The organism is Desulfobulbaceae bacterium, from assembly GCA_013792005.1.
Lineage (GTDB): Bacteria > Desulfobacterota > Desulfobulbia > Desulfobulbales > VMSU01 > VMSU01.
On sequence record VMSU01000225.1, the window covers coordinates 1 to 57671 of the forward strand.

58 protein-coding genes (1 of these 58 running past the window's edge) are annotated in these 57671 nt (G+C 48.1%); 27 read left to right on the forward strand and 31 right to left on the reverse strand.

The genetic code is table 11. The features are described 5' to 3' along the window. Positions 1 to 50 precede the first annotated feature (50 nt). From FP815_14320 to FP815_14335, 4 genes are all read left to right on the forward strand, one after another. Complete coding sequence (locus tag FP815_14320) at positions 51 to 392, forward strand: traK (GenBank protein ID MBA3016102.1); 342 nt, start codon at positions 51 to 53, stop codon at positions 390 to 392. Then, positions 392 to 1117 (forward strand): conjugal transfer protein TraL, encoded by a 726-nt coding sequence (locus tag FP815_14325; GenBank protein ID MBA3016103.1) that lies wholly within the window; start codon positions 392 to 394, stop codon positions 1115 to 1117. Before FP815_14320 ends, FP815_14325 begins: the two co-directional genes overlap by 1 nt. Further along, positions 1114 to 1554, forward strand: a complete 441-nt coding sequence (locus tag FP815_14330) for a conjugal transfer protein TraM (GenBank protein ID MBA3016104.1) — start codon at positions 1114 to 1116, stop codon at positions 1552 to 1554. Before FP815_14325 ends, FP815_14330 begins: the two co-directional genes overlap by 4 nt. A gap of 851 nt (positions 1555 to 2405) precedes the next feature. Further along, complete coding sequence (locus FP815_14335) at positions 2406 to 3656, forward strand: replication initiation protein (protein MBA3016105.1); 1251 nt, start codon at positions 2406 to 2408, stop codon at positions 3654 to 3656. Positions 3657 to 3711: 55 nt separating this feature from the next. Here the strand turns inward: FP815_14335 and FP815_14340 are convergent, their stop codons facing one another. The 4 genes from FP815_14340 to FP815_14355 all read right to left on the reverse strand — a co-directional run bounded on the left by FP815_14340 (position 3712) and on the right by FP815_14355 (position 5954). After that, positions 3712 to 4566: a ParB/RepB/Spo0J family partition protein gene (locus FP815_14340; protein MBA3016106.1), complete on the reverse strand. Its 855-nt coding sequence runs from the start codon at positions 4564 to 4566 to the stop codon at positions 3712 to 3714. Continuing rightward, positions 4554 to 5318, reverse strand: coding sequence for a ParA family protein (locus FP815_14345; GenBank protein ID MBA3016107.1), 765 nt, complete (start codon positions 5316 to 5318; stop codon positions 4554 to 4556). Before FP815_14345 ends, FP815_14340 begins: the two co-directional genes overlap by 13 nt. Positions 5319 to 5479: 161 nt before the next feature. Continuing rightward, positions 5480 to 5668, reverse strand: a complete 189-nt coding sequence (locus FP815_14350; protein MBA3016108.1) for a hypothetical protein — start codon at positions 5666 to 5668, stop codon at positions 5480 to 5482. Then, positions 5658 to 5954 (reverse strand): hypothetical protein, encoded by a 297-nt coding sequence (locus tag FP815_14355; protein MBA3016109.1) that lies wholly within the window; start codon positions 5952 to 5954, stop codon positions 5658 to 5660. Before FP815_14355 ends, FP815_14350 begins: the two co-directional genes overlap by 11 nt. 294 nt (positions 5955 to 6248) lie before the next feature. Here FP815_14355 and FP815_14360 point away from each other — a divergent pair, with 294 nt between their 5' ends. The 14 genes from FP815_14360 (at position 6249) to FP815_14425 (ending at position 18785) form a co-directional block, all read left to right on the forward strand. Beyond that, positions 6249 to 6503, forward strand: coding sequence for a hypothetical protein (locus FP815_14360; protein MBA3016110.1), 255 nt, complete (start codon positions 6249 to 6251; stop codon positions 6501 to 6503). A gap of 211 nt (positions 6504 to 6714) precedes the next feature. After that, complete coding sequence (trbB, locus tag FP815_14365; GenBank protein MBA3016111.1) at positions 6715 to 7692, forward strand: P-type conjugative transfer ATPase TrbB; 978 nt, start codon at positions 6715 to 6717, stop codon at positions 7690 to 7692. 57 nt (positions 7693 to 7749) lie between these two features. Next, the gene (locus FP815_14370) at positions 7750 to 8163 is read left to right on the forward strand and encodes a conjugal transfer protein TrbC (GenBank protein ID MBA3016112.1); all 414 of its coding nucleotides are present in this window, start codon (positions 7750 to 7752) and stop codon (positions 8161 to 8163) included. A gap of 2 nt (positions 8164 to 8165) precedes the next feature. Then, positions 8166 to 8477: a conjugal transfer protein TrbD gene (locus FP815_14375; GenBank protein MBA3016113.1), complete on the forward strand. Its 312-nt coding sequence runs from the start codon at positions 8166 to 8168 to the stop codon at positions 8475 to 8477. Then, positions 8474 to 11014, forward strand: coding sequence for a VirB4 family type IV secretion/conjugal transfer ATPase (locus FP815_14380; GenBank protein MBA3016114.1), 2541 nt, complete (start codon positions 8474 to 8476; stop codon positions 11012 to 11014). Before FP815_14375 ends, FP815_14380 begins: the two co-directional genes overlap by 4 nt. Continuing rightward, the gene (locus FP815_14385; GenBank protein ID MBA3016115.1) at positions 11011 to 11763 is read left to right on the forward strand and encodes a conjugal transfer protein TrbF; all 753 of its coding nucleotides are present in this window, start codon (positions 11011 to 11013) and stop codon (positions 11761 to 11763) included. Before FP815_14380 ends, FP815_14385 begins: the two co-directional genes overlap by 4 nt. Before the next feature lie 12 nt (positions 11764 to 11775). Beyond that, positions 11776 to 12672, forward strand: a complete 897-nt coding sequence (gene trbG, locus FP815_14390) for a P-type conjugative transfer protein TrbG (protein ID MBA3016116.1) — start codon at positions 11776 to 11778, stop codon at positions 12670 to 12672. A 1-nt stretch (position 12673) separates the two neighbouring features. After that, entirely contained in the window at positions 12674 to 13216 is a 543-nt protein-coding gene (locus FP815_14395) for a conjugal transfer protein TrbH (GenBank protein MBA3016117.1), read from the forward strand. A 29-nt stretch (positions 13217 to 13245) separates the two neighbouring features. Next, complete coding sequence (locus FP815_14400; protein MBA3016118.1) at positions 13246 to 14616, forward strand: TrbI/VirB10 family protein; 1371 nt, start codon at positions 13246 to 13248, stop codon at positions 14614 to 14616. A 15-nt stretch (positions 14617 to 14631) separates the two neighbouring features. After that, positions 14632 to 15405: a P-type conjugative transfer protein TrbJ gene (gene trbJ / locus FP815_14405; GenBank protein ID MBA3016119.1), complete on the forward strand. Its 774-nt coding sequence runs from the start codon at positions 14632 to 14634 to the stop codon at positions 15403 to 15405. A gap of 185 nt (positions 15406 to 15590) precedes the next feature. Beyond that, positions 15591 to 16994, forward strand: a complete 1404-nt coding sequence (gene trbL, locus FP815_14410; GenBank protein ID MBA3016120.1) for a P-type conjugative transfer protein TrbL — start codon at positions 15591 to 15593, stop codon at positions 16992 to 16994. A gap of 18 nt (positions 16995 to 17012) precedes the next feature. After that, the gene (locus FP815_14415) at positions 17013 to 17588 is read left to right on the forward strand and encodes a conjugal transfer protein TrbM (GenBank protein MBA3016121.1); all 576 of its coding nucleotides are present in this window, start codon (positions 17013 to 17015) and stop codon (positions 17586 to 17588) included. Positions 17589 to 17593: 5 nt separating this feature from the next. Next, positions 17594 to 18106, forward strand: a complete 513-nt coding sequence (locus tag FP815_14420) for a conjugal transfer protein TrbN (GenBank protein ID MBA3016122.1) — start codon at positions 17594 to 17596, stop codon at positions 18104 to 18106. Continuing rightward, the gene (locus FP815_14425; protein ID MBA3016123.1) at positions 18063 to 18785 is read left to right on the forward strand and encodes a conjugal transfer protein TraX; all 723 of its coding nucleotides are present in this window, start codon (positions 18063 to 18065) and stop codon (positions 18783 to 18785) included. The genes FP815_14420 and FP815_14425 overlap by 44 nt, the downstream gene beginning before the upstream one ends. A 354-nt stretch (positions 18786 to 19139) precedes the next feature. On the opposite strand, the gene FP815_14430 is transcribed toward FP815_14425, so the two are convergent. From FP815_14430 to FP815_14560, 27 genes are all read right to left on the reverse strand, one after another. Further along, positions 19140 to 19544 (reverse strand): redoxin domain-containing protein, encoded by a 405-nt coding sequence (locus FP815_14430; GenBank protein MBA3016124.1) that lies wholly within the window; start codon positions 19542 to 19544, stop codon positions 19140 to 19142. Between the two features lie 374 nt (positions 19545 to 19918). Continuing rightward, positions 19919 to 20296, reverse strand: a complete 378-nt coding sequence (locus FP815_14435) for a hypothetical protein (protein MBA3016125.1) — start codon at positions 20294 to 20296, stop codon at positions 19919 to 19921. A gap of 89 nt (positions 20297 to 20385) precedes the next feature. Further along, complete coding sequence (locus FP815_14440) at positions 20386 to 20895, reverse strand: hypothetical protein (protein MBA3016126.1); 510 nt, start codon at positions 20893 to 20895, stop codon at positions 20386 to 20388. Positions 20896 to 20902: 7 nt separating this feature from the next. Further along, positions 20903 to 21925 (reverse strand): GHKL domain-containing protein, encoded by a 1023-nt coding sequence (locus tag FP815_14445; GenBank protein ID MBA3016127.1) that lies wholly within the window; start codon positions 21923 to 21925, stop codon positions 20903 to 20905. A gap of 60 nt (positions 21926 to 21985) precedes the next feature. After that, positions 21986 to 22621 carry an isoprenylcysteine carboxylmethyltransferase family protein gene (locus tag FP815_14450; protein ID MBA3016128.1) on the reverse strand — a complete coding sequence of 212 codons (636 nt, stop codon included), beginning with the start codon at positions 22619 to 22621 and terminating at the stop codon, positions 21986 to 21988. Positions 22622 to 22638: 17 nt separating this feature from the next. Further along, complete coding sequence (locus tag FP815_14455; protein ID MBA3016129.1) at positions 22639 to 22875, reverse strand: DUF2933 domain-containing protein; 237 nt, start codon at positions 22873 to 22875, stop codon at positions 22639 to 22641. A 244-nt stretch (positions 22876 to 23119) separates the two neighbouring features. Further along, entirely contained in the window at positions 23120 to 23422 is a 303-nt protein-coding gene (locus tag FP815_14460; protein ID MBA3016130.1) for an MFS transporter, read from the reverse strand. Further along, entirely contained in the window at positions 23410 to 23868 is a 459-nt protein-coding gene (locus FP815_14465; protein ID MBA3016131.1) for an MFS transporter, read from the reverse strand. Before FP815_14465 ends, FP815_14460 begins: the two co-directional genes overlap by 13 nt. Continuing rightward, positions 23819 to 24409, reverse strand: coding sequence for a TCR/Tet family MFS transporter (locus FP815_14470; GenBank protein MBA3016132.1), 591 nt, complete (start codon positions 24407 to 24409; stop codon positions 23819 to 23821). The genes FP815_14465 and FP815_14470 overlap by 50 nt, the downstream gene beginning before the upstream one ends. A gap of 74 nt (positions 24410 to 24483) precedes the next feature. Continuing rightward, positions 24484 to 25296 carry a hypothetical protein gene (locus FP815_14475; GenBank protein ID MBA3016133.1) on the reverse strand — a complete coding sequence of 271 codons (813 nt, stop codon included), beginning with the start codon at positions 25294 to 25296 and terminating at the stop codon, positions 24484 to 24486. 11 nt (positions 25297 to 25307) lie between these two features. Beyond that, the gene (locus FP815_14480; protein ID MBA3016134.1) at positions 25308 to 27401 is read right to left on the reverse strand and encodes a 4Fe-4S binding protein; all 2094 of its coding nucleotides are present in this window, start codon (positions 27399 to 27401) and stop codon (positions 25308 to 25310) included. A 12-nt stretch (positions 27402 to 27413) separates the two neighbouring features. Further along, positions 27414 to 27986 carry a hypothetical protein gene (locus tag FP815_14485; GenBank protein ID MBA3016135.1) on the reverse strand — a complete coding sequence of 191 codons (573 nt, stop codon included), beginning with the start codon at positions 27984 to 27986 and terminating at the stop codon, positions 27414 to 27416. A 93-nt stretch (positions 27987 to 28079) separates the two neighbouring features. Next, positions 28080 to 31334, reverse strand: a complete 3255-nt coding sequence (locus tag FP815_14490; GenBank protein MBA3016136.1) for an efflux RND transporter permease subunit — start codon at positions 31332 to 31334, stop codon at positions 28080 to 28082. A gap of 141 nt (positions 31335 to 31475) precedes the next feature. Next, positions 31476 to 32828, reverse strand: a complete 1353-nt coding sequence (locus tag FP815_14495; GenBank protein ID MBA3016137.1) for an efflux RND transporter periplasmic adaptor subunit — start codon at positions 32826 to 32828, stop codon at positions 31476 to 31478. A 167-nt stretch (positions 32829 to 32995) separates the two neighbouring features. After that, complete coding sequence (locus tag FP815_14500) at positions 32996 to 33448, reverse strand: hypothetical protein (protein MBA3016138.1); 453 nt, start codon at positions 33446 to 33448, stop codon at positions 32996 to 32998. Continuing rightward, positions 33445 to 34806, reverse strand: coding sequence for a TolC family protein (locus FP815_14505; GenBank protein MBA3016139.1), 1362 nt, complete (start codon positions 34804 to 34806; stop codon positions 33445 to 33447). The genes FP815_14500 and FP815_14505 overlap by 4 nt, the downstream gene beginning before the upstream one ends. A gap of 138 nt (positions 34807 to 34944) precedes the next feature. Beyond that, on the reverse strand, positions 34945 to 35427 hold the full coding sequence (locus FP815_14510) for a DUF4175 domain-containing protein (GenBank protein MBA3016140.1): 483 nt from the start codon (positions 35425 to 35427) through the stop codon (positions 34945 to 34947). A 135-nt stretch (positions 35428 to 35562) separates the two neighbouring features. After that, complete coding sequence (locus tag FP815_14515) at positions 35563 to 36861, reverse strand: diguanylate cyclase (protein MBA3016141.1); 1299 nt, start codon at positions 36859 to 36861, stop codon at positions 35563 to 35565. Between the two features lie 297 nt (positions 36862 to 37158). Continuing rightward, entirely contained in the window at positions 37159 to 37863 is a 705-nt protein-coding gene (locus FP815_14520) for a copper resistance protein B (protein MBA3016142.1), read from the reverse strand. 12 nt (positions 37864 to 37875) lie between these two features. Continuing rightward, a complete protein-coding gene (locus FP815_14525) occupies positions 37876 to 39675 on the reverse strand; it encodes a copper resistance system multicopper oxidase (protein ID MBA3016143.1) in 1800 nt (599 codons plus the stop codon). A 179-nt stretch (positions 39676 to 39854) separates the two neighbouring features. Then, positions 39855 to 40268, reverse strand: a complete 414-nt coding sequence (locus FP815_14530) for a hypothetical protein (GenBank protein ID MBA3016144.1) — start codon at positions 40266 to 40268, stop codon at positions 39855 to 39857. A gap of 70 nt (positions 40269 to 40338) precedes the next feature. After that, the gene (locus FP815_14535; GenBank protein MBA3016145.1) at positions 40339 to 43005 is read right to left on the reverse strand and encodes a heavy metal translocating P-type ATPase; all 2667 of its coding nucleotides are present in this window, start codon (positions 43003 to 43005) and stop codon (positions 40339 to 40341) included. A 76-nt stretch (positions 43006 to 43081) separates the two neighbouring features. Continuing rightward, positions 43082 to 43264 carry a hypothetical protein gene (locus tag FP815_14540; GenBank protein MBA3016146.1) on the reverse strand — a complete coding sequence of 61 codons (183 nt, stop codon included), beginning with the start codon at positions 43262 to 43264 and terminating at the stop codon, positions 43082 to 43084. Between the two features lie 126 nt (positions 43265 to 43390). Continuing rightward, on the reverse strand, positions 43391 to 43732 hold the full coding sequence (locus tag FP815_14545; GenBank protein MBA3016147.1) for a YHS domain-containing protein: 342 nt from the start codon (positions 43730 to 43732) through the stop codon (positions 43391 to 43393). A gap of 197 nt (positions 43733 to 43929) precedes the next feature. Next, positions 43930 to 45009 (reverse strand): HD domain-containing protein, encoded by a 1080-nt coding sequence (locus FP815_14550; protein MBA3016148.1) that lies wholly within the window; start codon positions 45007 to 45009, stop codon positions 43930 to 43932. Further along, the gene (locus tag FP815_14555) at positions 44993 to 46354 is read right to left on the reverse strand and encodes an NAD(P)/FAD-dependent oxidoreductase (GenBank protein ID MBA3016149.1); all 1362 of its coding nucleotides are present in this window, start codon (positions 46352 to 46354) and stop codon (positions 44993 to 44995) included. The genes FP815_14550 and FP815_14555 overlap by 17 nt, the downstream gene beginning before the upstream one ends. A gap of 55 nt (positions 46355 to 46409) precedes the next feature. Next, positions 46410 to 46817, reverse strand: a complete 408-nt coding sequence (locus FP815_14560) for a MerR family transcriptional regulator (GenBank protein ID MBA3016150.1) — start codon at positions 46815 to 46817, stop codon at positions 46410 to 46412. Positions 46818 to 46957: 140 nt separating this feature from the next. Between FP815_14560 and FP815_14565 the strand changes: the two genes are divergently transcribed. The 9 genes from FP815_14565 to cadA all read left to right on the forward strand — a co-directional run. After that, positions 46958 to 47980 (forward strand): DUF1566 domain-containing protein, encoded by a 1023-nt coding sequence (locus FP815_14565; protein MBA3016151.1) that lies wholly within the window; start codon positions 46958 to 46960, stop codon positions 47978 to 47980. 52 nt (positions 47981 to 48032) lie between these two features. After that, positions 48033 to 48188 carry a transposase gene (locus tag FP815_14570; protein MBA3016152.1) on the forward strand — a complete coding sequence of 52 codons (156 nt, stop codon included), beginning with the start codon at positions 48033 to 48035 and terminating at the stop codon, positions 48186 to 48188. A gap of 335 nt (positions 48189 to 48523) precedes the next feature. Then, positions 48524 to 48865 carry a helix-turn-helix transcriptional regulator gene (locus tag FP815_14575; protein MBA3016153.1) on the forward strand — a complete coding sequence of 114 codons (342 nt, stop codon included), beginning with the start codon at positions 48524 to 48526 and terminating at the stop codon, positions 48863 to 48865. Positions 48866 to 49448: 583 nt separating this feature from the next. Continuing rightward, positions 49449 to 50849 carry a TolC family protein gene (locus FP815_14580; GenBank protein ID MBA3016154.1) on the forward strand — a complete coding sequence of 467 codons (1401 nt, stop codon included), beginning with the start codon at positions 49449 to 49451 and terminating at the stop codon, positions 50847 to 50849. Positions 50850 to 50863: 14 nt separating this feature from the next. Next, a complete protein-coding gene (locus tag FP815_14585) occupies positions 50864 to 52156 on the forward strand; it encodes an efflux RND transporter periplasmic adaptor subunit (protein MBA3016155.1) in 1293 nt (430 codons plus the stop codon). A gap of 15 nt (positions 52157 to 52171) precedes the next feature. Continuing rightward, positions 52172 to 55276, forward strand: a complete 3105-nt coding sequence (locus tag FP815_14590) for an efflux RND transporter permease subunit (protein MBA3016156.1) — start codon at positions 52172 to 52174, stop codon at positions 55274 to 55276. A 2-nt stretch (positions 55277 to 55278) separates the two neighbouring features. Then, on the forward strand, positions 55279 to 55608 hold the full coding sequence (locus tag FP815_14595; protein ID MBA3016157.1) for a P-II family nitrogen regulator: 330 nt from the start codon (positions 55279 to 55281) through the stop codon (positions 55606 to 55608). Positions 55609 to 55702: 94 nt separating this feature from the next. Next, complete coding sequence (locus FP815_14600; GenBank protein MBA3016158.1) at positions 55703 to 56101, forward strand: hypothetical protein; 399 nt, start codon at positions 55703 to 55705, stop codon at positions 56099 to 56101. Positions 56102 to 56143: 42 nt separating this feature from the next. Then, positions 56144 to 57671 carry the 5' portion of a cadmium-translocating P-type ATPase gene (gene cadA / locus FP815_14605; protein ID MBA3016159.1) on the forward strand. The gene runs 605 nt beyond the window's last position, so the window shows 1528 of its 2133 coding nt (coding positions 1-1528); the start codon lies at positions 56144 to 56146; the stop codon falls past the right edge of the window.

The following is a 57671-nucleotide window of genomic DNA, read 5'->3' on the forward strand; positions in this document are numbered from 1 at the left end:
AATAATAATGGAGCGAAGCTATGGATAAAAAAAAACAAGCTCAGAGCTATTTGGATCACCTTGCCGAACGAACTAAAAACAAACCACCGACAAAACAAGGCGTAAATAAGGTTATATTTTTAGCCATCAAAAATGATGTGAAAGAAGCCCTTGACGCGGGCTATTCCGCCAAAACAATATGGACCGATATGGTTGAGTCTAAGCGGGTCACATTTTGTTACGCCACGTTTATGAACTATGTAAATAAATTAATTCTTCAGCCTCAAATAGAAAAAATAATCTCTGAAGAAAACCCTTCCGATAGCAAACCAGAAACAAATAAAAACACAAAGTCAACCACTCCAGCAGGCTTCACTTTCAACCCTATCCCAAATAAAGAGGAATTAATCTAATGGCAAAAATCCACTTAATTTTACAAGGTAAAGGCGGCGTTGGAAAATCAATGATCGCCGCTACAATCGCGCAATATAAAATATTCAAAGGACAGACACCACTTTGCATAGACACAGATCCAGTTAATTGTACCTTTGAAGGGTATAAGGCTTTAGGTGTAACGCATCTGGATATAATGGAAGCAAATGAAATTAATCCGCGCAATTTTGATAAACTTATTGAACTTGTGGCATCATCAAAAAATGATGTAATTATCGATAATGGGGCCAGCTCATTTGTCCAGTTGACGCATTATCTTATTACCAATCGAGTAACAGAATTACTTTCAGAAATGGGACACGAAACGGTGATACACACGGTTATTACTGGAGGACAAGCTTTCCTTGACACAGTGAATGGCTTTGCTCACCTTGTCAGTCAATTCCCAACCAAAGTCCTGTTTGTCGTTTGGCTTAATCCTTATTGGGGGCCAGTCGAATATGAAGGCAAAACTTTTGAACAAATTAAAGTTTACACTACCCACAAAGCCAGAATTTCAGCCATTGTTCATATTCCTGACCTTAAAGAAGAAACCTTTGGCTATGATTTAAACGCTATGCTTCAAAAGCGTCTTACGTTTGATGAAGCGATAGGGATGGAATCCCTAACAATTATGACCAGACAACGACTTAAAATTATAAAAAATCAGTTATTTGAACAACTTGATATTGCAAAGGTATTATGATGGCTGACGATATTGAAAAACTTTTTATAGAAATAGCCCAAAAACATGGCGTTGCTCTTTCAAAAGATGATCCTATTATGATCTTGCATACCATTAACAAACGGCTGCTCGAAGACAGCGCCAAAGCACAACAAAATTTGCTCAATCAATACAAGAGCGAAATGGAAGACTCAGCACTTCGGTGGGGGGATACTGCAAAAGGTATGGCCGAGCGCGTCCTTAACGCTTCATTATCGGCAAGCAAAAACGCGATGGGCAAAATTATGGAAGAAAGTGCGAAAACAGCAACAAGGCTTGTAAAGGATGAAATTGAAGACTCTTTGATTCCCATAGTTCTACAAATCAAAAATGCTCGGCGGATTGGCATTTTCAATATGGTAGCAGCAAGTTTATCATTAATGGCTGCGTTGGTAGCCCTTTGGTCTACGTTCAGATAGCATACAGCTTCGTTGAAATCTGTGTGCTATTTTTTTGTTTTAAAGTCTGTTCTCTAATCCGTGCAACTCTATCATGTCTAACCCCAATTTGCACCGCCAAGCAGCTTAGTATAACTCCAAGGGGTAAAATTTTCTAATTTTCTCAAATAGTTATTTTGTTGAGTAATTTAGTAGTCATTATTATTCTGAAAGGTGGTTTGGATTGTTTTTTCCAGTCGCCCGTCAATTGTTGTGATTCTTATATTTTTAAGCATAAGACCGATTGACACAAGTGGGTAGATTGAATCTCGTTGAGCATTGGATTTAATTGACATGCTAAAGGCAGATAGTGACTGTCTTGAGTATGTTTTGTGAGAGAATCGATGATTGTTTTTATTAAAAAATAAAAAACAACAACAGATAAAAAAGAGATTTTTCCACGAACTATGACTAATTGGGAAAAGGGGAAAAGTAGTTGTTGTTTTACATAGTATATTTACATATATATTTGGCGTCTTTTTTTTTCAATGAAATCAATGGGTTTAGTGTGCAAAATATGACCATTTGGGGATGGAATATGACCATTTGGGAACGAAGTATGACAGATTGGGGAGGTAACTATGACCATTTGGGAACGAAGTATGACTATTTGGGAAATTTAACTATGACCATTTGGGAAAAACATCATAAAATCTTACACCTAGTCATTAATTAAATAAATACCCCCATAATAAGGAATACTTTGTTTGGTAATCTTTTTATTTCTGCCTGAAAGATTAAAAATAGCCTGAATTATGACCAATTTGGTGTTAAATATGACTTACTTGTTTTTAAGTCATGCTCTATGTATAATATGGCCATATCTATAAAATCTGATTGAAACCAATAAATTATGGAATACTACCTTGGAAAAAGAAATTGCTAGTCGCTTGATTTATAAGCACAACAAATTGATTGAATCCGCGCATCGGTTGAGTCTCCAAGAACAGCGGGTTCTATTGCTGATGATTTCCTTGATCAACGGCGATGATGAGGATTTTAAAAGTTATGTTTTTGATGTGAAAGAATTTGCAAAGATGATGGGTTATAAAGGGCAATCAATTTATAGCGAAGTAAAAAAAGTTACCAAAAAATTAATTACCCGAGTCCTTGAAATAGAGGATTTAGAAAATCGTCGTTTGTTGCAGATAAGCTGGGTGTCCTCAGCTGAATATATTGAAGAAAACGGCTCTGTCGAGATCAGTTTTGACCCAAAGCTAAAGCCGTATCTTCTAAAACTGAAAGAAAGATATACTAAATACTCGCTTCTGCATGTTATTCGTTTGCGTAGTGCGTATTCTGTTAGGATTTATGAGCTCTTGAAACAGGTAGAACTGTTTAAAGAGAGAAGTTTCCTTTTGGTTGATTTGCGGAAACTTCTGGGAATAAAAGAAGATGAGTATAAGTTATATGCCGATTTTCGGCGGAAGGTGCTGGAACATTCCATAAAAGAGATTAATGAAAAAACTGACCTGCGCTTGTCTTATGAGACGGAAAAGAAAGGCCGTGGGGTAAACAAAATTAAGTTTTTTATCAACAGCAAAGAAGAAAAACAAAAAGCATTGCCAGAGCCAGAGGCGATTAGCAATAAGCAGCTATACGAGGAGTTGATTAAAAAGTTTAACCAACACCCGAGTCAGGCCAGAGAGTATCTTAAGAAGTATCCTGAATGTCAAATTGAGGAAAATTTAAAACATGTTGAGCGACGGGTACGCGCGGGTGAAATAAACGACATTGGGGCTTATACGAGAAAGGCCATCACGGATGATATCAAAGATCAACTAAGCATTTTTGATATAGAAAGGGTTCAAACGCGGCAACACGAACTAGAAAAAAAAGAAGAAGAACGCTTGGCGGCTGAGTATCAAAACTATAAAGATCAAGAGATAGATCGTTTAAAGAGAAGTTATAGTGACGAGCTACTCGCCCAGATGGAAAAGGAAGCAGAAGCAAGGGCGATAGAAAAACATGGCCGAGGCATAGGATTAAAAATGATGGCCAAGCTTGAATTGCGCAGCAAAATTGCTGAAGAAAACAACCTGCTCAGTCTGGAGGAATGGATCGAGGAGCAACAAAAACATTAAAAGTTCGGAGCTCCGAACTTTTAGGTTATCGCAATGGCGATGGTAAAGGATGTCTCTATTTTGTCAGTTTGGTGAGAAGGTGATGAAGATCATCGAACTCTTGCCAAAAGGTAGTCTTCTCTTCTTCTGAAATGTCCTGGCGGTCCATTTTCCGCAAAGTCTTTTTTAATTCCTGCAGTTTACCCAAAAATAGTTCGCCCTTGGAGTGATGCGCCCGCTCCTTGGTCTGACGAGTTATCTTGCGGACCGCATAGCCTTTTAACCCCCCCTGTTTTATTTGGTCAAACAAGGATAGCATCATCTCTTCGCTGTCTTGTTTGGCAATTTCAATCAGTACCATTTTAGAAAGTTCGGAGCTCCGAACTTCATCTCGAATCGCTTGTGGCAATTTCGTCAGAGAGAGAATCTCAGAGACAGTTGATTTGGCTTTGCCAACAACTTCACCCAACTTTTCTTGCGTATAGCCATGGCTGGCCATGAGCTTAGCCAAGCCCTCGGCTTCTTCGACCGGTTTTAAGTTTTCTCGCTGGAGGTTTTCAATAATGGCAATTTCATCCGGATCGCCCATGGTAATCAAGGCGGGGATTTCGATTAAGCCTGCCAGGCCTGCGGCCCGGAAACGCCGTTCACCAGCGACAATAATATAGCGAGAATCGTCATCGGCCAATCTTTCTTCCCGAACTAAAATGGGCTGCAGTACACCTTGGTCACGGATAGACGAAGCTAATTCTGCCAGCTTCTCTTGATCAAAAAATTTGCGAGGTTGATCAGGATTAGGGAAAATTTGGTCCAAGGCCAAACGAAAAAGTCGCCCTTCCTTGACCGTTAAGAATGCCGAGGGATGATCTTCGGTTTGACGACGGCGAATCACCGCTCCACCCTGTTTAATCTGATTAGCTAATTTTGACATAAAGATAAAATCTCATGAGTTAGTTGCTTATAGTCTAACGCCCCAGAACTTTTAGGGTCGATATTCAAGACGGAGGCGTTAGTCATGTGCGCTTGATTTAAAGGCTCACAGACACGGATAAAGGTATTTAACAGCAAACCTCGATGATTATCAAGTTGTTGTAAAAACCAATCATTGGACACCTTTTTGCGACTATCAAAACGATTCAATAATACCTTTATTATAAAATCACTGTTTAATCCCTCCTCGATGTTGCGAATAGTGTCCATGAGATCAAGCATCCCTTCCAAGGAATAACGGGACACATCACAGGGCACTATGGCCATGTGGCAGGCAAAGAGGGCATTATAAGTCAATGTGCCAAGCGTTGGGCGGCAATCAATCACGATAAAGTCAAAGTCAGCATCCAGTTTTTTGAGGGTGTTCTTGAGCTTAGTGGCGCCCAAGGGGTCATGGATCAGCTCCAGTTCGGCTTTATCCAAGCGTATATGAGAGGAGACCAGCGAGAGATTGGTGATTTCCGTGGGTAGAATAGCTTCTTTTAAGTGTAGTCGGCGCAGAAGCACATCATGAATACCGTACTTCATCTCATGAGGATCATAGCCCAAACTGATGGTTGAATGGGCCTGAGGGTCCAGGTCAATCAGAAGGACTTTTTTTCCGCTTTGAGCCAGTCCGCGGGACAAATAGAGCGAGGTGGTGGTCTTACCGACACCACCTTTTTGATTGATGATAGCAATAATTTTTTTCATAGAATTTTTTTGTTAGTTTAGTCTTTCAGGCGCCTCATTTTCTGTTTTTCCATTAAGACCCAAAAATCTTGTGGTGTCATAATGGTCATGTTTTGCCAGGTTTTGGTATTGAAAGAAAAATTTGGCCTTTTGCTTCTTTATCAAAGTCTAGACCTTTTTCATCATCCTCTTTTTTCTAATTGCGGTTGACTTTTAGCAATTTCAACGATTGTTTCTAGCCGGATTAATCTGGAATTCAAATTTCGCAAATCATCATCCATACGGTCAACTTTTTCAATAAATATAGATAAGCGTTCATTCATTAAGATCCCCGATTTTAAAGCCTCCATAATTTTTCCACTAATTCCCACTTTGGCCCTCCTTTAAAATTGCATGTGTTATTCCCATTTTTTTCTCAACCTCACTCATGCGATCCGTAACATTCTTTGCTGTATCAATAAGTAAATCCGCTAAAGTCTCCAGGAGCATTACATCATTCTTTGAAGCCTCGTCGTCAAAAGCATCAACAGCTTTTCTGACGATCTCGGCAAAAGAGGCCTTTCTCTTTTTTGCGATTTTGTCAACTTTGGCAATCATGCTTGGTAGCATAAGTATTGGCTTTCTTAGCATTGTTTCTTGATGTGCTGGTGTTCCCATTGTAAACCTCCGTACTATATGTGATCAAAGGAAAATACCCCTATATGTCAGATAATAGTACATGTGCAGCACATGTGCAAGATGGTAATGCTTTTTATTATTTTTTAGATTTATCAAAAAAATAATGCCGAAAAATTATATTCTTGCACATAGCCGTTTTTAGTGGTTTAGTGGTATAGTGGTGTTGAAGTAAAGAGGTGTGTAGGTTTACGCTTGTTGGAGAGTTAGGCATAGTTTATGTTGCTGCAAAAAATGCAGGGATACATAACAAATTAACCACCAACAGGATTTTTTATGACGACATCATCAGCGCAAAAAAAAGTAACTTTTGTACTTCCCGCGCAACATAGTTGGCTCAAAGGCCTGCGGGGTAATTCCTTGGTTCTCGAATATCTCCTTAACAAAGAATTTGGCACCAAAACAGGAAGTGGTAAAGATGCAGATATATTGGCTGCGGAAAAGATTGTAAAAGCACAGAAAATTATAGAAAAAATGCGCTTAAAAAAATTTGAACAACTTACTGATCCCGACACAAAAAAAGACAGCTAAATAGTAGGTAACTTATTGTTAAAAGCAGTCGAATTCGTTATACAAGCAATCCCCGAAATATTTTTATAAATTATTATTCCCTTCAGTAAAAACAAATGGCGCTGGAAAAATTCGGCTTGTCATGTTTTATACAAAACTTTTAATCAGATTTACAATAATTATAGGTAATTTTTAGAACTATACCAGTACCAGGTATTAACAAAAGGAAAACATGGCAGAAATAGATGATACCTATACCAGTATTAAAGAACGAGCCAAGAAAAAACTTGAGCGAGATATGGGCGTGACACTGTTAAGGGCGCTTCATGATCCCACAACCGTTGAAATTATGCTCAACGCTGATGGTCAACTATGGCAGGAACGTTTGGGAAAAGGAATGAGGTGTATAGGTAAGCTACGCTTTGCACAGGCGGAGGCGATCATAAAAACTGTGGCGGGTTATCACGGCAAAGAAATTACCAGAACCTCGCCCCTTATTGAGGGGGAGTTACCCCTTGATGGTTCGCGTTTTGCGGGTCAGATCCCACCTATTGTTTCCGCACCAACATTTGCCATTCGTAAGAAGGCCATCGCAATTTTCACACTCGAAGAATATGTCAAGGCTGAGATCATGACCAGTACTCAGTGTGATTCGTTGATTGATGCCGTTAATAATCACCGTAATATTCTGGTGATAGGTGGAACCGGCTCAGGTAAGACCACACTGGTCAATGCCATTATCAATCAAATGGTATTGAGTAACCCTAAAGAACGGATTTGCATTATAGAAGACACCGGGGAACTTCAGTGTGTCGCCACAAATTTTGTTCAGTATCACACGTCATTTGACGTCTCGATGACAGCTCTTCTTAAAACCATCCTAAGGATGCGGCCAGACCGGATATTGGTCGGTGAAGTACGCGGGCCGGAAGCGTTAGACTTATTGGATGCCTGGAACACAGGACATGAAGGCGGCGCGGCAACTCTTCACGCTAACAATCCTACCTCCGGCCTGACTCGTTTAAAATCGTTAATAAGCCGGAACCCTTCAGCTCCATCCAATATAGAATCATTGATAGCAGAGGCCGTGCAAATAATTGTTCACATTGCCCGAACCATAGATGGTAGTCGCTGTATTCAAGATATTATCGAAGTTTCCGGGTACGAAAACGGTCGTTATCTATTCCGGTCGCAAGAGCACAATTCATAACCAACGCGATATTTCATCACGTTAAAATATCAATCACAATTTACAAGGAGTAAACCCATGCAGCAGTCACCTCGTTCCCGTCGACAATCCTTCATCTTTTTCGGCTTATTAGGGCTTTTAGCCTTTATGGTTTTGGTCCCTCAACATGTTTCTGCGGCTGTTGGTGCCGGTGGCGTGTTGCCGTATGAAGATTGGTTGACGGCCTTACGAACCTCCGTCACTGGTCCGGTGGCATTCTCCCTTTCTCTTATCGGTATCGTAATTGCCGGTGGCGTTTTAATCTTTGGTGGTGATCTTAACGGGTTTTTCAGAACTTTGATTTTCCTTGTCTTGGTTATGGCGCTGCTGGTTGGTGCTCAAAATGTTATGGGCAACTTCTTCGGTCGTGGTGCTGAAATCGCTGTGCTTAGTGATTCATTGATTCATCAAGCCAATGCCGTTGCCATGTTTGCAACTGGAAGAGTGGCATAACTATGAGCCTTCGCACGATCCCCATCCGGCGGGTTGCTCATAGACATAACTTGTTCATGGGGGGGGATCGTGAATTAGTTATGTTTGCAGGTCTGCTGGCATCGGCTCTTATTTTTAGTGCTCAAGAACTGAGAGCCACGGTGTTTGGACTCATATTGTGGTTCGGTTCGTTGTTTTTGTGCCGATTAATGGCGAAATCTGACCCTAAAATGAGATTTGTGTACCTGCGGCACCGCAAATATAAGGCGTATTATGCCGCTCACAGTACACCTTTTAGGCTTAATCCGGATAGCCAAGGGAAACAATACCGATGAATGTTGCATATATTACAATTGCCATTTCAACTCTGGGTTTAATGCTGTTGACTGTTTTGTTTACGCGGATCCGTGCCGTCAACGTCGAAGCGAAATTGCAAAAGCATCGCTCGGTAGCGGCAGGTTTCGCCGATCTGCTTAATTATGCAGCAGTAGTTGATGACGGCATAATTGTTGGTAAAAACGGTTCGTTTATGGCCGCATGGATTTATGAAGGCGAAGACAACGCCAGTAGTATCGATCAACAACGGGAAATAGCATCATTACGGATCAATCAAGCACTGTCCAATCTCGGCAACGGATGGATGATCCATGTCGATGCAGTTAGACGACCTGCTCCGAATTATATGGAGAAAACACTTTCACATTTTCCTGACCCGGTATCGGCAGCTATTGACGAAGAACGGCGCAGATTGTTTGAAAGATTTGGCACCATGTACGAGGGGTATTTTGTACTGGTTGTTACCTATTTCCCGCCTTTATTGGCGCAAAAGAAATTCATCGAACTAATGTTCGATGATGATGCCGTCACCCCCAATCACAAAGAACGAACAAAGGGTTTGATTGATCAGTTTAAAAGAGATTGTGTGAATATTGAATCGCGCCTATCGGCGGCGCTAAAGTTATCTCGTTTACGTGGCCAAAAGATCGTCAATGAAGATGGAACGACCGTCACCCATGACGAATTTTTGAGATGGCTGCAATTCTGTACAACCGGCTTAAACCATCCGGTGATTCTGCCCAATAATCCGATGTATTTAGATATGCTCATAGGCGGACAAGAAATGTGGGGCGGGGTGGTGCCCAAAATTGGCCGAATGTTTCTTCAAGTTGTTGCCATTGACAGTTTTCCCTTGGAGTCAACTCCAGGCATTTTGACAGCTTTGGGCGAACAACCTTGTGAATACCGTTGGTCATCACGCTTTATTTTCATTGATTCTCATGAAGCCATCGCACATCTGTCAAAATACCGCAAAAAATGGAAACAAAAAATTCGTGGCTTTTTTGATCAAGTTTTTAACACAAATTCTGGCACGATTGATCAGGATGCCATGTTAATGGTCGCTGATGCTGAAGCCGCCATCGCTGAAACAAATAGTGGAATGATCGCCCAAGGCTACTACACCAGTGTCGTGATCTTGATGGACGAAGATCGCACTAAGCTAGAAGCAGCGGCGCAGGGAATCGAAAAGGCCATTAATCGGCTAGGGTTCACCGCCCGAACTGAAACTATCAATACACTGGATGCTTTCTTAGGTTCACTGCCTGGTCACGGGGTGGAGAATGTGCGGCGACCGCTCATTAACACCTTGAACCTGGCCGACTTACTGCCAACAAGCACCATTTGGACAGGATCAAATTACGCGCCTTGCCCAATGTATCCACCTATGGCCCCGCCACTGATGCACTGTGTGACCCATGGAGCCACACCGTTTCGCTTCAACCTGCATGTTCGGGATTTAGGGCATTCGTTGATGTTTGGCCCCACCCGAACCGGCAAATCAACCCACCTTGGGATTATTGCCATGCAGTTTTTGAGGTATGAAGGCATGTCGATTTATGCCTTTGACAAAGGCATGTCGATGTATCCCACTACCAAAGCGGTCGGCGGTACTCATTTTTCCGTGGCAGCGGATAACAGTAAACTCTCGTTTTGTCCTTTGCAGTTTTTAGATACCAAAGGGGATCGCGCTTGGGTGATGGAATGGATCGACACCATCCTTGCGCTTAACGGTGTGATAACCACACCGAGCCAACGCAATGAAATTGGTAACGCTATTATGAGTATGCATAATAGCGGCGCCAAAACCCTTTCCGAGTTTTCTTTGACCATACAAGATGAAGCCATCCGTGACGGCATCAGACAGTATACCGTTGATGGCATGATGGGCCACCTACTCGATGCGGAAAAAGATGGTCTATCACTTTCTACGTTTACCACCTTTGAAATCGAAGAACTCATGAATTTGGGCGAGAAATTCGCCTTGCCGGTGTTGTTGTACTTGTTCCGGCGAATTGAAAGAAGTTTGCACGGCCAGCCTGCCGTTATCATTCTCGATGAAGCATGGATCATGCTTGGGCACCCGGTATTTCGCGACAAAATCAGGGAATGGCTCAAATCGTTTGCAAAAAAGAATTGTTCTTTGTTGTTAGCGACCCAAAGTCTCACTGACGCGGCTAATAGTGGCATTCTCGATGTAATCGTCGAATCCACGGCCACCAAGATATTCTTACCCAACATCTTTGCCCGCGATGAAGACACTTCCGCCCTTTATCGGCGCATGGGCCTAAACACCCGACAAATTGAAATCTTAGCGACCGCTATTCCTAAGCGTCAATATTACTGTGTTTCGGAATCCGGACGCCGCCTATATGATCTTGCCCTCGGTCCGCTTGCCCTTTCCTTTGTAGGTGCAACTGACAAGGAATCTATTGCTGCAATCCAATCTCTGGAGGCTAATTTTGGTACTAATTGGGTCCATAAATGGTTGGAGAACAGAGGTTTGAATCTTAACGACTTTGGAGTGATATCATGAATTGGTTATTAAAAAAGAAATCCGCTGACGAAGATCAGCGACGAACTCACGAGCCGTTAGTAGGAGGGCGACGCCAAGGGGAAAATGAAAACCCCTATCTGGCCGCTCGTCGAACCTGGAATGATCAAACAGCCGCCAATAAGGCAGCTCGCCAAATGTGGCAATTACTCGGTATCTTGTCGTTGCTCATCGCCCTGGCCGGAGTTGGTGGGATGATCCACATTGGCAGTCAATCGAAAATTGAACCTTATGTGGTTGAGGTGGATAAATTGGGCCAATTTGTTGTTGTCGCTCCGGCCCAACGTGCCAACGCTACGGATCCTCGTATCATACATGCCAGCTTAGCATCATTTATTTCGGATCTCCGTCTAGTGTCGCCTGACGCCAGCCTTCAGCGTAAGGCTGTACTCTTCGTTTATTCGATGTTGTCACCGAAAGAAGCTGCATTTGGTAAGGCTAACGAATTTTTGAATGGCACAGATGAAAGTAGCCCATTCAAGCGGGCAGAAAAAGAAATGGTGAGTATTGAAATTGATTCGATCATTCCGCAGACACCGGACACTTGGCAAGTAGATTGGATTGAAACCGCTCGTGACCGCCAAGGAATTTTAAAAGACAAACCTTTCCGGATGCGGGCACTTGTTACAATCCAAACGGTAGGGACAACCCCACAAACCACCGAAGAACAATTACGAAATAACCCGTTTGGAATATACGTTCGTGATTTTTCTTGGTCGAAACAACTTTAAGAGGCTTGAGCTATGAAAAAGTATCTTTTCGTACATTATTTTGTCGTGTTGATTTTGGGATTTGCCCCTGTGATTGCATCTGCCGCTGACAATCCGGCAAAGGTTTATTTTGACACCAAGGAAAAGGCACTAAATCCGCAAGAAAAATTTGCGGTTGAAATTGCCAATAAATGGAAAGAAGCCAGTGCTACGGGGATGAAGCCCGTTCCTGGTCCCGAAGGTGCTGTTGTGTATGTTTATGGAGCGCAACAAATAAATGTAGTATGTGCCGTGCTGCAAGTATGTGATGTAGCGTTGCAACCAGGCGAACAGGTCAACAACTTGAACGTGGGAGATCCGCGTTTCACGGTCGAACCGGCAATAAGCGGGGTTGGCGCGAACGAGGTTCAACATCTTATCCTGAAACCATTAGATGTAGGGCTTGAAACTTCTCTTGTTGTCACCACCAACCGGCGCACATATCACATAAACTTACGTTCACATCGTACCGAATTTATGCCCCGTGTGAGTTTTATTTACACCGAAGATGCTCTTGCCAAGTTCGATATGATTAGACTCCAGGAAAAGAAAGTTAAAGAAGAAAACACCATTCCCCAGACTGGTGAATACTTGGGCGACTTGGATTTTGATTATGATGTTACAGGAGTTGCGTCGTGGAAGCCTGTGAGAGTCTATAACGATGGGACTAAGACCATTATTCAAATGTCGTCTGCAATGGCCCAAACCGAAGCGCCAACCCTCTTGGTCGTGCGTAAGGATGGTGGCGTATTTTCAGACGATGATACCGTAATGGTTAATTATCGGGTGCAAAAAGACCGTTATATAGTCGATACGATTTTCGACAAGGCCATCTTGATTGCCGGCGTCGGTAGCAACCAAGACCGCGTAACCATAACCAAGGGGAAATGATATGAATAAATTTTTCTGGGTTACGTTGCTTTTGGTCGGTTTAGCTGGGTGTGCATCTGCACCTCCCACACCGTATGGTAATTTTGTGCCGTATAATATGACGCATGACACCGACATGAAGATTATTGATGATGTGGTGCAAAAGCTCGTGGAACTATACCCTCCGGCCAGTACCCGTTTTGACCTACAGCACACCAACACAGATTTTTTTGGTACTCACCTTGTGGAAACCATGCGGACTAAAGGGTATGCCGTCCAAGAGGTCAAAGCAGAATCCAAACCAACCATGACCGCTGTCAACTCTTCATCTGATATCTTTTCAGGAGTGCAAGCAGATCCCAAGCCAACCGTTGCCGTTGTTAACTCTCCACCAGTGGTTCTTTCGACGCCTGGCGGGTTATCTCTATCGTATATCATGGATCAAACCAAAGACTCAGACCTATACCGGATCACGTTGCTGATTAACCAACAATCATTGTCTCGCGTCTATCAACTTAAAGACGACACGATCTTCCCGGCAAGCTATTGGATTCGAAAGGAGTAGGTATCATGACCACAATTAACGATGATCAAATGGCCCCTAATGCTTCACCTGGCAGAGTGGGTGTGCGCCGTGTCAATAATCTGCCTGTCTACATCGGCGTTGGAATGCTGGGCTTTTTTTTGCTTATAATAGTGTTGGTTGCTGCTGACCGCTCTGCACAGCAAAATAGACCAGTTCAAACTAAAGAAGAAATCCCGGTTGATAGCGCCCTTAAATACGCTAAAGGAATTGTTGGCGCTCAACAAAACGGGATTATCGAATCAAAGGCCGTTGCCGCTCCGCTTGTTATGCCAGAAGAACTAAATGCGACCGCCCCTGGGTTATCGGCCCCGGTCGCAATCATTCGGCCTGATAATATGGACATACCACCAAAGCCTCCGACTTCTCAAACCTCTCAAAGCTTACAGCAACGTGGGCCAGACGATATTGAAAGAGATCGGCTTCGAACTCAAAAAATGCAGGCCCTTGAAGAAGCCGTGAAGGCTAAGACAAGCTTAACCTTCACGGCGACTCACATCACAAATAACGGCCAACCCAATACTCGTAAGGAAACAGAAAATCAACTGGCGGCAGCTCGGCAACAAATTGAGAATAGCACTAATAATAATCCTACAGCGGCCTATAAAGCCCGCCTTGCTATGATTCAAAGTTCAGGCCTTTTGCCCGGTGGTAATTCTGGTGACGGCTCTGCTGCGCCGCAACTGCTGCAGACAGCGGCAGAGGGAAGCCCTAAAAATGCTGCTCAGTTTGACAAAAATGGGAATGGTGACCGCTGGCAGCTTGATTCTCAACCGGACGCACCTCGTTCACTTTATGAGTTGCGGACTGGTTTTGTTGTTCCAGCGACCTTGATTTCAGGGATCAATTCGGAATTACCTGGGCAGATCATCGGACAAGTCGCCCAAAGCGTATATGACACCCCAACGGGTAAATATTTACTGATCCCGCAAGGTTCGCGCCTCGTGGGTCAGTATGACAGTAACGTAGTGTATGGCCAAGCCCGGATATTGATTGCATGGCAACGTATTGTTTTCCCTGACGGCAAGGCGATGGATATTGGTTCCATGCCTGGTTCGGATAGTGCCGGGTATGCAGGCGTCAAGGATCAAGTCAATAATCATTATGTACGTCTATTTTCTTCGGCCTTTCTTATGTCGGGGATAACTGCTGGTATTTCGTTGAGCCAACCAGATCAAACTGGCACCACGGCTCAAACTGCAAGCAGTGCCATGAGTGAAGCCTTAGGACAACAGTTTGGGCAAGTCAGTGCTCAATTGATAGCAAAAAACATGAACATTGCGCCAACGCTGGAGATTAGGCCAGGGTATCGGTTCAATGTTATGGTGACAAAGGACATGACGTTTTCCAAGCCGTATCAATCATTTGATTATAAGCTCTAAGGGGAATTAATAGTTATGAAGATCACTAAAAAATTATCTCTTGAGATTGCTTTGTTAGGTGTGTTGCTTTTGGGCCATCTTGGTGTCAAAACACAAGCCATTGCTGGTATTCCGGTTTTTGATGCCGCAAATTTAGCAAAGAATATGGTTAGTTCTGTTGAACTTGTTTCGCAAACCCTTAAACAAGTTCAACAGTATCAAACGCAGTTGCAGCAATATGAAAATATGCTGCAAAACACGCAAGTACCATCTATGAATACGTGGGATGCCGCTAGCGCAACAATGACCCAGCTACGCAACAATATTGACACTCTCAGTGTGTACAAAAATCGACTCGGCAGCACGGACGCATATCTTGGCACTTTTCACGACACCGCATCCTATCGAAATTCTCCTTGTTACTCGCCTAATGGCTGTACGCCTGCCCAATGGGCAGAATTACAGAATTCGGCAGATCTGGGGTCTGAATCACAAAAAAGAGCCAATGACGCACTCTTTCGCGGGTTGGATCAGCAACAAACCTTAATGGTGAATGACGCTAATACATTAGAGACCTTGCAAGGATCAGCACAAGGTGCGACCGGCCAATTACAAGCCATTGGCTATGCAAATCAATTGGCAAGCGCACAAGCAAACCAACTTTTGCAAATTCGTGGACTTTTAATTTCACAACAAAATGTTATTGCAACACGCAACCAAGCCCTGGCAGATCGCGAAGCCAAAGAAGCAGCGGCATCTGTACAGGCTCGCAGGGGTACGTTTCAACCAAGTTCTTTAACCACATACTAAAGAGGTAATATTCATGATCTCAATAAAGCGATTTTCAGCCTTAATTATAATTTCAGCACTTTTAGCGACCTTGGTTGCTGGTTGTGAAAAAACAGCGGACAAAGACCGTGAAGCCAAAGAAGATGCGGCAGCTACTCAGGCCCGTAAAGGTACATTCCAACCCAGTTCTTTAAAAAGTTACTAATATGAAAACGGCTCCTATTTTTAAAAGTATAGGCATTTTATTTTTTCTCTTGTTGGTGCTTTACGCTGACAATGCTTATGCCGCCATTAGCAATCAAGATATCATGGAAACCGTCTTGGATCGCTATAGACTTGCCGCCAATACTTGGTCAGCAGTAATTGCGGCACGGGCGACATGGTTGTTTTGGGTATTAGCTATGATCAGCATGGTATGGACATTCGGCATGATAGCCTTGCGGAAGGCGGATATTGGTGAATTTTTCGCGGAATTTCTTCGCTTTACGATCTTTACGGGCTTTTTCTGGTGGTTGTTAATTAATGGACCAAATTTCGCCATAGACATTATTAATTCTATGCGTACGATCGCAGGTAATGCCTCTGGTGTTGGGCCAGGGCTGACGCCTTCAGGAATTGTTGACATTGGCTTTCACATTTTTTTTACGATGCTAGATCAATCTACGGTCTGGTCCCCTGTTGATAGCACTGTTGGTATTATTATAAGTTTGGCAATCCTCATTGTAATGGCTTTAATCAGTGTAAATATGCTGGTACTTTTGATTAGCGGATGGATTTTGGCTTATGCCGGTATTTTCTTTCTTGGCTTTGGTGGATCAAAGTGGACCTCGGAAATGGCCATAGGCTATTTTAAAACCGTACTAGGTATTGCTGTGCAACTTTACACGATGGTTTTGCTAGTCGGAATTGGTCAGTCATTTGTTGATCAGTACTATCAAGCTATGTCTGCAGGCTTAAGCCTGAAAGAATTGGGGGTGATGCTAATTGTTGCGTTAGTTTTACTTATGCTTGTCAACAAAGTACCGCCGTTGCTCGGTGGACTTGCAGGTGCCCACACAGCGCACTCGTTGGGAAGTGGTATGGGCGCAGGTGCCGTTATGGCAGCAGGGGCAGCAATTGCAACAGCAGGCGCGGCAGCGGCAGCAGGTGCGGCAAATATAGCGGGTGGAAGTCAGGCTATCATGGCCGCCTTTTCCTCTGCCAATGCTTCCGAAAGCGGTGGCGGTAGTGGCGGTGGTGACTTGCTGGCCGCTATGGGTGGTGGCGGATCAGGAGATACCGGCGGTGGTAGCTCCCTGGCATCGGCAATGGGCGATTCAGGTGGAAGCTCAAGTGGTGGGAGTACTTCGAGTGCAAGCTCATCAATCGGCATGGGTGATTCAGACGGAAGTTTAAGCGGCGGGGTTATGGCTGCTACTCAAAAGGCAGGAAGAGTTATGGCCGGAGCAACCAAGAACCTTGCAAAAGGCACTTGGAATGTTGCTGCCCAAAAGGTTCGTACAAATACGATAGGCGGTCAGATTGCAAGCATGATTGAAGCGAGCAACAATAATGACACCACGGTAGACCCTGAATCAGAAGTAGCGGCCTTCCGGGATAAATCCTCTTAACCGTAAAAAGGATAACTTATGAAAAAGCTAAAAATCATTCTCACAACTGGCTTTTTAGCGGTATCAACGGTCACCGTGTCCATTCCGGTTAATGCCGAAGACGTGCTAACGGGTGACACTCGTCTCGCGTGCGAAGCTTTGCTTTGTCTTGCGTCTGGCACACACCCGACCGAATGCGTTCCATCACTGAATAGGTATTTTGGCATTTCTTATAAATACTGGAGTGATACGATACAAGGTCGCATAAATTTCTTAAATCTTTGTCCAACAAGTAACCAAATCCCAGGATTTGTCAATGCACTTGCAAATGGTGCCGGTCGATGTGATGTCGCATCGCTCAATCGCTCAAGAATGAATATTTTGGGATTAGGCCCAATTAGTAACCAATTGACTCCTTACTGTGCCGCCTATATCGGCCATGAATATGTAAATCTTGGAGACCTGACACCATCATATATTGGTACACCAGAACGGGGTGGGCATTGGGTTACAGCTAAAGAATATGAAGTAGCCCTAGCTACATATAACGCCCGCATTGCGGAGGAAGATGCAGAAGCAGCACCGACGAATCCCTTCCAATTCTTGAATCATTAAAATTTATGTTCTTTGTTGATCTTCCGCCCCAGCTCCAAGAGCGTGTTGAGTGCTCTATTTCCGCATCTGCAAAGTATGAGGTTCCGGCGAATATCATACTGGCAATAGCGGAAAAGGAAGCAGGCACACCGGGCCAATGGGTGCGAAATGCCAACGGTACTTATGATGTTGGCTCGATGCAGTTTAACACAGCATATCTAAAAGATTTGGAACAATACGGAATCACACCGAACGATGTAGCGGCCGCAGGTTGCTACTCGTTTGACCTGGCAGCCTGGCGGCTTCGCAAACACATCAAAAACGACCAGGGCGACATCTGGACACGAGTAGCAAATTATCACTCCCGAACATACCGCTACAACACGGTGTACCGCGCTGATCTGATCCTTAAGGCCATCAAATGGGCTGATTGGTTGACTGCCCGGATGCCAACCTACGACGCGACAAAATCCAAAGCTCCAGTAAAAAAACCAAATGTCGAACAGCAAACCAACCTGGCCGCGCTTGATCATCCCTGATGGCACCCTAGAAGCCTTGAAATGGCTTGCCTTGCTGCTCATGACAGGGGATCATGTAGATAAATACCTGTTCAATGGCACCAAGGCTTTGCTCTTTGATACTGGCCGGATCGTCATGCCGCTCTTTATTTTTGTTTTGGCATATAATTTAGCTCGACCTGGTGCTTTGGATCGTGGAGCCTATCCACGCACAATAAAACGCCTTATATTGTTTGGTGTCCTAGCGACGCCGATATTTATTGTTTTGGGCGGGGTCAAAGATGGCTGGTGGCCCCTAAACATCATTTTCACACTACTCTCTTTGACAGTTGTTTTATTTTTGGTAGAGCAACACACAACAGGCGGCTACGTGACTGCAGCCGTCATATTTTTGATCAGTGGTTCATCTGTTGAATTTTGGTGGCCAGCCCTGGCTTTAGGTGTGACAACTTGGTGGTATTGTAAGCGCCCTGGCTGGATACCTCTGGCTCTTGCTCTAACAGCTTTATCATCATTGTGGTTCATCAACCAAAACATGTGGGCATTAGCAGCCGTGCCGATTGCACTTACGTCCATCACTGTTGATTTTCGTGTGCCTCGGCTTAAATGGGTCTTTTATGCCTATTACCCTTTGCACCTAATCGTGCTTTGGTTAATCCGGATTCCGATGGGTAAAGCTGGACACCTATTTTTTTATTGATCCGATTGGCATGTATGGGGTTTAGGGAGCAATGGAACGTAAAACCCGGTTAAGGAACCTGCCCGCTGAAGATGTCATTTTGCTAATCTTCTGGAATTGACGCTGCTGGGATTCGGCGTATCATAAAAGACATCGTCAGTTCAGGAAAATCTTGAATTCCTGTTGATGGCCTGTCTAAAAAAATAAGACATCTTCTTCGCCATTGCTGATGAAACTCAAGACAAGGCTTCAACAATCACACATGTATGATTTAAACAGACAATTTTTATCCATTTGTCAATATCTTCGCCCTATCAAAAGGGTTTCCTTGAAATCAAGGCACAAAAGTGCCTTGTAAAGTTTGACTAAAAGAAATCAACAAATGGCCTGGAGAATAGCATCAACCTTAGGCCTGTCAGCTGGCCCGGTGCCGATATGGTGAAGCCGCACAAAGCCTTTCGGATCAATCAACACATCACCGCCCCGTTGCCGGATATCGTTCGACGGTCTTTTAGGCAGTTGCCCGCGTAAAATTTCTTTTAAATAGGCCAACCAGGTACTTGGCCCCCAAATATCCCAAAAGCTTGCGTCAAGCATGCCGTAGGCCCGGTAAATATCCCGATTCGTGTCAACAATCAGCGGCCAATCGAGGCGAGTTTCCTCCATATATCGCCGAGCCAGAGAACTGGCCTCAAAAGTTACTACGACCACCTTGATATTTTTTGTCGAAAGCTCATTTTTTCGATCCCGCAACTGCGAGAGATGCCCCCGGCAGGGCAGTCAACCAAGATGGCGGTGAAAGACCATAAGTAGCCAGAAACCTGTGTAATCTGAAAGCTGGTGCAGTTGGCCTGTAGCATCTTGAAGTTCAAACGGAACAGCGGGTTGGTTAATTAGATTTATTTTCATAAATGACCTCTGTGAGCGATATCTGTAAGTGCCTCTCTGTTGAATGGAAGCTGAGATAAGGAGTCCAATCCATGCTGGGCGGCACTAGGATGCCGTATCAGTGAGAGGAGGATGCGACATTTATCTTGTTGTTTACATAAAAGCGGAAGATCCCCCCTCCCGGGATCGCAGGAAGAAAGGTGGTGCTGAGGTTAGCGCCATTGATGATCATCGCTGTGGCCAACTTGCCTCCTGTATTTATTGTATCATTTCGGTATGATCTTTCTTGAGCGGGACTGTGTTTTAATAAAAATAGTGGTGCCGGAGAAAAGCATCGCCATGAGACCAGACCCGATTATAATACGGTAAAGACTCCATGCCGCAGCTTTACTATGATGAAAGCGGCCAAGAAAGCCATGACGGCCATGTTCCTGCTTACTGAGTTTGTTTTCTGTCGACACATCAGGACGGTCTGGTGGATTTCCATGGGAATGATCCTGCATTTCCTGTGAATCTATTGTAGATGGCGGGTTGAATAGCTCATTGACAGATATCAGCAGGCCGCTTCCACCCTGGATGAACAGAAAAAAAACCAGAGTGATACCTAAATATCGATGATTTCTTCGCAATACTCTTTCTTCCATACATTAACCTCTATTTTGTCATTATTGTTTTCGCCAACTTCTGCGCTATCTGGAGCGAATGAAATATTTCAGGACGCCAGATTCAGCCTTTATGCTCCGGTTCTGCCCCAGGGCTTAAAAACTGAGATGACTACGAGCACAAAAACTAGCAGTGCTTGAGTCGCTGCCATTGCCATATGGATTTGCATGGCTGCGGCATAACCGGGATCGATTGCTACATACCGGTCCATCGTCAAGGAATACTTTACCATGCGGTCAAACCAGGGGATAAACCAGAAAAAACCGACAAGGAGAAAGACGATATTGGCGAACAATTTTCCGAGAATCCAATAGTGTTTCATATAGCCCCAGTTGCTCAGATGACAGTAAAAAAGTCCGCTCAAGAGACAGCCTATGGCAGAAGGCATGAGAATGTAATTGTCAACGTACAAAAGAGCTACGTTGCGGGCATACAGTTCAAGCCCGGACTCCGGTGTATACAGGCAATGGATAGCAAATAAGCTGGATGCCCCACCACCCCAGATACAGGCGAGATAGAGATGGAATACTCTCAGCCATTTTTGGGCATTTGTTGATAGTTTTGCTTTTTTCCTTTTCACTTACTTCTTACCCATACGTCAATGGGATAGTAATCCGAAAGGTAACCCCTTTTTCACTGTTTTCGGTCACATCAATTGAACCATTATGGGCTTCAATGACTTTTTTAACGATTGAAAGGCCCAAGCCAGTACCTTCCTTTTTCGTCGTCACGAAAGGAGTGAATATATCGCTTTGCTGTTTTGTTGGTATTCCTTCACCCATGTCAGCAATCTCTATGCTGATACCATCGCCTTGGCGTTTACTACGGATGATCACCTCACTTCCGTTAGGACTGGCCTCCAGTGCGTTATTTAGAAGATTTTGCAATGCCTGCTGCAGCCGGTGTTGATCATATTTGATGACCGGCAGGTCCTGCTGCAGTTTAGTCATTATTGTAACTGCATGTCGTGATGCCTTTTCCCCGGAAACCATCACGACTTCTTCGATGAGAGAATTAATCATGCCTTGTTGACGCTGTAAGTGTAACGGCTTAGCAAAGGCCAGCATGTCTCCGATCAACATTTCAAGCCGTTGAACCTGTCCAAAGGCAATGTCCAGTTTCTTGGCAAGTTTATCATCGGCCACTTTACACCGGACCTGCTGCACAAAACCCCCAATAGCCAGCAACGGTGTCTTCATGTCATGGGCGATGCAGGAGACAGCTCTTCCCATGGCAGCAAGACTTTCCGCTTCCAGTAGTCTTTGCTGTTGTCTTGTTTGCCGATCCCTAAGAAGGCCAAAGACTAGGCCGAATATATTGAAAAGGACAATTTCAACGAGATTTCCAAAGTTATGCCCGGTAATTACTTCCGGTAGAGAGAGGACAAAGGGCAGGTACAGAAAAGTGACGAAAAGGGATGCGCCTATACCTCCGTAAATACCGAACCAAAACCCAGCAAGGATTATCGGCAAAAAGTAGAGTTCCCGGAAAAAAATGTGATTTAAAATTTTCAGATGATCAGTCTGATAATGAAGAGTAGTGATACCAATCACCAACAGAGTGATTACCGAAATCTTTTTGATGTTTTGTTTTTTCATTAACGAGATCATTGGTTGACCATATTAACTGCCTCTTTTTGTTCGTGTCACACGCTCTCTCTTATTGTGTCCTCATTTTTTCCAACTCGGAAGAAAGGACGGCACTTTTTTGGCGTAATCGTCATACACGCTGCCAAATTCCTGCCGGACCAGTTTTTCTTCCTGCTTTGCAAGACGAACGTAGACAATCACCAATACTGGGAACATTGCCAGGGTCAGAAGAGTTGGCCACATAACAAGAAAACCAACCATGACCAGAATAAATCCGTCATATTGCGGATGACGAACTAAGCTATATGGCCCGGTGATGGCAAGTTCTCCTGCTTGTTGTGCTGCGTGTAGCACTATCCAGGCCCGGTAGGTAAGATAAAATCCCGCGAAGATGAGAACATTGCTCAACAGATGAATGGGGTTGGTGTGTGGGTCTCCCTTGAAGCCGAATATGGTATACCAAAGGTGCCCGCTACCATGGGCTAGAATGTCGGATTGCGGGAAATTGGCCTGCAACCAGCCGGACAGGAAATAGATGGTTAACGGAAAACCGTACATCTCGGCAAAGAGGGCGACGATAAAGGCGGAAAAAGCTCCCAGCGAACGCCAGTCGAGTTTTGTTTTCGGTTTTATGAAACTGTAGGCAAAGAGAATGAAGATGGCTGAATTTATTATGACCAAGGGCCATAACCCGTATGCAGGGACTGTCTCGTTCATAATTTTATCCTCCTTTTTCAGTGATTGTCATGATTATGAGTTTCATTATCTTTTTGGTGATCACCATGGCCACGATGCATGAAAAGATGCATCAAAGGGCAAAGAAGTAAAATCAAGTACGGTAAGGCGCCCAGTAGGTGAGCCTGATGTTCCGTCCAGAGGAAGTATCCTCCAGCCGCAATAAATGCCAGAAAAGCGAGCCGAGGACCTGAAAGAGCTTTTAGAAAATCCGCCCAAGAATTGTTGCTCGTCATGATGTTACCTCCCGCTGAAAAGTGAGTTAGATGGTATAGCTGTACTGTTTCCTCAAATATACGATAAACATTGGACAATACTGCAAGGTGAAGATGTAAAGTAACTATCCAGCTCCCACCGAGAAAGGAGCCGTAACCCAGTTCTGTAACTGTTCTGCAGCGCCTCAGATGCGCGAAAGAGGCCCGCGAAGTGTGCTAGTTTCACATGAGCAGGCCGAACGGCTCGGTACTAGAAAATGAAGCTTTATTTTCGTGGGTGGCAATTTTCCAAAAAACCGTGCGAAGCGACGCAAATTAAGACCCCAGCTGCCAACAGATACGGCAGGTGGATATTATAAACGAACAGCATACTTCCAATCAAAGGTCCAAGCGTTTGGCCGGCACTGTTAGCCCCCGTAAGCAGCCCAAGGGCTTTTCCGAGGCGGTCTTTGGAGAGATGAGTTATTAAAATCGTTATGCTTGGTATAACGATGGCCATCCCCAAGGCAAGAATAGCGACGTAAAATAGAATTGCGTTCATTGAGCGAACGACCATTAGCGTAGCCATGGCACCCCCATAAAGAGAAAGCCGAACGGCAATATTTTGTTAGCACCGAATCTTTCAATAAATCCGGCAACGGTCGTTCCCTGGGCAACGGCCATCACAAAGCCGCACACCATAAACACGGAGCCTAATTGCGCCGCATGAAAATTCATAAGGGTCTGGGCATGAAGAACAAAGGTCGCTTCGAACAAAGATAAGGCAAATTGACTGACGAACGATAAAAGCAAATAGGCCACTATAGAATTTTTTATGTATGTTTCATTTCCTATTGCTGTTTTCATCCCTGCGTTGACAACGGAAGACTCTTTTTTGCCGGAAGAGGACTCCGGTAACCAGATGCCAGCAATGATCACGGGAAATACGGCCAGTATCGAAGCGAGGAGGAAGGGGGCGGAAAAGTCATTGAAATCTGCCGCCAAGGTGGAATGGATGCCTTCTGACCATTGCACTGAGAAGCGCCCCCAAGGCCGGACCGGACACAACCCCGAGGCCCACTGCTGTCCCATGCCAAGCCAGCCCTCTGGCACGGAATTTTTCCGGTGAAATATCGACAATATAGGCACTGGCCATTGGCAGCACAGCTGCTGAAAAAACGCCATTAAGCATGCGGGCGCCATACAACATACCAATATTTTCACTGATGCCGGCCAAGGCCATTGAGATCGCGTAACCCGTCAATCCAAGTAATAGTATCGGCTTGCGTCTTCCGGTGCTATCTGACACTCTTCCCCATAATGGAGCAAATATCATCTGCATGAGAGCAAATATTGCGGTAACCGAACCAACATGCAGAGATATTTCAGAAGGTGTAAAGCCACGATATTTAATAAGTTCCTGTAGAAAGTAAGGGAGCACTGGCAACGAAAGGCCGTAGCCGATCATAGACAAGTACAGACAGAGGTAAAGGATCAAAAGTTGCTTTGGCATTGGATTACTTTGAAGATAAACCCCATTTTGAAGAGGCGTTTGGAATTGAACACCTCCCAACATCTACGACAGGCAATCAACCTGTTGAATAGCGAGCAACCCCATCTTCTCGCCCTATTTATTGGGTGGCACGTTGGTTATTGGGTGGGTTCCAGCAACACATAATCAATCTCCTTACTTATCCATCTGGTAACGCCCTGGTGACGGTATTCGGCAAAAACACGGTGTTTGCCTGATTCGCCAAATACCAAACTTACCGCCGCCTCAGAGTTGCTTTCGTTGCCTTGTGAATCTGCATAAATAAAATCGCCGGCCGAACTAAACCATGACCCCTGTCGCCAGGCAGCAACCCGGATCTTGGCGCCGTTGACTGGTTCCAGGTCTTCCACAATTTTACCGTCTTTGCGCACCTCAAAGACAAAGGTGACAGTATGCGTGGCATAGGCTTTGTCAGGGAACTGCTTAATTTGCACCTCGTACCCAGCTTGCCCGCCATCCTCTTTATCGTTCAACGCTCCAGAAACCGTTGCGGTGAACTTCTGGCTTAGATTTACCCACCCCGACCCGTCTTTGAAGATGATCTCGGCCTGGTATGTTTCTCTATCCTGCAAGGGGGCGCTGAACAGATAGCCGCCATCGTCTTGTTGTTGCAGAGTCGGATGAATGAAGCTCTTTAAGTGCTTGTCCGTGAGGAAAAGGTCCACCCCCCCCGCGCCTTGAGCGGGTTGCGGGCTGAATTTAAGCAGATAAGCATTTTTGTCCGGGACGCTGGTAATCTTGGCCTGATAATTTGAGGGGTTTTTTCTGACTTGCCAGAGATATGGTGTTGAGTCGTGCGTGTCAGGAACCTGGATGACAGTCTGGCCGAAATCAAGATCTAACGCCGAGGATACACCGACAGAAAATAACAGAGTAACAATGGTGACACAAAACAAAAATAGATTCTTCATGGGTTCTCCTGTTAATGATTATGGCGTAAAGCCATAGGTTGACCAAGGATAAAGACGTTGATCAACATGAAACCAACCGCCAGTAATGCCATGGGCACAAAGGCCCGCCAGGCTTTGTCGCCGAAGTGAGTTTTGGCGATTCTGTAACCGGCATAAAGGGAAAGGCCATTGAGGAGGATAATGGTGACCATCTGTAACCAAAAAAGAGACTCCAGGCCCATCAAAGGTGCTACCTGCCAGAGCTCATTGTTTGACGGAGAACCTGAGAGGCGTTGAACGGTCCCCTGCAGGGCCGGGACGACCTCGACCCCTTCGCGGAGTAAGTGGGTGACATTATGAGCAAGATGCATGGAGAGACCCACTGGAATGAGCATATAGGCAAAGCGGATAAAGATCTCCTTTATCGTCAGATTATGGTCAGTGCCCACGATTTTTTTGACGAGTGCGCTGATCAAAAAAAGCAGCAAGGCTGGAACCATCAGGGCGCCAATTCCAAAGAGCAGGGTGAAGACGAATTTTTCCTGGCCCGCATGACTGACTACCCCAAAATCAGCTAGGGGCAGAGCCTTGATTATTGCGTCAATCCACAACTGCCAAGGAGCGATCATCTCTGCTGTTACCAAGATGGTGAGCCCCACCAGGACCATGGCCAGGTACGCCTCGTCCATATGGCCCCTAGTCGATCCCCAAAGGTCACTGCCAAAAGCACGGAAACGCAGGACGATGTTGTTATGGCCGCACCCCTTGACGCATTCGCCGCAGAAATTGCAATAGTTGTTGCGGGCCAAAGTCATCGGTGTTTCAAACATGGGACAACCATGACTGTGATCGGTGCCATGGATACAGCCCTTCTCGGTATCTTTTCGACAGACCTCGAGGGCGCGGCTTCTCAGTTCCACTGGGCTGACCATGGAATAAAGTCCGATCAAGCCGCCAAGCGGGCAGATATAGCGGCAGAAAGACCTGTCTTTATAGACCAAGGCAGTGACAATGCTGGTCACCAGAAAGATAATCATCAGCCAGGCGGTCATGGCCGGGTTGTTGACGATGCCGCTGTATGAGTCCCACCAGGTGAGGGCCAAAAAGAGTATGGTCGATAGCCAGATATTCCTCAATGGTCGTGGAAAACTCCGCCCTAAGCTAAATCTCCTGCCCAGCCAGTCCTGGGCAGCTCCGAATGGGCACATCATGCACCAGACCCTGCCGACCAGGACAAAGGTGAAGATGATGCCAGCCCACCATATCGTCCAGGTCAGCAGGGTTGCGATATTTTGATCGCCTTTCTGGACATCGACCAAACCAATATAGATGATAATTGCAAAGACGATTAACGTCGGGATTTGAAAAAGAGGCTGATACCAGGATGATCGCACGAATTTTTTGATCCAGGGGATATCCAGGAGATTGGTTCTAGCGCCAATTTCGGTTGTTCCTTCACGCATCGCCAGGATAAGAATCGCGACGATCAGAGTGAGTAGAACCAGCCCCATGCTGAACAGGGTCCGGTAAAAATACGCCAGCGATGGGGGCTGGTAATCAATGGTGGTGTCCGTCAATATTGGGGCTGGATAGGTGGTGCCGCTCAGAGCCCGGACAGCCAAGGTCAGGGTATAGCCACCAGGTTTGGAAATCGGATACGATATACTGAAACTTCCGGCCTGTTGGCGGGAAGCCAGGGGTTTGAAGCCGCTAAGATCGATTGACTCATCAACCGGGGGCGGCTCTCCGAAATCAAGCCCTCCTTCTTCCTCAGTTGGCGGAGTTGCGACGACCTGGTTTGACATGTCAGCCATGTTGTGAGGGATGGAAGTTGTGGTTGGCGCCGGCGCCATATTTGCCATATCATGCGAGGCGACAAGGGCAAATTGAACCAGAATGTCGGCGTTAAGCACAGCGGCACCGGTTTGATGGTTGGTGACCGTTACGATAATTTCCGGAGTAACCCCGGAACTAAAATGTTCTGGTTGGACACTGATTTGTAGGTGGTTGGCACCGATCCGAAAGCTTTGCCCTTGGGAAGGCTCTGGTTGGTCGCCTCCGGCAAAGGCAACCTGGGTCAAGCCCATGATCAGGAGTATGAAAAATGACAAGGTCTTATGCAACATGATCTTTCTCCTCTATCGTTTTTTAAAAAGTTCTTCCACCAGCAGCAGGCCTCTTCGGGCCCCGGCAGCGATTGCTTGGGCACTTTCTTCCTGCCCGGCCGGGGCCTTGATGTCCTGACCTACCACAAATGGGTCGGCCGAGCCTTTGCCGTTGAATTGTGCCAAGAAGTCATTGCTGGTTAAAAGTGGCGATTCCTGGTTTTCAAAGAGGTGGATTCGGGCCAACCGGCCTTTGCTGGTGATAACGACCCCGGTTTCGATTTTGCCTTGTTGGCCCATGGCATCGATGAATAGGATGACCTCGGTACGTTGCGATGGTCCGTCTGGTGTTTTCTTGATGATTGAAAAGTAGATGGATGGTTTCAGATCTTCCTCCGGTAGGGTTGTGCCCAGAGCCGTCTCTAAGTGCTGACGCTGGAGATCCGAGACGTAAAGGTTGCGTTGCTCGAAAGATTCGGCGGCAGGAGCCAGAGTTTTAAGCTTGTCACCTGGCCACTCCGTGTCATGAGCGATGGCTAACAGCGGGACGAAGAGAACAGCAAATACGATTAATACCAGGTAGAGGGTTCTTCTTTTTGAGGACATGATCTTCTCCTTGCTTTGAGTAAGAGGTGTGAGTTCCAGACGTTAATTTCACTTGCGCCAAGGTGCTTCAGCCGTGTTCGTAAGCGATCTCAGCTAGACGCTTGAAGTATCCGCGTAGTGCTCCGCTTCATCGATCTCTCCTTGGGATGTGGGTTCATGGCTCTTGTTCAAGCCGATCTGCCTCCAGATGAAATAGATAACCGGGTAGACTAAGAGCTCCATGACCCCCGAGGTCACAACTCCGCCGACCATGGGGGCGGCGATACGTTTCATGACATCCGCCCCGGCGCCATGGCTCCACATGATTGGCAACAGACCGGCAATGATGACGGAGATGGTCATCATCTTGGGCCGGATGCGTTTAACTGCCCCGTGATGAATGGCTTGCACTAAGTCGCCACGGGTATTCATCCGTTGGTTTTTCTTCCACTGTTCAAAGGCCAGATCCAGATACAGGAGCATGACGACACCGGTCTCGGCATCAAGACCGGCTAGGGCGATAAGGCCTACAATCACGGCTACGGAGATGTTATAATCCAACAGATAGATCAACCAGAAGGCCCCGACCAGGGAGAAGGGGACTGCCAGCAAGACGATGAAGGTCTTCACCAGGGATTTGGTGTTCATGTAGATAATCACGAAGATAACCAGCAGGGTCAGTGGGATGACCACCATAAGCTTGGCTTTAGCTGCTTCCATGTACTCGAATTGCCCGCTCCAGACGATGTTGTAGCCCGTGGGCAATTGAATCTTTTCTTTGATGATCTTCTGGGCGTTCTTCACGTAAGTGCCTACGTCGATTCCTTTGATGTCGACGTAGATCCAGGCGGTGCGCCGGGCATTCTCGCTCTTGATGCCGGGCGGGCCTTTGCGAATTTTGATCTCGGCTACTTGGGTGATGGGGATATGAGCCCCGGTCGGAGTCGGGATGAGTACCCGGCGTAAGGACTCCAGGTCGTTACGGAAATCTCGTAAATAGCGGACGTTAATCGGGTAGCGCTCCAATCCCTCGACAGTTTGGGCTACGTTCATGCCGCCAATGGCTGTCTGGATAACGTCTTGGACATCGCCCACATTGAGCCCATAACGTGCAGCCTCTTCCCGGTTTATGACGTAATCGAGGTAATTGCCACCGACCACCCGTTCGGAATAAGCGCTCAAGGTTCCTGGGATGGTGCGAATCACTGCCTCAATCTCTTCGCCGATCTGGCTCAAGATGGTCAGGTCGTTCCCCATCACCTTGATGCCAACAGGGGTCTTAATGCCGGTGGAGAGCATGTCGATGCGGGTCTTGATCGGCATGGTCCAGGCATTGGTCAAACCGGGAAACTGGATAGCAGAGTTAAGTTCATCGATAAGCTGGTCAACGGAAATATACTTTTCTTCGGGCAAGATGCGGCGCAGGGGCTTTTTGGCCCAATCACTCCAGCCGGGCCAGCCGGAATAAAAGCGATGTGCCGGAACCTTACGCCACTCTTCCTCCGGCTTGAGCATGATGGTCGTTTCAAGCATTGACAGAGGGGCAGGATCCGTTGCGGTTTCAGCTCGGCCAACCTTGCCAAAGACATGATGAACTTCGGGGAACTGCGAAATGATCCGATCGGTCTGCTGCAGAAGAGTCTTTGCCTGGGAAATAGAGACCCCCGGCAAGGTTGTCGGCATATAGAGTAGATCCCCTTCATACAGCGGGGGCATGAATTCTGAGCCCATCTTCGATATTGGGTAGAAAATGGAGGTTATCAGCAACACGGAGATAACCAGAACGACCACACGCCACTTGAGGACGACATCGACAATCGGGTGGTAGATGCGGATCATAAGACGGTTGAGTGGATTGGCATCTTCTCTCGGAATCTTGCCACGGATGAACCAGCCCATGAGGACCGGAACGATGGTGATAGAGAGGAGTGCCGCCGCACCCATGGCATAGGTCTTGGTAAAGGCCAGCGGCTTGAAAAGCCTACCCGACTGTTCACCTAAGGTGAAAACGGGAAAAAAGGAGACGGTGATCACCAGCAAACTGTAGAACAGGGCTGGCCCGACTTCTTGGGCCGCCCCCATGATGATGTCCCAGTGCGGCTTTTTGCCACTGTAGCGTTCTAGGTGCTTATGGGCATTCTCAATCATGATGATGGCGGCATCAATCATCGCGCCGATGGCGATGGCAATACCGCCCAGGCTCATGATGTTGGCGTTGACTCCCTGCCAGCCCATGATGATGAACGCGATAAGGATTGCCACCGGCAGGGTAAAGATCGCCACCAAAGCGCTGGGTATATGAAAGAGGAAAAGGGCGGTCACGATAGCGACGACAATGCTCTCTTCGATAAGTTTTTCTTTCAAGTTGTCCACCGCCCGTTCGATAAGCCCGGAACGGTCATAAACAGCTTTGATGGTCACTCCTTCAGGGAGTCCTGCTTGGAGTTCCTCCAACTTTTTCTTGACGTTTTCGATGGTTTTTAAGGCGTTCTCCCCAAAGCGCATGACGACGATCCCGCCGACCGCTTCCCCTTGCCCGTCGAGATCCGTAAGGCCCCGGCGTAGTTCTGGGCCGATTCGCACCTCCGCAATATCACGAATCAGGATTGGCGTCCCCTTGGCGTCGGTGCCGAGGACGACCTTTTCCAAATCCTCCACCGATTTAATGTAGCCCATACCCCGAACCATGAACTCTGTCTCGGCCTGCTCGACCAGACGACCACCGACATCGTTATTGCTGCGCTGGATAGCCTGTTTTATTTTGAAAATGGGGATGTTGTAGGCCAATAGCTTATTGGGGTCGATAGCGACTTGGTACTGCTTGACGTAGCCGCCGATGCTGGCTACTTCGGCGACACCGTTAACGGAGGTCAAGGCGTAACGAAGATACCAGTCCTGCAAGGAGCGCAACTCTTGTAAGGTGTGATTTTTGCTCTCCAATACATATTCATAGACCCAGCCAACCCCGGTGGCATCAGGCCCCAGAGATGGCGTCACTCCGGCCGGCAGCCTTTTCGAGGCGTAGTTGAGGTATTCGAGGACTCGGGAGCGGGCCCAGTACATATCGGTGCCGTCTTCGAAGATGATATAGACGAAACTGTAGCCAAAAAAAGAGTAGCCGCGGACTACTTTGGCAAAGGGCACAGCCAGCATCTGGCTGGTCAGTGGGTAGGTGACTTGATCTTCAACCACCTGGGGGGCCTGTCCCGGAAACTCCGTGAAGATGATGACCTGAACATCGGAGAGGTCGGGAATGGCATCAAGCGGGGTATTCTTTAGTGCGTAGATGCCGCCGATGATGACGAACACTGTGATGAGGACCACCATGAATTTGTTGCGGATGGAAGCGGCAATGATTTTTTCAAGCATGAGAATTCCCTAGTCAGGGGTTGAAGATTCGAGGGCCGAATTCCATTGATTGTGCCGAGCACAGCGAAACCATATCGATGAATTGAAGAGGGATTTTTTCTGCGCCTCCGCGCCGCTTTTGCGAAGAGTTACAGCGCGAGTTTACTTGAACAGGTCGTCCAGATCTTCGTTCTTTTTCCCTGTCGCGCCTTCTTGAGGTGGATCTTTCATCGGTTCCGGTTTTGCCGATTCGGATGGTTTCTTTGGTTCCAACATCTTCTGGATGGCTTCGCGCAGTTGGCTTTCGGAATCGAGCATGAATTGGGCCGAGGTCACGATCTCCTCCCCGGCGAATAGCCCTTGTGTGACCTGGACCATCCCCTGGTCCCCCTCAACTCCGATCTTGATCAGGCGTGGCTCGAACTTGCCGCCGCCGAGGGTAACAAATACGGTGCGCTTCTCACCCGAGTAGAGGACGGCGTTGCGCGGGATGACCAGGGCATCCTCGATCGGCTGGGTGTTCAGCCGAACATTGACGTATAAATCTGGTTTTAAATGGTAGCCGGGGTTGTCAAATTCAAGCCGGACCTTTACCGTCCTTGTTTTGGGCTCGACGTAGGGGTAGATGTAGCTCACCTTGCCAGTCAACGTCTTCATGTCGCCATAGGGAAACTCGACCACGGCCTCCTGCCCCTCTTTCACCCAGGGGAGCTCGTATTCGTAGATATCGGCATTGATCCAGATCTTAGAAATATCGGAGAGTTTAAAAAGCTCCATGCCAGCGTTGATAAACATCCCTTCGTTCACCATCTTCATGGTGACGATGCCGCTGTATGAAGAATAGAGGGTCATGGTCTTGCGGACCTTCCCTGTTTTCGTCAATTCGGAGATCTGCTGCTCAGAGATATCCCAATATTTCAGACGGCTGCGGGAGGCTTCAAGGAGCCGCTGGGCTCCTTCGGCAATCTGGGGGAAATCACTTTTGGCAAGCGCCTGGTTGTTGTTCAACGCCAGCAAGTATTCTTCCTGAGCGCTCACCAGATCCGGGCTGTAGATGGAGAGCAGAGGCGTGCCTTTTTTGACGAACTGGCCGGTTTCATTGACAGTGAGGCGCTCGATCCAGCCGCTGACTTTGCTGTTGATCGAATACTGCCGACTCTCGTCGTAGGCTACCAATCCCACCGTTCGCAGATCTCTGTGCAGGGCCTTTTGTTCCACCTTGGCCGTGCTGATGCCCATGTTCTGAATCGTCACCGGGTCAATAGAGATGATCGAACCGGTGGCGGCCTGATCCTCGTAGACCGGGACCAAGTCCATCCCCATCGGCGATTTTCCGGGCTCGTTGCGAATATAGGTGGGGTCCATGGGCGCAGCCCAATACTTGATCTTACGCTCCCCTTGGGGCTTTGCTGATTCTGTCTTCGCACCGCCGGTGGTCCCGGGCTTGACTGGTACCAACTTCATGCCGCAGATCGGACAATCCCCCGGCTCGTCTTTAATGATGAACGGGTGCATGCCGCAGGTCCACTGTTGCTTCTCTTCCGCATGGGCAGACTGGGGGCCAGTGTAGGGAAAGATATGGGTGTGGCTTACGCAGTGCCAGGTGTAAGAGGTTCCGCCAGACAGGACGAGGGCCAGGACAAGCGTGCCACTCAAAAGCAACTGTTTAGTTCGGGTCATAGTTATTTCCTGTCTTCATGTGGAGAATCTGAAGTTTTGTTGGGTGGCTTGGCCCCTTGCGACTCATCAACCCCGGTGGCATCTGGTTTAACTGGTGTCAGCTTCATCCCGCAGATCGGGCAATTGCCCGGCTCGTTTTGGATGACGGCCGGGTGCATAGGACAAGTGTTAAGATGTTTGGCCGCTTGCGACTCATCAACGCCGGTGCTATCGGGCTTAACTGGTATCAGCTTCATACCACAGATCGGACAATCTCCTGGCTCGTCCTGGATGATAGCCGGGTGCATAGGACAGGTGTATTTTAGCTTTTCAACTTCGGCGAAAACGACCTGTGTCCCAAAAGAAAGAGAGAGAGATTTATCACTCGAACAGTGCCAGGTATCATAGGTTCTGCCGGACAGGACGAGGGCCAAGACAAGCGCGCCACTCAACAGGATTTTTTTAGTCAGAGTCATTGCTGTCTCCTTTCTTCATGAGAAGAGGTAAAAGTATTGTTGGGCTGAGATTCCATCCCGGTTTCTGCAGCCGGGGTTCGGCTTAGATCCATGCCGGATTCAGCTTCAAGTCCGGCGACATTCCGTTGGTAGTCAGCCAGCACCTGGTAGTAATCAATTTGATAACGATAGAGGGAAAGCAGTGAGTCGAGCAGGTTTAAAAAATCGACCTTATTTACCTGATAGGCAGCAAGACTGGCCTGGAAAGTTTGGTCGGCCTGAGGAAGAATTCCTGTCTTATACAGGGAAACCTGATTGCGATTTTTTTCCATCTGCGCGTAGGTGTCGTGGAGGTTGAATAGCACCTTGTTGCGGAAATCGTTATACTGATCGGAGGCCATATCGATCCCTGAGTCGGCCTCAGCTACTGCTTCGTGCCGTTTTTTACGGTTGAAAGGCAGATTGATGCCAACCCCGGCACTGACGAAATCGGCACCTTGGACTGGGTCGCCCGGAACAGTAGCGCGGAACCGGTAACCGGCTGAAACGGTAATGTTGGGGTAGTACTCGAGTTGGGCGAAGTATTTCTGAGCCTTGTAGCGTTCGATTAGCGATCGATAGGAGGCGTAAAGAGGTCGATGCTTCTCTGAGCCTTGCTGCAACTCGTTAAGCTCGACCTCGACTGGAGTCATTTCCTCTATTGCCGGCGGAGTCACCTGCTTTGCAGTCGGTTGGTTGCGGAGGGTGTTGAGATCGGCAAGGATAGAGACACGCATTTGCTTTAAGGAGAAAAGTTTGTCCATCAGCTTGGAGCGCTCAACCTGGGCCTTGAGCACATCCTGCTGCAAGCCCTTGCCGACTTGGTATTTGGTTTCTGTCAGGTGGATAACATCATCCAGGATGGCGATGTTCTGGTTAATGATTCGAATCCCCTGGTCCTGAAAAAAAAGGCGATAGTAGCTATCCTTGACCTTTTTGACCAGTTGTAGTTTCCCATCCTCATAAACGCCACGGAACCAGAGGGCCTGTTGCTCGGCCATCTCACCCTTAGCCGCCAGTTTGCCCGGGAAGGGAAAGGTTTGGGCCAGGTTCAGTTCGTTCCCGGTCATCGGGGTCTCGTCAAAGGCCAAGCTGTCAATCGGGTAGTTGGAGAACGTCAAGGAGAGTCGTGGATCCTCCAGAGAACGGGCGGGGATGATCTGGCGTTCGGACATCTGCCAACGCTTCTTGGCAGCATGGAGTTCGGGATTGTTGACCAAGGATTCGGCAACTAATTCTGTTAGTGCTGGAGGAATTGGTTCGGCTGTGGCCAGAAGGATTGGCAGGACCAGGCTCACTCCCAAGGGCCCAAAGGCCAACCAACACACAAATCGTTTCATGCCCTGCTCTCCATGGTATAACTGTTTCGCAGTGTCACAGCTGCTGTTCAGTCCTCCTCCAGGGAGGAGAGGACTGAACCAAATCGAACGAAAATTGAACTGAATCTCGCTAGGCGTATTGATCTGTCATTGGTCTACTCATTCCATCCCTTCCATCATCTGGTTGACCGCACCCATGCGTCCCTGCATTTTCGTAATCATCATTGGGTCCATCTGCCCCTTTGCCATCTGCTCAGACATTTCATTCATGTTGGCGGACATTTCCCCCATCATCTTTGACATGTTCTGCATCTTGGCATGGTCCATGCCCCCCAGTTTCTCCATGATACGACACATCTTCCCGATTGTATCATTCATCTGGTTCATCATACCTGACATGTCTTTCATCATGCTCTGGTCCATCATCTGGCCACCCATCATCTGATTAGACTTTTGGCTGCCCGACATGCCTTTATGTTGAGGTTGTGACTGGCTTCCCATTTTACCGCCCATAGTGTCACTCATGCTGCCTTTCATGTCACCTCCCATGCTACCACCGCCTGAGCTGCTGCCCATCTGAGCCAGGGCCGTTCCCGCTGTAAGCATAATCATTGTCATCACTGCCATACTTGCCTTTTTCATCTCTTTTGCCTCCATTTGTGTTGGTGTTGAAATGATTCTCCTATCGTAACTATTGTTACTTTCTCGCTAGGAGTTGGATAGTTACTTTCTATTAAAATAGCATTCATCGTAAGTTGAATTGCCGGATCGGATATTTTATTCCTGGTCTCTCGACGCATCTGTTGCTTTCATCTTTTGCTCGTACATCATGGAGTCCGCTTGTGCTAGAAGCTCATCAATTGAACAAGGGACTTCAGGGTTATACATAGAAAAACCAATGCTCATCAATAATTCATAGGGTCTCTCTGCTTGAAAATTAGCAATGCGCAACTGCTCGTGCAGTCTATTCGTAATAGTCTGACCTTTTTCTTCACTTGACGACCCCTGAGTCAAGGCCACAAACTCGTCTCCTCCCAAACGACTAACAATATCTGATTCTCTTAAAACGCTTTTCAATATTTGTGCTGTTTCTATTAGCGCTTTATCTCCCATTTCATGACCAAAATTGTCATTAATAGACTTCATGTTATCGAGATCCATATAGAGCATGAACAAAACATTATTGTGCCGATTAGCTATTTGAATTTGTTTTTCGGCAAGTTTCATAAACCCCCTACGATTGTAGAGTCCGGTAAGTTCATCAGTAATCGTAATGCGTTTAAGCGCCTCTTCAAGTTTCGTTTTTTCACTTATTTCTTTGGACAACTCTGCTGTTCGATCTTGGACAAGTTGTTCAAGATGATTTTGATACTTTTTGAGTTCGCCTTCCGTCTCCAATCGTTTCGCTGAAGTTTTTATTAGCTTGATAGTCATATAGAGCGTGAGTGATGACACCAGAACAATGATCATCCCTGAAATCACCATCATTCTGCGCACGAGTTTGTCGATCTGCTCGTTCACATCCCTTAGATAGATCCCGGTGCCAATGACCCAATTCCAGGGGGGAAATGCCTTGACAAATGACAACTTAGGCTCAATTCGAGACGGGTCATTTTTCCACTGCCAGTCGTACGTGACAAAACCCTCTCCGTCCTTTTTTACGAGGCGAATAAATTCGGCGAATAGACTTTTTACCTTAGTGTCGAGATTCCCGAACAACTCCTTGTTTTCAAGATCTTCCCGGTATGGATGCATGATCATATGAGAATTCAGATCATTAATCCAAAAATAATCAAGGTTATCTTCCCCATAGCGCATACCTCGAAGATGTTCTATGACAATTTCTTGCGCTTTTTCTCGGGTGATCTTGCCACTCAGTTCTTCTTTTTGAACAACCTCTAGCATGTTCCAAGCGGTATTAACCATTTGGCGCAGCATGTATTTTTGTTGATTAATCAGAACGTTCCTGAAGGTAGGAAGCAGATACCCGAACACCGTAGAGACAAAAAGAAATATCGCCAAAATAGCCGGCAAAATTATTTCGAAGAGATCTTTTTTCGATATGAAAACAGACATCCCTTTTCGCCCCACTTGAACTGTTCGTCGAATACAGCTGTCATTATTCAGGTCGCTTGTCGTCGTCTGGCCTAACAAGTGAACATCGTAACAGTGAAAACCTCATGCCTTTTAACCTTCTCTGCGCTTAGCATAGCGATAACATGCTGACAAATCAAACTTTTTTTTAGTAAAATGTACTACATAGTGACTACCGAATGGCGAAGAGAAATGATGACCGTTTACCCGAAAATTAACATAGTATGCGGCAGCTGCAAATGCTGCTGAGAAACGGGAAGGGCAGAAGTATCCACCACTTCAATACCAGGCGCTGACCCCTAGAACAAACTGGACATCGTCCACGGACGCTCCTTCTTCTCGGGCATAGTCGGCGGTTTTACCGTACAGCCTGGTCCAGTTGACGCCCAGGTAGGGGGCAAATTCGCGGCGGATCTCGTAGCGCAGCCGCAGACCAGCTTCGAGAGAAGACAGTCCGGATCCGATGCCGACGGCTTCGTCATCCTTGCCGTAAAGGTTCAATTCTATTTCAGGAACCAAAATCAAGCGCTGGGTAAACATGATTTCATATTCAGCCTGGAGACGGGCCGAGGTGCGACCATTGTCGCCGACAAATATCGCCGCATCGACATCAAAGAAGTACGGTGCCAGGCCCTTGACTCCCACGGCCAGCCAGTCTCGGTCAGGAGTAGGCCGGAGGTCACGTCGCCAGCCCATCTGCAGGTCCCAGAAGGGCGCGATGGCACGGCTGTACAAGGCCTGAGCCTCCGCCTCTTCGACACGGCCGTCTTTGTACTCACCATCGGTTTTGATCCAAAGCTTATCGAGATCACGACCGATCCAGCCTTCGGCATCCCAGACCAGCGGGTCTTGGCCGGAGACCGTGCGTACCTCAAGTTGATTCACCATCATCATAGAAAGTAGGGGGTCATCGTTCATCCCGCCGGCCAAGGAGATGGCAGGAACAAAAAGTATCGATACAAACAGCATCTTAGGAATAATCATGGTCGGCCTCTCTTAACTGACGACAACTTTACGGAACATGCCCAGCATGTGATAGAGCAGATGGCAGTGATAGGCCCATCCACCTCTGGCATCGGCGGTCACCAAATAACTGATCTTGCTGCCCGGCTGCACAATCACCGTGTGCTTGCGGGGGATGTGCCGACCATCGCCAGTTTCAAGCTCGCTCCACATACCGTGCAGATGCATGGGGTGGTTCATCATGGTGTCATTGACCAAAGTGATGCGCAGCCGTTCGCCGTAGGTAAGACGAAGCGGCTCGGCCTCACTGTATTTGATCCCGTTGATCGACCACATGTAGCGGGCCATATTGCCGGTCAGATGCAATTGAATCTCTCGTGACGGCTCGCGTGGGTCCAGGGTGGGAGAAATATTTCGCAGGTCGGCGTAGGTGAGTGACCGGCGACCATTATCCCGCAACCCGACGCCGGGATCATTCAGCCGAGACTGTGCACTTGCTACCCGGGCATCCACATGGGGGCCGAACTCGGTGGCCGCATGCACCACTTTCGCATTGCTTCCTTCTCCCGCTGAGCCAAGCATCGTCATCCCGGCGCCCATCCCTGCCATGTCATGCATACTGTGATCCATGCCGGGCATCATGCCGCCATGCGACATCTCCCCCATGTTCATAGCCCCCATATCCATACCCATGTCCTGGTGGCCAAGAATTGGGTACTGATCAAGCGGCGGTGGTTCCATGGACAGTGATGGATCAGGGGTCAACGTGCCACGGGCATAACCGGTTCGATCAAGGGCTTGGGCGAAAACGCAGTAGGCCCGGTCATCCTTGGGGGCCACGATTACATCATAGGTCTCGGCTACGCCAATGCGGAACTCATCGACAGTCACCGGCTCGATATTCTGGCCGTCGGCGGCGACCACAGTCATAGCAAGACCTGGGATACGCACATCGAAAAAGGTCATGGCCGAACCGTTGATAATACGAAGGCGAACTTTTTCACCACGCTTGAACAGGCCGGTCCAGCCGGAGGCAGGCGTTTGGCCGTTCATCAGGAAAGTATAGGTATAACCAGTCACATCTGAGAGATCCCGGTCGCTCATCCGCATTCGGTTCCACATGGCCCGCTCGGACCAGGTACGGGACACGCCTTTCTCTTGGATGTCGCGGCTCACATCACCCATAGTTCGTTCGGCAAAATTGTAATAGCCGCTCATCTTCTTGAGGGTGGCATATATATCAGCCGGGTCTTCATCGGACCAGTCAGACAGCATGATCACGTAGTCGCGGTCGTAGCTGAACGGCTCTGGTTCCAGTGGTTCGATGATCAGCGGTCCGTAAAGCCCAGTCTGCTCCTGAAATCCGGAATGGCTGTGGTACCAGTAGGTGCCGCTCTGTTTAACATCAAACTGGTAGCGGAAGGTCTCACCAGGGGCAATTCCCTTGAAGCTGATATCGGGTACTCCGTCCATGGGCGCCGGGAGGATGATCCCGTGCCAGTGGATGGAACTTGTCTCCGTCAACCGGTTGGTGACATCCAACGTTACCTGATCCCCTTGCCGCCAGCGCAGCACGGGCCCTGGCACTGAACCGTTCACAGCCGTGGCCATACCGTTTATGCCGGTGAAGTTGACGGGCGTGGAGGCCAAGGTTAGATCAAATTGTTTGCCACGCAGGATCGGCTGTGCCGCATAGGAACCGGCCGCAGCCAACAACCGATCGGGGATCCCCCCCAGGCCCAGCAGCGCCCCACCCATCATCATGCCTTTGACAAAGCGGCGGCGCGGCAGAATGAGCGTGCCGGGATCAAAGAACGGGCTTTTTTTTATCATGGGCACGCCTCCAGACGTGGTTAAAAAATGACGCCGAATCAAAAGGGGTTCTCAAAACCTAGATGCCTTTATCCCGTTCCCCTATTCTTAGAAAGATCTGTGGGGAGCGGGGTAAAGAACGCATTTAGCACCTCAATACCTGACCGAAAGATGGTAATTTTCTCCGGCCAAGTGTGAACTCATTTCATCATCATTTCATGTTGTGTCATCATGCCGTTCATCATCTCCTGCATCATCATCATTTTATTCTCCATCATTTTCATATGGTCCTCCATGGATTTGCCGGATTCTCCCCCCATCATCTTGCCCTTGTCGCTCATCATGCAGCATTGCCCCTTCATCATGTTCATGCCATCCCGCATCATTTTCATGTGCTGGTGCATAAGTTCTTTTCGTGCTGCAGGGTCTTTTTCCGTTTCGATTTTATTGCGCATTTCCTGCATCTGCTGCATGGAGGTGTCAACTTTTTCCGTATTCATTTGGGCCATCTCAGGAGCAGCCTGATTTTTGGGATGATGCGCCTCCTCGGCCAAAACTGGTAGGCTGATGGCAAGCATTGACAATAAAGAAGCGGTTAGAAACATTTTCTTCATCTTTGTTCTCCTCATACAAGGTTAGTGTTAAAAGGGGCATGATGCCCCTTAGCCAATGTTGTTGTTTTTATTAAATCTTCGTCCGCCGTAATCGTAAGGCATTACCGATCACCGAGACCGAGGAGAGACTCATGGCTGCCGCTGCAATCATGGGTGACAGCAGAATGCCCAGGAAGGGATAGAGTACCCCAGCTGCTACCGGCACACCTAAGGCGTTATAAATAAAAGCAAAGAAGAGGTTCTGCTTGATGTTGGCCATGGTGGCGCGCGAGAGTTTCCTAGCACGGATGATCCCGGTCAGATCGCCTTTGACCAAGGTGACTCCGGCCGATTCCATGGCCACGTCGGTGCCGGTACCCATGGCAATACCGACGTGAGCCTGGGCCAGGGCGGGTGCGTCGTTGATGCCGTCACCGGCCATGGCAACCATGCGGCCTTCATCCTGGAATTTTTTCACCACCGCCGCCTTCTCATCGGGCAGCACCTCCGCCACGACTTGGTCAATCCCTAGTTTGGCGGCCACGGCTTCGGCTGTCGCCCGATTATCGCCGGTCAGCATCACCACAAGCATGCCCTCTTCGTGCAATTGGCGGATAGCGGCTGGGGTGCTCTCCTTGATCGGATCGGAGACGGCCAGCAGACCAGCGAGTTTGCCATCGGCGGCCACGAACATGACCGTCTGCCCTTCCTTGCGCATCTCTTCAGCACGATTGGCGAGAGCTGCGGTATCAACACTGAAATCTTCCATCAGTTTGAGATTGCCCAGTAATACCTTTGCCCCATCGACAGTGCCGGAGACCCCCTTGCCGGTATGCGAATCAAAATCAGCGGCGTCAACAGGCGTACTCTTTCGCTCCACTGCCCCGGCCACGATGGCTGCGGCCAACGGATGCTCGCTAGCCTTTTCCAGGCTAGCCGAAAGAATTAACAGGCGCTCCTCTGTCATGCCGCTCGCAGTGACCACGCCGGTCAATTTCGGCTTGCCGAGGGTCAAGGTGCCGGTCTTGTCTACCACCAGGGTGTCGATTTTACGCATGGTTTCGATTGCCTCAGCATTCTTGAATAACACTCCCATGGTGGCGCCTTTACCGGTAGAAACCATGATCGACATCGGGGTAGCAAGGCCTAAGGCGCACGGACAGGCGATAATCAGCACCGATACCGCCGCGATCAAGGCATGCGCGAGCCGCGGGTCAGGACCAACGGCGTACCATACACCAAAGGCAGCAAGCGCAATCGCGATCACCACCGGCACAAAGTATCCGGCTACGATGTCGGTAAGCTTCTGAATCGGTGCCCGTGAGCGCTGGGCCAGGGCCACCATCTTGACGATTTGAGCGAGCAGGGTGTCACTCCCTATCTTTTCGGCCCGCATGGTAAGGCTACCAGTGGCATTGACTGTCGCGCCGATCACCTTGTCATCTTTTTGCTTTTTGACTGGAATCGGTTCGCCGGAGATCATCGATTCATCCACCGAGCTTGTACCGTCGACTACCATGCCGTCGACCGGCACCTTCTCGCCCGGTCGGATACGGAGCACATCGCCAACCTGGACGTGTTCCAAGGGGATATCGATCTCGGTACCATCTTCATTGATTTTACGGGCCGTTTTCGGTGCTAACCCCAACAACGCCTTGATGGCGGCACCGGTTTGGCTACGAGCCCGCAGCTCCATGACTTGTCCCAGTAATATCAAGGTGACGATTACCGCCGCCGCCTCGAAATAGACTCCCACCGCGCCATCAGAACCACGCATGGTGGCAGGGAAAATTTCTGGGAAAAGAACAGCAATCAGACTGTAAATATAGGCTACGGATACACCCAGGCCGATCAAAGTAAACATGTTGAGGCTTCTGTTGATTATCGATTGCACCGCCCGTACATAAAAGACCCAGCCAGCCCAGAGAACCACTGGCGTCGACAGAATCAGTTCCAGCCAGCCAAGGGTGCGAGGAGAAGCCAGATTTTCGATGAGATGCCCGCCCGGCAGCATCTCCCGCATGGCGATAATCACCAGCGGCACGGTAAGCACCGCGCCGAAAATAAAGCGCCTGCGCATAAAGTCGTACTCGGGATTTTCATCGTCCTGATCGAGGCTGATGGTGCGGGATTCTAGGGCCATGCCACACTTGGGGCAGGAGCCGGGGGTCTCCTGCACGATCTCAGGATGCATAGGGCAGGTGTATTCGGTGCGGGTCTCATTTGCCGCCGGAGTCATGGATTCGAGGGCCATACCGCATTTAGGGCAGGCCCCCGGTGAGTCCTGTTCAATTTCCGGATGCATAGGGCAGGTATAGACGCGACCTCTATCATCCAGTGTCTTTTTCGGCTGGTCATTTTCTGTTTTTTCACCGGTATAGTGTTTGGGATCGTTTTTGAATTTCCCCAGGCACCGTTCGCTGCAAAAATAGTATGTGTTGCCGCCATGATGGTGGGGGGTAAAAGCGCTCTCGTCTTCGGTATGCATGCCGCAAACCGGGTCGGTAAAAACAGACGCTACTGCAGAATTTTCATGTGAGAAAGGTTCCTCACTGGCTACAAACTTTGCGGGGTTTTCCTGAAAAGTCTTAAGGCAATGATCACTGCAGAAGTAATAAGTTGTTCCTTTGTGCTCTTGAGAAATAAATTCGTCTGGTGCATCAGTTGACATGCCGCATACGGGATCTTTCCGTTCTGTTTTTGTAACCTCAGCATGTGAATGTTCTTCATTGTTATGATGATGTTGGCCTGAATTCATATCCCATCTCCTTTTTGGTTCTGCAAAATTTATGGGGCTGCTGGAAATCGTATTTTAAAAATCAACTTCACATTTTTTAGGACAACTTATTATAAATCCATCCAAATAATACGAAAAAGACAAGGCTTATTCCTGCAGCTTCCAGCATGCCAGTGATTATTCCCATTGGCGTCAGGGAAAAAAACATATGCCACTGACGCATCATCTCAACCGCTCCTGAGTAAATGCCTAAATTGCCGAATATACCGAGTATCAGCATGCTCAGAGCAGAAACCAGCGCCGCTGCGATTCCCAAAGCAAACACATTCAGTTTATTATTCATGATCTACCTCCTTATCCTGTTCGTCTTTTCTTTTTTGTCCCAAACAGTACACAGTGATTGTTATCAATGGTGTTGGTGTGTTCCTTGAGAATGACTCATATATTTTTCGGGATTCAGATCAAACAGGTTTTTGCAGCGATCAGAGCAGAACCTGACCGTCTGCCCCAAATGTTCACTATTAAGGGTTGGCTCATTTTCGGTTATTTCCATGCCGCATACCGGGTCTTTGCCGGATAGCATCTCCACACCCTTTGAGGACATCTCATGTGATGCATGATTGCCATGGCCGGACTCCTTGCCATGCCCGCCATGATCATGGCCGCCACAACAGCCACCGCCTTTTTTCATCATAAAATACACAACCGCACCAATTGCCAAAAACCATAGAACGCTTCCTGTTGTCATAACCCACCTCCATGTTTTTTTATTGATCTTAATTGTAAAATAAACATTGGACTATAGTGTAAGGTCAAGGGTGCCTCTGGTTTATTTTTGTGTGCCTCTCTCTGCCCCCCTATTTGAAGCATTAGGGGAACGCGGGAGAGTACCGAAAATCGACTGCCACAGTCACGGCAACGGTTCATGCTGCAGGCAATGACGTCTTAAAGCTTGGAGAAGGTTTGCAGTGTGCGAAAAGTTGCGAGCAATTCTGGGTCGAAATGGCTGCCGCCATCCAATTCAAGGATGTCCAGAGCATCAGGCCCTGCCGAGGCTTGGCGATAAGGTCGATTGGTAGTCAGGGCGTCAAAGGCATCGGCAATGGCGATGACTCTGGCCTGTAGCGGGATTTTATCCCCTGACAGTCCGTCCGGATATCCACTGCCATCAAACCATTCATGGTGATGGAGCACTCCGGGAATGACCTCTTTCATTTCCTCGACATACCCCAGAATCTTAGCTCCGATTTGGGGATGATCATCCATTTTTCGTTTTTCCTCAGCCGTTAATCGACCAACCTTCCGCAGGATCGAGTCATCGATGCCGATCTTGCCGACATCATGGAGGATAGAGGAAAAGTGCAGAGCCGTCTTTTCTTCTCGGCTAAAGTTGAGTGATTCAGCCAGCAGGAGCGAATATTTGCTCACTCGCTGAGTATGGCCGCCGGTGTATGGATCACGACTGTTAATCGCCTCAGCCAACGCTTCTGCTGTGTGCAAAAAAGTGGAATGCAGTCTTTCATGCAAACTGGCATTTTCCATTGCCACCGATGCCTGGCTGCCAATTGAACAGAATATTTCCAGTTCAATTTCGGAAAAATTTATTTTGCTACCGACAATCCCCAGTAAACCAGATGCTTTCCCTTCTATTTCGAGGGGAGCAAAAATCATCTCAAGCAGGTGAGGGTAGGTGCTGTGTAATAATTGACGATCTGGGGTGGACAGAACCTCTTCTAGCGTGATGACGCTGCCTTTGTGAACTAAGCAATGATCAAAAAGATGGATGTTTTCAAACCGATTCGCTGGTAGTTCAGACGATTTGAAACCAAAGGACTTATGGATGGTTAATGATTGTTTCTCCTCGTTACGCAGCAGGAGAAGTGCCTTGTCCGACCTCATGAGTTGAGAAGTCTTCTGGAGAAGCACCTCTTCGACCAGGTCAATCTCCAAAGTTGAATTGATCGCCTTTGACAAATCATGTAGGGCTCTGAAGGAGTGAATTACGGTTTCATTTTCTGATGTCATCTGTTTTTTGCCCTGTCAGAGTTTTCCTTGTCTCGCAGATGAATGGAATGATAAGTCTGATGCTTCGATCATAACTTATATAATTCCAAGCCCAGTTAACAACGGCTATGATTTTATTACGAAAACCGACGAGAGTCAGCAAATGAACAAACAGCCAGGTCAACCAGGCAGGGAAACCGCCGAAAGAAAATCCAGCTCTTTCGACAATGGCGCGATTTCGACCAACCGTGGCCATGACGCCATGGCTTTTGTAGGTAAAGGGTGTTAGTTGACTGTCTCCTTTTTGGGCGAGGGCAGCCAGATTTGCCGCCAGATTGATGGCTTGCTGAATGGCAACCGGGGCAAGCATGGGATGGCCATCCGGCGTCTCTTGTGTGATCACGGCGGCAACATCGCCGATTGCATAGATATCATCGTATTCTGTAACTCTGTTGTAAGAGTCCACCTTGATACGCCCTCTGAAAATGATTTCATCTCTATCCAAACCTACAGGGATATTGCCGGTCACGCCAGCTACCCAGATTAGCAGTTTCGAGTCGAGTTCTCTGCCGTCAGAGGTACGCGCGGTTTTACCGTCATAGGTTATGATTTTTGTGTTGAACCACATGGTAACAGAAAATTTTTCGAGGGCTTGGCGGGCAAGGAGTGAGGCTTTTGACGACATGCTAGCCGAGAGCCGGTCAGAAGCCTCGATCAGATGTATCCGCATCATGCTCAAATCGAGTTCTGGGTAGTCAGTGGGGAGGATAAATTTCTTCAGCTCGCCGATTGCTCCGGCGATTTCAATGCCTGTCGGACCTCCACCGACAATAATGATGTTCATCAGACTTTCTCGTTCGGCAGTGTCATTGGTCAACAGTGCATTCTCAAAGTTTCTGAAAAGGCGTTGCCTGATGGCGATGCCCTGTGAAATTTCTTTCATGGAGAGGGCATGTCCTGCCAGATCTCGCATGCCGTAAAAATTGGTGCGAGCTCCTGTGGCAACAACCAGAAAATCATACTTCAGACAACCGGCACTGGTCCTCACGACTTTATTTTCAGGGTCGATTCGTTCGACTTCCACCATTCGGAAATGAAAGTTTTTCTGGTTCTGAAAGATTTTGCGGAATGAATTCGCCACGGAATCCGGTTCGAGCATTGCTGTTGCTACTTGATACAATAACGGCTGAAAGGTGTGAAAATTGTTTCTGTCCAACAGCACGATTTGCAGATCGGCTGTTTTCAGGTGCTGTGCCAAGTGCAATCCAGCAAAACCTCCCCCGACGATTACCAGACGTGGCCTGTTCTCATCAGCAATGGTGATGGAGATATCGAGTTCCGAGGGTGAGCAATTGTTCTGTGTCAAAGCATTTTTCGGTGTTGCAAATACTGTTTCGAGATCATGTGGTGTGCCCACAATCCTATCCTTCGCTGTTGTTTAGCGCTGCGAGGATTGGACATCCTGCCAATGGTCCATGGCCGTTACACTCGGAAGCCAGGTGTTCAAGTGCTGCTTTGATCCGAGTCAGGTCTTGGATCTTGCTGGTAATGTTTTCAATTTTGGTAAGGGTGCGCTTTTTGATGTCCGTTCTGGTACTATGTGGGTCATGCTGGAGACTCAATAGCTCCTTGATCTCATTTAGAGTGAAACCGAGCACCTTGGCTCTTTTAATGAATCTTAACCGCGCTACTTCGCCTTTGGGGTATACCCGATAATTTGATTCTGTTCTTGGCGGCGGGGTGATAAGCCCCTGGCGTTCGTAAAAACGCACGGTCTCGATCCCTAGAGCAGCCTCTTTGGCCAATTTTCCGATGGTCAATCCGTCCACATTTGCCTCCTACCTTTTTTATTACGAATCAAAAACGTCTCCGATGCAGGAAACCATGGATAATGATACATGGTCAAGAGTTTAATGCGGTGTATATTGGCATAAAAATGACTGTACAGATAGTTTTATAGGAGGTTTTCTTGTTATTCCACACCGGGCAGACACACTGCTATGACGAGGCAGGGAAAGAAATTCCATGCCAGGACAGTGGCCAGGATGGCGAGTTCCGTATCGGGGCATCATGGCCTGAGCCCAGGTTTGTTGCTCTCGGGGGAACGGTCCTCGACCAACTCACCGGATTGATCTGGTCAAGGGATGCTAACCCCAACGTCTTTCCGGTTACCTGGCAGGAGGCGCTTGAAGGGATCGCCGCCATGAACGATAGCAATTACCTTGGCTACAACGATTGGCGCATGCCCAATCGGCTCGAACTGCGCAGCCTGATGAGCTATCAAACCAAGAAACCTTCCCTGCCATCTGGCCATCTATTTGAGAATATATTTCTTGGCTGGTACTGGACATCAACTTCAGCGGCAATTCATTTGGACTATGCCTGGTATGTACACCTGGAAGGGGCAAGGATGTTTTATGGCAGAAAAGACCAATATTATCTTTTCTGGCCGGTGAGGGGAGAAGGGAATGGTCTGTTGCACCGGACTGGACAAACACACTGTTTCGATATCCAGGGTAAAATAATTTCAGGTACCGGTAGCGGCCAAGATGGCGATTACCGTCTCGGCCATGATTGGCCTGTTCCCCGCTTTGTGGCGGGAAAATTGACTGTTTTGGATCGACTGACAAATCTCTGTTGGGCTCGAAAAGCAGATAGCAGCAATGGCCCGGTCACTTGGCATCAGGCCCTTGCCGTGGTCCAGCGGTTGAACAAGGACAGATTAGCCGGACTTAACCGATGGCGGTTACCCAACATCAACGAGCTGGAATCTTTGGTAGATTGTGCGGCTCACACCCCGGCACTGTCTGCTGATCATCCATTCATCAACCTACGAGACAGCTATTGGTCAGCTACCACCAGTTTTTTCGAAACAGATTGGGCGTGGGTTCTCTATCTGGAGAAAGGTGCCTGCGGTGTGGGTTATAAGCCAGGAAAGACATTTTTTGTCTGGCCAGTGAGTCTGGCTGATTCTTCAGCGGGATCAAGATGAAGCTTGCCTGTGTTACGATCATCAATTTTGAGGTGGCAAAAAAAATGAACAAATCTTTTTGCCTGCCTGCGACTCGGTCAACGAGGCTCACAGGCTGACCATGCATTATCTGGACTGGTCCAATCAAGCAAGGCCCCATTCACAATTGAACAAAACGCCTGACAAAGCGTACGCAGTGATGATGCCACCGCCCGAACATGCAGCATGAAATCAAACAGAGGTTTGGTGTCCATTATTGACAACCGACCCCAATCGTCAAGGTTAGTAAATCCTTGAACACATTTTGTGTACCCTTCCTAGGAAGTTACGACATCGTCTTTGCCTTTACTGACGGAACTCATGCCAAAGCTTCATTTTTGGTGTTTCGCTTCAATTGTCGAAAATGGACTTTCATGCCGCTTGATTGCTCTAAGTGAGAACTTGATCTCAAATCCTCTAAACTACGGTCATCGTAGATTTTCCCGTGGCATGAACCGATATTCGAGTCTATGGATATCAATAAAATTCTTGACATTGAAATGATTGTTCATATATTAGAGTTTCATGGGAACTATCGGGCTAAATAAAATGCTACCCAAACCTGCAGAGAATGCAGATGATCTCGCGCAACTTTTTGCCATTTTGGGAGATGCAACGCGGGTGCGTATTTTATTTCTGATCCGCGATTCCGAGATGCCTGTTCAGGACTTGGCAGATACTCTTGAGATGACTCACTCGGCAATTTCTCATCATCTGCGGTTATTGCGTCTTCATCATATAGTTAGAGGGCGCAAAGTTGGAAGGAGTGTTTTTTATTCACTAGAAGACAAATGTGTTTGGAATCTTCTGGAATCCGGGGAGTCACATTTGCGGCATGATACTTTTGGAGAAAATGTGAAAAAATGACCTTCTGGCCCAAAACAAACCAACTCATCACAGGGGTACTTCTCATTCTGCTAATGAGTGTGACCCTTGCCATTCCTTCAGGATCGCATCTTCAGTTCTGTTTTGGTGATAACGGTCATTTTGATGTCGCACTGAATTCTTGCCATGACGTTCCTTCCCCACAACAACAAAGCACGTCTTTATCTGTCCAAACCCATCATGGTGAGTGCCTAGATCTTACTGTGGTCTGCGATTCCTCCGAAAGATTCGTCAGGCATTCGGACCATTTCGTCATACATAAAACAAAAACTACGAACGTTCCTCCCCAAACGTCAGGACTTCTCGCCAGCGCATTTTTCGCATTACCCACTCTGTCCAGGAACCGCATATCTCTTTTTTTATCCCCTCAAACCTCCCCATCGTTACATCTCGCTTCTCTCCGCACGATCGTGCTCCTTATCTGATTTCTCTCCAGTAGTTTCCCTAAACAGTACAAGAGGAGGGATGCGTAAGATTGCATCTCAATTTCAACCGAGTTCGTAACCACCCAAAATTATGTCGTAATTTTACTAGGGTGGAGAAAACTTTGAATGGAGAATTATATATGGATTGCAGAAAACTCTGGGTTCCCGTCGCGATAGCTTTGTTTGCTGCTGGATGCGCCACTCAGCACCCAACAATGGCGCGAAGCCTTACGGACACCGCTACGACTCAACCCACTATAATCACAGAAATTCAACTATCCAAAATTTCAGCGGATTCACCACCCGCCTCCGAAGTTGCTTCTCAATCTTTGATTATCGAAAAACTTACTTTGACCAAAGCCCTAGCCCTGGCTCTTCAGCACAATCCTACACTCGCTGGTTTTGCCGAGGAGATTCGTGCCCGAGATGCTGCTGCCTTGCAGGCAGGTTTATCACCAAACCCTAACCTTGGCGTGGAAATTGCGAATTTCGCCGGGCAGAATGACCTTAGAGGCTTTGATGGTGCAGAGACAACCATTGCCCTTTCTCAATTGATTGAACTGGGGGACAAGAGGACCAAGCGGCGCCATGTGGCCGTTTTGGAGAAAGATCTTGCCGCTTGGGACTACCAAAGCACAAAACTTGATGTGCTCGCAGCTACCGCCAAAGCTTTCATTCAGGTGCTGGTGGCCCAAGAGCAGGTCTCTTTGAACGATGAATTGGTCAAATTGGCTGAAAAAACTGCAGCCGCAGTTGGCGAAAGGGTCGATGCAGGCAAGGTGTCGCCCTTGGAAAACACCCGAACACAAGTTGAATTGGCAGCGGCGCAAAGCGAGGCCAACAAGACATCCCGGGAATTAGAAGTCGCCAGACGACGCCTAGCCGCTTTTTGGGGTGCGGATCGATCTGAATTTGTCGAGGTTGTCGGCGACCTGACCACAATTACACCACTTCCTCCCGAAACAATGCTCCAGACATTTTTGGCGCGCAACCCAGATTTGAATCGTTGGGAAAGCGAACTTGATCGAAATAAATCTGCTCTAGCTCTGGCCCGCTCAGAGGCTGTTTCCGATTTAAGCATCAGTGCTGGTGTTAGAAATTTTCGTGAGTCAAATACAAGCGCACTTGTAGTCGGCATTGACCTGCCGCTTCCCTTGTTTAATCGCAACCAAGGGGGCATCGGCGAAGCTCAGGCGAATGTCGAAAAGGCCCGTCATGAACAACGGGCTGCCAAAGTTGCTTTGCAGACCGAATTGTCTGAAATGTGGCAGAACCTAGCTGCCTCTTATGTCGAGTCATCGACCCTTCACGATAAAATTCTTCCCGGAGCGCTGGAAGCTTTTGAGGCAACCGATTTCGGATACCGTGAGGGAAAGCTAGACTTTCTACAGATGCTCGATGCCCAGCGCACCCTTTTTACAGTTAAGAGGCAGTATCTGTTGGCACTGGGGAACTACCACATAACGCGCTCTAACGTGGAGCGGCTTATTGGTGCACCGATCAAGAGCCTTCAAAATCCTACAATTACAAAGAATAACTAAGGGAGCATACAGAGATGAAGAACAAATATACCATTTTGGGGGCTGTCGTTATCTGTGCTTTAGGCCTTGGCGTGTCATTATGGAGCCCGACCGCATCAGCGGAACAAGCGGCAGACACTCATGATCATGAAAGTCACACCCAGGACAAACACCCAGCCAACGAAAAAGAAGCTGAACATGCCGATCATAATGATGATGCAGAAAAGGATGCCCACGCTGAGTCAGAAGGCAAAGCTGAACATGGCGAGGAGGTAGTCCGCCTTTCTGATGAGGAATTGACAGAATTTGGTATCACGTTGGAAGTCGCCAAAGCGGGTTCTCTCGACCAGTACATCAACCTGCCCGGAGAAATTGTTCTTAATGCCGATCGCATGGCCCATGTGGCTCCTCGGGTTGCAGGTATTGTCCGTGAAGTACAGATAACTGTGGGAGACAAGGTTAAGGCCGGAGATTTGATGGCAGTGATCGAAAGCCGCGAATTGGCAGATGCCAAGGCGACATTCCTGGCCACCAGTGCTCGTGAGACACTTGCACAAGGGAATTTCCAACGCGAAGAGCGCTTGTGGGGAAAAAAGGTGACCAGCGAGCAGGAGTACCTTGACAGTCGTCAGGCCTTGGCAGAGGCACGCATCACCAAAAACTCGGCAGAGCAGCAATTGCACGCACTGGGGATTTCCGATCCTGAGCTCAAAAAAATATCCGGACATCCAGATGCCACCTACACCCGGCTTGAAATCAGAGCACCATTAGCTGGAACGATTATCGAAAAGCATATGACCCTCGGAGAAAACGTCAATGCCGATACCGGTGTATTTACCATCGCTGACCTTTCCACGGTGTGGGTCGACATCAATGTTTACCAGAAGGATCTGATCAATGTTCGCAAAGGGCAGGCTGTGGTAATCGACATCGGTCACGGCATTCCTTCAGCTACTGGAACGATCGCTTGGGTCGGCCCTCAAGTGGACGAGACGACACGCACGGCCAAAGCGCGAATGGAACTCGTAAACCAGGACGGCGATCTCCGCCCTGGTCTGTTTGTGACCGCTAAGGTGGCGGTGGGCAGCACTTCCGCAGGCATCGTCGTTCCTAAAGGCGCGTTGCAGACTTTCGAAGGAGGGACCGTGCTCTTTGTCCGTACGGACAAAGGGTTCGAACCTCAGCCGATCGAAGTCGGACAACAAAACAGCACTACGGTAGAAATCCTCTCCGGGCTCAAGGCTGGCCAGACTTACGTGAGCCAGGGGGCCTTCACCATTAAGGCGCAGCTATCCAAGGGTGCCTTCGGCGACGGCCACAACCACTAAGGAGAAGGGATTATCATGGAAAAACTCATTCATTTTGTTCTGCGCAGTCGATTGCTGATGAGCGTACTCGGTGTACTGGTACTGGCCGCAGGCTGGTTCAGTTATCAACAATTGCCGGTCGATGCCTTTCCGGACGTCACCCCGGCCCTGGTCCAGGTTTTCACCGAAACCGAGGGTCTTGCCCCCGAGGAGGTGGAGAAATATGTCACCTATCCGGTAGAAACAGCCATGAACGGATTGCCTCGCCTTAAGGAAATCCGCTCAATATCAAATTTCGGCTTGTCAGTCATTAATATCTACTTTGAGGAAGGAACTGATATCTATTTTGCCCGGCAACTAGTTGGCGAGCGCTTGCAGATGGCTCGCGAACAGATTCCCGAAGGGTTTGGCGTCCCTGAAATGGGGCCGATTGCCACCGGCTTAGGACAAATTCTCTTCTATGTACTTGAAGATGAAAAGGGCCAGCGCTCCCCGGAAGAGATGCGAGAAATCCAGGATTGGCTGATCAAGTTTAATCTACAGACCGTGGCAGGCGTGACAGAGGTGCTCTCTCTCGGAGGAGAGGTTAAGCAGTTTCAGGTTCGCGTACGCCCCGCAGACTTGCTTCGCTACGACTTGAGCATTGGTGAGATAACGGAAAAAGTGCAGGCCAATAACGGCAACGTCGGAGCACAATTTCTGGTCAAGAACGCCGAAGAATATATTATTCGCTCAGTCGGTCTTGCTGAAAAAATTTCTGACTTGGAACGTATCGTACTTAAGGTGCAGGACGGGACGCCGGTCTACCTTGAGCAGGTGGCAGATGTGGCTATCGGCGGCGAAATTAGACGGGGGCTTGCCACCATGAACGGCAAGGGAGAAGTCGTAGTCGGTATGGTTCTCAAGCTGATCGGCACTAATACCTCCACGGTTATCGCCGACGTGAAGTCCAAACTTGCCGAAATCAACAAAGTTCTGCCCGAAGGGGTGAAGGTGGTTCCTTATTATGATCAGGCCACTTTGGTCGCCAAATGCGTGAAAACGGTAACTGACTCCCTAATTTTTGGTGTAATTTTGGTCACCGGGGTGCTCTTGATCTTCATGGGAGGGATACGGGCAAGCCTCGTAGTGGCCCTGTCCATCCCTTTTTCGATCTTCTTCGCCTTTATTATGATGAAGATCTTTGGGATCAGCGCCAATTTGATGTCTCTGGGCGGACTGGCCATTGCAATCGGTATGATGGTCGATGCCACCATCGTCATGGTTGAGAACGTTGACCGAATGCTGAGGGAGGCCGAGCCGGATGATTCTCGAATGGCAATTGTTGCTCGAGCTTGTAGCGAAGTGGGGCGCCCAATCATTTTTGCTATCGTTATTATCGTCATTGTCTTCTTACCACTGTTCACCTTGCAAGGAGTAGAGGGCAAGACCTTCAAGCCACTGGCGCAAACGGTGGCGTTGGGCATGTTTGGCTCACTGCTTTATGCCATGCTACTGGCACCGGTGGCATCCCATATACTGATGCGCCGTCCCAAGTTAGACGCTTCTTCCGGGGAAGTACCAAAGGAGGCTTGGGTTGTGCGTGTAATGTTGCTGCCCTATCGACCGGTAGTGAGCCTTTTCGTCCGATATCGGTCATTGGCAGTAGGGCTTGCGATATCCATGCTTGTCTTAGGTGCCTTGGTGCTACCGCGCCTCGGCTCAGAATTTGTGCCGCGTCTCGACGAGGGCGACCTATTGATTCGCGCCACCATGGCTCCGTCGATCTCCATGGAGGAGTCACGCGACACCATGCTACGATTTGAAAAACGACTGATGTCGCAGTTTCCGGAAGTGACACGAGTGGTTTCTCGAGTCGGCCGTGGTGAAGTCGGCGCTCACGCCGATCCGGTCAACAGCGCTGAATCATTTGTCTCATTAAAGCCACAAGAACAATGGACAAGTGCTAAGACACCCGATGAACTCTATGCCTTAATCAGCGAGGCTTTTGAGTCATTTCCCGGGGCCCAATTCAACGTCACGCAGCCTATCGCGGCGGCAGTCGACGAACTACTCACCGGCACCAAGGCCGAGTTGGCCATCAAAATATTTGGGCCTGACATGGACATCCTCAAGGAAAAAGCGGCTGAAATCGAGGCGGTTATCCGGACAATTCCCGGCGCCGCAGATATTCAAAAAGATCAGGTGACCGGGACGCCGCAGTTGAAAATTAGCATCGACCGTCAGGCCATCGCCCGTTACGGCATCAATGTCGAGGATGTGCAGGACGTCATCCGAGTCGCTGTGGGGGGTGAGACTGCCGGGCAGATGTTTGAAGGAATACGTCGTTTTGATATTACCGTGCGCTTCGCTGAGGAAGCACGGAAGGATGCCGATGCGATTCGCCACCTCCTGATCGCCGCCCCCGGCGGAGCCAAGGTGCCTCTCGATCAGCTTGCCTCCATTGAGGAAATTGTCGGACCGCGCCAGATCACCCGCGAAAATAACCAACGGTTCATCACCGTCCAATGTAATGTGCGAGGCCGTGACATTGGCTCTTTTGTTGCTGAAGGCCAGCAAGCCCTTGCAGAAAAAGTGCAAATGCCGACGGGCTACCTGGTCAATTGGGGAGGACAATTCGAACTACAGCAGGAGGCCAACAAACGCCTAGCTCTCGTGGTGCCAGTCACCTTGCTGGTTATTCTCCTTTTGTTGTTCATGAATTTCGGTTCGCTGAAAAACACCTTCCTCATTCTGTTTAATATCCCGTTGGCCCTGGTCGGTGGGTTAGTAGCATTGTGGCTCACCGGACAGAACCTTTCTGTACCCTCGTCGATTGGTTTTATTGCCTTGTTTGGCATTGCCCTGGAAAACGGCATGGTTCTGGTCACGTACCTCAATCAATTGCTTCGTGATGGGGTGCCGGTGAACGAGGCGTCGATTCGCGGGGCCTGTCTACGGCTGCGCCCAGTGCTGATGACTGCCATCACCACTGCTCTTGGTCTCATCCCTCTGCTGTTCAGCTCGGGAACCGGTAGCGAAGTACAGCGTCCCCTGGCAACGGTAGTAACCGGCGGGCTTATCACCTCTACTATCTTAACGTTGCTCGTGATTCCGGCCCTTTACAAGTGGTTTTCTGTTCAAGTGGAAAAGGAGATTTAAACATGAAAGAGATCAAAGCGTACATTGCCAAACACAAGTTGAATGACGTTACCCGTGCGCTCCATAAGATCGATGGTTTGTCTGGCATGAGTGTTGTTGAGCGCTATGGCTATGGGATTGGTTGGGCCAAGGCAAAGGAGTCTGGGCTGACTGACTTTCACCCAGGGGTCAAAGTCGAGGTCATTTGCCAAGACGATCTGGTTGAAAAGGTAATCTCAGCCATTGAGAAGGCCGCGCATACCGGCCTCAAGGGCGATGGCAAAATCTACGTAAGCACCATTGAGCAAGCCGTACGAATCAGCAGCGGTGAACGCGGCGATGGAGCCGTTTAAGAGCTCAGCGTCCCATAATTTGTTCTGAAAAAGGTCAGCGCTGGTCTTCGACCACGATGGTGACCAGCGCTGACTATGGTCAACGAGGTAAGAAATGAAAGATTTTCTTTTCAAAATATATATAGCTGCCATCGCATGCCTAATGATGCTGTCCGGCTGCGCAATTACCCCAAACCTCTTAGATAAGGACTTCACCAAGGAAATGGTTCCAAGCCGCCAAACATATTTCAGTCAGGTTTGGGCGGCAGAAGGCAATAACGAATTCAGGGTTTCGGGGAAAATCCACCTGAAAGGCAGCATGGGATTCAATGTCCCGGATTATGTGGAGGTGACTTTGGTGGATGAAAAGGGTGCGGTTGTCGAGAGTCAAAAAGTACCATACTACCCAAGAAGACTAACTGGTCGGAAGCGCCACCTAGCAGCGCGTTTTACCGCTCATTTCACAGAAACGCCTCCTAGTGGAACTATCATCCGCCTGAGCAATGTGAATTGACTAGGCCAAAGATAACCAAACTCCTTATGGAATGGCTTCATTATGAACCGAATACAGATCGAGCGTTATGATATTGATAATTTGGACTGCGCTACCTGCGCTGCCAAAATTGAGCAAGAACTGAAAAAAACCGATGGGGTTGAGGACGCGGTTCTTGATTTCGCCACACTTACGTTACTTCTCAAAGCAACCGATACCCAAAAGGCTTTAGCGGTAATCAGCCGTATTGAACCGCAAGTCAAGTTCACGCGGAGAGACAAAGGAGGGAATAAGCAGGAAGCTCATGATCATTCAACGGCCAGCAATTATCGAAAAGAGATTGGAATTATAATTACTTCCGGCATCATTTTCGTCGGTCACATGGTGTTTGAAAACCGTTTTCACGCCCTGCTTTGGCCCTGGGTGGAATATGTAGTCGTATGCACAGCCTATTTTCTGGCAGGCTGGAATGTTTTCCTTGGAGCGATACGCTCGATTCGGCGAGGACTTTTATTCGACGAAAATGTACTAATGATTATTGCTACGGTAGGAGCTATGGCGATTCATGCTCTATCCGAGGCAGTCGGAGTGATGTTGTTTTTCAAAGTCGGAGAACTGCTACAAAATATGGCCGTATCCAAGGCGAGGCGGTCGATTCGCGGAGTTTTGGCCGCCAGGCCGGACCGAGCATTGGTGAAAAATGACAGCGGTTTTAGCGAAATATCTCCAGGTCAAGTCAAGGTGGGCGATATCATCTTGGTCAAACCGGGGGAAAAGGTTGCCCTTGACGGGGAGGTGGTAGAAGGGATCTCCCAGGTGGACACATCGCCGTTGACCGGCGAGCCGGTTCCAGTTCAAGCACGCCCCGGCGACTCCGTTATGGCGGGCACCATCAACACAGCCTCTGCCTTGATGGTGCGGGTGACAAAACCTTTTGAAGCGTCTTCCATCGCCCGGGTATTGGAGTTGGTGGAAAGCGCAACCGCCCGTAAGGCGGTCACCGAAAAGTTCATTACCACCTTTGCCCGCTATTACACCCCGGCAGTGGTGGCCATCGCCACGATAATTGCCGTAGTTCCACCCTTGCTGATAGCTGACGCCCAATTTACAACATGGGTCTACCGGGCGTTGGTGATACTGGTCATTTCCTGCCCGTGCGCACTGGTGGTCAGTATTCCCTTAGGCTATTTCGGCGGAATCGGTTGGGCCTCGCGTAGCGGAATTCTAGTCAAGGGGTCGATGTTTATCGATGTCCTTGCATCAGTAAAAACAGTTGTTTTTGATAAAACAGGCACATTGACTCGCGGAGTTTTTATGCTGGACAGGGTGGTTACAGTTAATGGCTTTTCTGCCGACTATCTCCTGCAATTGACTGCCGCTGCCGAACTGCACTCCACCCATCCCATCGGCAAATCTATCGTTGCCGCCATGAACGCCAAGGGGCTTGCCATCAACGAGGCGCTGGTAAGCGATCACGTCGCCATCCCTGGTATTGGAGTTAGTACCGTTTATGAGGGGAAGAGTATCACCGTTGGCAGTGACGCGCTTTTGCATAAAATGGGAATCGACCACGAACAATGCATTGTTGAAA

Coding starts and splice junctions, on each gene's coding strand:
- FP815_14450 (MBA3016128.1), bottom strand. CDS start 22,621: ATGAACGAGACAGTCCCTGCATACGGGTTATGGCCCTTGGTCATAATA.
- FP815_14515 (MBA3016141.1), bottom strand. CDS start 36,861: ATGTCTGTTTTCATATCGAAAAAAGATCTCTTCGAAATAATTTTGCCG.
- FP815_14380 (MBA3016114.1), top strand. CDS start 8,474: ATGAATGTTGCATATATTACAATTGCCATTTCAACTCTGGGTTTAATG.
- FP815_14375 (MBA3016113.1), top strand. CDS start 8,166: ATGAGCCTTCGCACGATCCCCATCCGGCGGGTTGCTCATAGACATAAC.
- FP815_14415 (MBA3016121.1), top strand. CDS start 17,013: ATGAAAAAGCTAAAAATCATTCTCACAACTGGCTTTTTAGCGGTATCA.
- FP815_14600 (MBA3016158.1), top strand. CDS start 55,703: ATGAAAGATTTTCTTTTCAAAATATATATAGCTGCCATCGCATGCCTA.
- FP815_14420 (MBA3016122.1), top strand. CDS start 17,594: ATGTTCTTTGTTGATCTTCCGCCCCAGCTCCAAGAGCGTGTTGAGTGC.
- FP815_14575 (MBA3016153.1), top strand. CDS start 48,524: ATGGGAACTATCGGGCTAAATAAAATGCTACCCAAACCTGCAGAGAAT.
- FP815_14535 (MBA3016145.1), bottom strand. CDS start 43,005: ATGAATTCAGGCCAACATCATCATAACAATGAAGAACATTCACATGCT.
- FP815_14485 (MBA3016135.1), bottom strand. CDS start 27,986: ATGTCCTCAAAAAGAAGAACCCTCTACCTGGTATTAATCGTATTTGCT.
- trbB (MBA3016111.1), top strand. CDS start 6,715: ATGGCAGAAATAGATGATACCTATACCAGTATTAAAGAACGAGCCAAG.
- FP815_14370 (MBA3016112.1), top strand. CDS start 7,750: ATGCAGCAGTCACCTCGTTCCCGTCGACAATCCTTCATCTTTTTCGGC.
- FP815_14460 (MBA3016130.1), bottom strand. CDS start 23,422: ATGGCTACGCTAATGGTCGTTCGCTCAATGAACGCAATTCTATTTTAC.
- FP815_14530 (MBA3016144.1), bottom strand. CDS start 40,268: ATGAAGAAAATGTTTCTAACCGCTTCTTTATTGTCAATGCTTGCCATC.
- FP815_14505 (MBA3016139.1), bottom strand. CDS start 34,806: ATGAAACGATTTGTGTGTTGGTTGGCCTTTGGGCCCTTGGGAGTGAGC.
- FP815_14500 (MBA3016138.1), bottom strand. CDS start 33,448: ATGACTCTGACTAAAAAAATCCTGTTGAGTGGCGCGCTTGTCTTGGCC.
- FP815_14585 (MBA3016155.1), top strand. CDS start 50,864: ATGAAGAACAAATATACCATTTTGGGGGCTGTCGTTATCTGTGCTTTA.
- FP815_14525 (MBA3016143.1), bottom strand. CDS start 39,675: ATGATAAAAAAAAGCCCGTTCTTTGATCCCGGCACGCTCATTCTGCCG.
- FP815_14495 (MBA3016137.1), bottom strand. CDS start 32,828: ATGCACCCGTTCATCATTAAAGACGAGCCGGGGGATTGTCCGATCTGC.
- FP815_14455 (MBA3016129.1), bottom strand. CDS start 22,875: ATGACGAGCAACAATTCTTGGGCGGATTTTCTAAAAGCTCTTTCAGGT.
- FP815_14595 (MBA3016157.1), top strand. CDS start 55,279: ATGAAAGAGATCAAAGCGTACATTGCCAAACACAAGTTGAATGACGTT.
- FP815_14550 (MBA3016148.1), bottom strand. CDS start 45,009: ATGACATCAGAAAATGAAACCGTAATTCACTCCTTCAGAGCCCTACAT.
- FP815_14345 (MBA3016107.1), bottom strand. CDS start 5,318: ATGAAAAAAATTATTGCTATCATCAATCAAAAAGGTGGTGTCGGTAAG.
- trbJ (MBA3016119.1), top strand. CDS start 14,632: ATGAAGATCACTAAAAAATTATCTCTTGAGATTGCTTTGTTAGGTGTG.
- FP815_14340 (MBA3016106.1), bottom strand. CDS start 4,566: ATGTCAAAATTAGCTAATCAGATTAAACAGGGTGGAGCGGTGATTCGC.
- FP815_14330 (MBA3016104.1), top strand. CDS start 1,114: ATGATGGCTGACGATATTGAAAAACTTTTTATAGAAATAGCCCAAAAA.
- FP815_14480 (MBA3016134.1), bottom strand. CDS start 27,401: ATGTTGCATAAGACCTTGTCATTTTTCATACTCCTGATCATGGGCTTG.
- FP815_14435 (MBA3016125.1), bottom strand. CDS start 20,296: ATGGAAGAAAGAGTATTGCGAAGAAATCATCGATATTTAGGTATCACT.
- FP815_14490 (MBA3016136.1), bottom strand. CDS start 31,334: ATGCTTGAAAAAATCATTGCCGCTTCCATCCGCAACAAATTCATGGTG.
- FP815_14385 (MBA3016115.1), top strand. CDS start 11,011: ATGAATTGGTTATTAAAAAAGAAATCCGCTGACGAAGATCAGCGACGA.
- FP815_14400 (MBA3016118.1), top strand. CDS start 13,246: ATGGCCCCTAATGCTTCACCTGGCAGAGTGGGTGTGCGCCGTGTCAAT.
- FP815_14540 (MBA3016146.1), bottom strand. CDS start 43,264: ATGCTGATACTCGGTATATTCGGCAATTTAGGCATTTACTCAGGAGCG.
- FP815_14355 (MBA3016109.1), bottom strand. CDS start 5,954: ATGGGAACACCAGCACATCAAGAAACAATGCTAAGAAAGCCAATACTT.
- FP815_14395 (MBA3016117.1), top strand. CDS start 12,674: ATGAATAAATTTTTCTGGGTTACGTTGCTTTTGGTCGGTTTAGCTGGG.
- trbL (MBA3016120.1), top strand. CDS start 15,591: ATGAAAACGGCTCCTATTTTTAAAAGTATAGGCATTTTATTTTTTCTC.
- FP815_14445 (MBA3016127.1), bottom strand. CDS start 21,925: ATGATCTCGTTAATGAAAAAACAAAACATCAAAAAGATTTCGGTAATC.
- FP815_14520 (MBA3016142.1), bottom strand. CDS start 37,863: ATGATTATTCCTAAGATGCTGTTTGTATCGATACTTTTTGTTCCTGCC.
- FP815_14325 (MBA3016103.1), top strand. CDS start 392: ATGGCAAAAATCCACTTAATTTTACAAGGTAAAGGCGGCGTTGGAAAA.
- FP815_14470 (MBA3016132.1), bottom strand. CDS start 24,409: ATGTTGGGAGGTGTTCAATTCCAAACGCCTCTTCAAAATGGGGTTTAT.
- FP815_14360 (MBA3016110.1), top strand. CDS start 6,249: ATGACGACATCATCAGCGCAAAAAAAAGTAACTTTTGTACTTCCCGCG.
- FP815_14425 (MBA3016123.1), top strand. CDS start 18,063: ATGTCGAACAGCAAACCAACCTGGCCGCGCTTGATCATCCCTGATGGC.
- FP815_14580 (MBA3016154.1), top strand. CDS start 49,449: ATGGATTGCAGAAAACTCTGGGTTCCCGTCGCGATAGCTTTGTTTGCT.
- FP815_14475 (MBA3016133.1), bottom strand. CDS start 25,296: ATGAAGAATCTATTTTTGTTTTGTGTCACCATTGTTACTCTGTTATTT.
- trbG (MBA3016116.1), top strand. CDS start 11,776: ATGAAAAAGTATCTTTTCGTACATTATTTTGTCGTGTTGATTTTGGGA.
- FP815_14510 (MBA3016140.1), bottom strand. CDS start 35,427: ATGAAAAAGGCAAGTATGGCAGTGATGACAATGATTATGCTTACAGCG.
- FP815_14545 (MBA3016147.1), bottom strand. CDS start 43,732: ATGACAACAGGAAGCGTTCTATGGTTTTTGGCAATTGGTGCGGTTGTG.
- FP815_14590 (MBA3016156.1), top strand. CDS start 52,172: ATGGAAAAACTCATTCATTTTGTTCTGCGCAGTCGATTGCTGATGAGC.